Genomic DNA, 44,250 nt, shown 5'->3' with positions numbered 1-44,250 from the left:
CGGGGCGCCCGGCCCCTTCCCTCCCCCCGGCGGGCCCCCCGCCCCCCGCCGGGGCCCAACCACCCCCCCCCCCACGGGTAATGTGCTCTCCGGCAGAGGCCGGTGAAAAACAAAAAAGCGCCGATTGCTCGGCGCTTTTTTGCGTTACCTGAGCAGCCGGCTGGCTGCTGCGAACTTACACCGACAGGGCCAGTTCGAACAGTTCTCGCTTGAGCACGAACTGCTTGGGCAGGCGGTCTTGCAGCTTGTCGAACCATTCCTGGTGGCCGGCCAGTTCGGTCTTCCAGGCGTCGGCGTCGATCTTGACCAGGGCTTCGAACTCAGCCTTGGTCACGTCGGAGCCAGTCCAGTCGATGTCTTCGTACTGGGGCATCCAGCCGAGGGCGTTTTCAGTGGCGTGCACGCGGCCGCGGACGCGGTCGACGATCCACTTGAGGACGCGCATGTTCTCGCCGAAGCCCGGCCACATGAACTCGCCCTTCTCGTTCATGCGGAACCAGTTGACGCAGAAGATGCCCGGCGCCTGGTCGACGGTGTGCCCCATCTTCAGCCAGTGGTTGAAGTAGTCACCCATGTGGTAGCCGCAGAACGGCAGCATGGCGAACGGGTCGCGACGAACCACGCCCTGGGCGCCGAAGGCCGCGGCAGTGGTTTCGGAGCCGAGGGTGGCGGCCATGTAAACGCCGAAGTTCCAGTTGAAGGCCTGGTACACCAGCGGCACGGTGGTGGCGCGACGGCCGCCGAAGATGAAGGCGGAGATGGGCACGCCGGCCGGGTCTTCCCACTTCGGGTCGATGGACGGGCACTGGCTGGCCGGGGCGGTGAAGCGGGAGTTCGGGTGGGCAGCCTTGCGGCCGGTTTCCTTGGCGATCTCCGGGGTCCAGTCCTTGCCTTGCCAGTCGACCAGGTGAGCCGGGGCTTCCTTGGTCATGCCTTCCCACCACACGTCACCGTCGTCGGTCAGCGCGACGTTGGTGAAGATGATGTTCTCGCGCAGCGTGGCCAGCGCGTTGTAGTTGGTCTTCTCGGAGGTGCCGGGGGCAACGCCGAAGAAGCCGGCTTCCGGGTTGATCGCGTAGAAGCGGGTGGAGCCGTCGGCTTCCTTGCGCGGCTTGATCCAGGCGATGTCGTCGCCAACGGTGGAGATCTTCCAGCCGTCGAAGGACTTGGGCGGGATCAGCATGGCGAAGTTGGTCTTGCCACAGGCGGACGGGAAGGCGGCGGCGACATAGGTCTTCTCGCCTTCGGGGCTCTCCACGCCGAGGATCAGCATGTGTTCGGCCAGCCAGCCTTCGTCGCGGGCCATGTTGGAGGCAATGCGCAGTGCGAAGCACTTCTTGCCGAGCAGGGCGTTGCCACCGTAGCCGGAGCCGTAGGACCAGATCTCGCGGGTTTCGGGGTAGTGGACGATGTACTTGACGGTCGGGTTGCAGGGCCAGCGGGAATCCTTCTCGCCATGGGCCAGCGGAGCGCCAACCGTGTGCACGCAGGGCACGAACTCACCGTCGGTGCCGAGCACGTCGAAGACGGCCTTGCCCATGCGGGTCATGGTGCGCATGTTGGTGACCACGTAGGGGCTGTCGGAGATTTCCACGCCGACGTGGGCGATCGGGGAACCGAGGGGGCCCATCGAGAACGGGATCACGTACAGGGTGCGACCGTGCATGCAGCCCTTGAACAGCTCGTTCAGGGTCTTGCGCATCTTGGCCGGATCTTCCCAGTTGTTGGTGGGGCCGGCGTCGTCCTTGTTGGCGGAACAGATGAAGGTACGGTCTTCGACGCGAGCCACGTCGGAGGGGTCGGACCAGGCGAGGTAGGAATTCTTGCGCTTTTCCGGGTTCAGCTTGATCAGCATCCCCGCTTCGACCATCTCGGCGCACAGGCGGTCGTATTCTTCTTCGGAGCCGTCACACCACACCACGCGGTCGGGCTCGGTAAGGGCTGCGATCTCGGCGACCCATTCCTTCAGTTTCTGGTGCTTGACGTAATCGGGGGCGGCGGCGATGGCGGCTTCGGCAATGCTTTGAGACATCTGACGATTCTCCAGGACGTTACGGATGCGTTGTTTCAAGTGCCGGTTTGGGGAGGCTTCCGGCTGGGCAATCGCGTCTTTTTTGGGCCACCAGGGCTCGGCGCGTATTATTGGCGTCAATCGGGATTAACCCGACCGACTTAGCCGCTCATTATGCCATGGTTCGCGGCATAGAGAAATGTACTCGAATGGCATTTCGTGCTGTGGATGTCACGAATTGCCGTAACGGCAAGATGGTTGGATGATGGCAGTACACAAACACACATCAACAATGGAGAGGGATACCTGAATGGATGAGCAAATTCGCCTGGCTGCACTTGAATACCACCGTCTGCCCAAGCCCGGGAAGATCGCCATCGCGCCGACCAAGGCGCTGACCAACCAGCAGGATTTGTCGCTGGCCTATTCGCCTGGCGTGGCGGCGGCCTGTGATGCGATCGTCGAGGATCCGGCCGAAGCCGCATCGCTGACCTCCCGCAGCAACCTGATCGGTGTCGTCACCAATGGCACGGCTGTGCTCGGCCTGGGCAACATCGGCCCGCTGGCGGCCAAGCCGGTGATGGAGGGTAAGGGCGTGCTGTTCAAGAAGTTCGCCGGTATCGACGTGTTCGACCTTGAAATCGACGAGCCCGATGCGGACAAGCTGATCGACATGATCGCGGCGCTGGAGCCGACCTTCGGCGGCATCAACCTCGAGGATATCAAGGCGCCGGAGTGCTTCTACATCGAGAGCAAGCTGCGCGAGCGGATGAAGATCCCGGTCTTCCACGATGACCAGCACGGCACCGCCATCGTCGTTGGGGCGGCGCTGCTTAACGGCATGCATCTGCTGGGCAAGGACCTTTCGAAGATCAAACTGGTCACCTCCGGCGCCGGCGCCGCCGCGCTGGCCTGCCTGGACCTGCTGGTGATGCTCGGCGTGCCCGTCGAGAACATCTGGGTCACCGACATCGAAGGCGTGGTGTACGAAGGCCGTACGACGCTGATGGATCCGATCAAGGCCCGCTACGCGAAGAAGACTGACGCCCGGAAGCTGACGGAGGTGATCGAGGGCGCCGACGTGTTTCTCGGCCTGTCCGCTGGTGGTGTGCTGAAGCCCGAGATGGTTGCCAAGATGGCATCGCGTCCGATGATCATGGCGCTGGCCAACCCGACACCGGAGATCCTGCCGGAAGAGGTCAAGACGGTCCGCGACGACGCGCTGATCGCCACTGGTCGTTCGGATTATCCGAACCAGGTCAACAACGTGCTGTGCTTCCCGTTCATCTTCCGCGGCGCGCTGGACGTCGGCGCGACGACGATCACCGATGAAATGAAGCTGGCCGCCGTGCGCGCCATCGCCGAGCTGGCCCGTGCCGAGGCCTCCGATATCGTGGCTGCAGCCTACGGCGAGAAGCTTTCCGGCTTCGGCCCCGAATACATCATTCCGAAGCCGTTTGACCCGCGCCTGATCGTCAAGATCGCGCCTGAAGTGGCCCGCGCGGCGATCGAGTCCGGCGTGGCGACGCGCCCGATCACCGATTTCGAAGCCTACCGCCAGCAGCTCAACAACTTCGTGTGGCAGTCCGGCCTGGTCATGAAGCCGGTGTTCCAGGCCGCCAAGCAGGCGCCCAAGCGCATCATCTTTGCTGAAGGTGAAGCAGAACGTGTGCTGCGTGCGGTGCAGACTGCGGTGGATGAGGGCATGTGCCGCCCGGTGCTGATCGGCCGCCCTGAGGTGGTGCTGCACAATATCGAGCGTTTCGGCCTGCGCCTGCGCCCCGAGCTGGACTTCGAGATGGTGAACCCGGACTCCGATCCGCGCTTCAACCAGCTGTGGTCCCACTACCACTCGCTGATGGAGCGCAAGGGTGTGTCGGTGGATTACGCCAAGCGTGAGGTGCGCCGCCGCACCACCCTGATCGGCGCGCTGCTGCTGCACTTCGGCTACGCTGATGGGATGATCTGCGGTACCTACGGCATGCACCACCTGCACCTCAAGTTCATCGAGACGGTGCTGGGCCGCCAGAAGGGCGTGCGCAACTTCTACACGATGAACCTGCTGGCCCTGCCGGACCGGACCGTGTTCCTGTGCGACACCTACGTCAACTACGATCCGACCCCAGAGCAGGTCGTCGAGATGACCCGCCTGGCCGCCGACGAGGTACGTCGCTTCGGCATCCAGCCGCGCATCGCGCTGCTGTCCCACTCCAGCTTCGGCACCGACAACTCGCCGACCGCCGAGAAGATGCGCAAGGCGCTGGTGTTGCTGCACAACGAGCATCCCGACCTGGAAGTGGAAGGCGAGATGCACGGTGATGCGGCGCTGGATGCGGGCATCCGCAAGCAGGTCTTCCCCAACGCCAAGATGAGCGAGGACGCCAACCTGCTGATCTTCCCGACGTTGGACGCCGCCAACATCGCCTTCAACCTGCTCAAGACCGCTGCCGGCGAAGGCATGACCATCGGCCCGATCCTGCTCGGTTCGGCCAAGCCGGTGCACATCCTGACCCCGACGGCGACGGTGCGCCGGATCGTCAACATGACGGCGCTGACGGTGGTCGAGGCGGGGCGTTGATCTAGGGCTAATGCCTCCGTCGTCCGGCGCCGTTAAACTCCGTGGATCTGATCATGGAGAGCGGGATGGCGGAGGAAGGCAAGGCGGCGCTGGTACTAACCGGTGGCGGGGCGCGGGCGGCCTATCAGGTCGGCGCGCTGCTCGCCATTCGGGAGGTATGGGGCCGGCGCCGGGAAAATCCTTTCCCGATCCTGTGCGGAACCTCCGCCGGCGCCGTCAATGCGGCGGCGCTGGCGGTGTTCTCCGCCAACTTCGATGAGGCTGTGCGCAAGCTCGCCTACATCTGGCGCAATTTCCGCGTCCATCACGTCTATCGGGCCGACACCGCGGCCGTCACCCAGTCGGTGCTGCGTTGGGGGTCCGCGATCTTCTTTGGCGCACTGGTGCGCCAGTCGCCACGCTCCCTGCTCGACAACACGCCACTGCGCGAACTGCTGGAAGCGCAGCTGGATTTCTCGGCCATTAGCCGGGCCATCGATGCCGGCCACCTGCGTGCCATCTCGGTCAGCGCGTCGGGGTACACTTCGGGCGACAACCTGGCTTTTTTCCAAGCCTGCGACGAGCTGCAGCCATGGCGCCGGGAGAAGCGCATCGGTATGCGTACCGAGCTGCAAGTCGAGCACCTGCTGGCCTCCAGTGCGATCCCCTTCGTTTTTCCGGCGGTGCGCATCAATCGGGAGTATTTCGGTGATGGTTCGATGCGCCAGCTGGCGCCGATCAGTCCGGCCATCCACCTCGGCGCGGAGCGCATCCTGGTAATCGCCGGCGGGCGGCGTTCGGAAGAGGCGCGCCAGCGCACCGACAGCTATCCGTCCCCGGCGCAAGTGGCTGGCCATGCGATGTCGAGTATCTTCCTCGATGGCCTGGCGATGGACCTGGAGCGCCTGGAGCGCATCAACACCACTCTCTCGGCCCTTACTCCGGAGCAACGGGCCGCCGCCGGCATTGCGTTGCGGCCCATCGAAACCCTGGTGATCGCACCCTCCCAGCGCCTTGATTATCTTGCGGCACGGCATCGGAATACCTTGCCGCGGGCCTTGAGCGTGGTCTTGCGCAGCATTGGTGCGATGCGCAAGGACGGCTCCGTGCTGCTTTCCTACCTGCTTTTCGAGCAGGCCTACACGCGCTCCCTGATGGAGTTGGGCTATCGGGATGCGATGGCCCGGCGAGTTGAACTGGCTCGTTTCCTGCGGATCGAAGGGCCCTGATGGGGAGCCATGCATGGCGTGTTGTCCGCGCGGTCGGGCAAGTGCAAAAAAGTCATTCACAAAAAACTTCAAAAATTTAAAATAACCCCTTATTTTGAATAAGAAGTATGTTGTTCGCGTTTGAGCCGGCCGGCGCTGCCGTTGAGTTCATTCATAACGCATTTGCCGCCCGAGCCTGATTTAGCCCGCGAGCTTGGTCTGTCGCGAAGATTTTTCATTGGGGAAGCGCTTTGCTTCCCGCTTGTGAACCTGTTTGAAAGACGATGAAAATCCGTACTACCGTACTCACCCTGCTGGGAGCCTTTGCACTCAACACCGCAGTGCTCGGCGACGCCTTTGCTGTAGCGCACCATGCGTCGTCGAAGAAGTCCCACGCAGCCAAGGCAGCGCCCAAGGCTGAAAAGGCCGAGAAGGTCGCCAAGTCGTCCAAATCCGGCAAGGCCAAGGGAAGCAAGATTGCCAGAGCGGTCGAAGAGAAAGCGCAGAACCGCAAGGTCGTTGCCGCGCCTCGCCACGCCCGCCATGCGGTTGCCGCGGCCAGCAACGACATCGACCATGAGGGCAATCCGCAGCTCCAGTCTGCGGCCTTCATGGTGGCGGACCAGGCCACCGGCAACGTGCTGCTGGAAAAGAACTCCGACACCGTTGTGCCGATCGCGTCCATCACCAAGCTGATGACCGCGATGGTTGTGCTGGATGCCCGCCTGGCTCTCAACGAGACGCTGACGATCAGCCAAGACGACGTGGATACCTTGCGGGGTAGCAGTTCCCATGTGCCGGTGGGCACCGAATTGCAGCGGGACGACATGCTGCGCCTGGCTTTGATGTCGTCGGAAAACCGGGCTGCGTCCGCCCTTGGCCGCAATTACCCGGGCGGCCTGCCGGCCTTTGTGGCGGCGATGAACCGCAAGGCCGCGGCTCTCGGTTTGCACGACACCCGCTTCTCCGACAGCACGGGACTCAATTCGGCCAATGTGTCGAGCGCCCGCGACCTGGTCAAGATGGTGTCGGCGGCGTCCCGCTATCCCTTGATCCGCGAGTTTTCCACCACCGCCAACTACGTGGTGTCCCTGAACGGTCGTCAGCGCCAATTCAACAATACCAACTCGCTGGTTGGCAGCCCGAACTGGCAGATTGGCGTGTCCAAGACCGGCTACATCAACGAGTCGGGCAAATGCCTGGTGATGCAGGCCTGGATGCTAAACAAGCCGATGATCATCGTGCTGCTGGACTCCTTCGGCCGCTTTACGCGGGTGGCCGATGCCCAGCGCGTCAAGCGCTGGCTTGAGAGCGCCGCGATGCAGCAGAAGCTCGCCGCCGCCGGCCGACATGGTCCGGCAACCTGAGGGCTGCTGTAGCGGAAATGGAAACGGGCGCCGAGGCGCCCGTTTTTTTGTGGCCTTCAGGAATGCGTGCTGCTGGATCCTGTCAGGCCGATCGCCGTCTGTAACGCCGGTGCTGGCTTTCCTGGCGGGCTCTCGTAGGGGCGAATTCATTCGCCCCTAGGCTTCAAGATGTATGGTTCCGCTCGACACAAACGGCCGTGACTCAGGGCTGGCGCGTGGCCGGGGCGACATAGCCCAACGCGCTGGAGATCTCGTCGGCGGTCTGGCGGATCAGCGGCGCCCAGTCCGGGTTGAAGCGCTCGGATGGCGTGGATAGGGACAAGCCGGCGACCAGGTCGCCGCTGTCGTCGCGGATGCCGGCGGCAATGCAGCGCACGCCGGTTTCGACTTCGTCCAGGTCATAGGCGACGCCGTGGCGGCGGACCTTGTCGAGTTCCTTCTCAAGGCCCTGCAAGGTGGTGATGGAGGTCGGCGTTGATGACGGCAGGCCGGTGCGGCGGGCGTATTCCTTGACCTTCTGGGCGCCGTCTTCCACCAGGAACAGCTTGCCGGTGGCGGTGGTATGCAGCGGCGCGCGGGCGCCGACAATGTGGACGACGCGCACGGCGGACTTGCCGCTGGAGGTCCGCTCCACATAGACGATCTCATCGCCGGCGCGGATACCGAGGTTGACGCTCTCGCCGGTTGTGGCGTGGAGCTTGATCATCGCGGCCATGGCAGTTTCCCGCAGGGAAATGCGGGATTTCACCAGGCTACCCAGTTCGAGCAGGCGGATGCCCAGGCGGTAAGCGCCGCCGTCGCTGCGTTCGACGAAGCCGCTGCTGCTCATCGCGCCGAGAATGCGATGGGCTGTAGACGGATGGAGCCCCGTTTCGGCGGCGAGCTGCTTGAGGGCAACCGGATCGGGGTGCTCGGCGAGGACGTCGAGCAGCTTCATCATGCGCTCGATGACCTGGATGGGGCTTTTCGCGGTTTCTGGCGTGGACAACGGATTTCCTGCCTCTGATTCAAGGACGCGGAATGGTATCTCAGGTGCGCTGATTTCGCCTAGTGAAATGCCGCGGCGCCGCAACCCTCGTCACACCTTGATGGAAAAGGGCGTGAAGTCGGTGTCCACATCGTAGTGATCCTCCCGTTCGGCTTCTTTCAGAAACGCGACGATCTTGTAGGTGAGCGGCGTGAACAGCGTCTCGACGCCGACCTTGGTGACGAACTGGGCGAGCATGATGCTCGGCAGCAACTCGTTGGGGATCAGGCCGGAGTTCCAGAAGGCGAGGGGATAGAACAGCAGGGAATCGACTCCCTCGCCAAAGATCGTCGAACCGATCGTGCGTTTCCATAGATGGCGGCCGTTGCTGCGGATCTTCATGCGGGCGAGTACGTAGGAATTGACGAACTCGCCACAGAAGAAGGCCGTCAGTGACGCGGCGACGATGCGCCAGGTGGAGCCGAAGGCGATCTCGTAGGCTGGCTGGTTGGTCCAGGTCGGAGCCGGCGGCAGGGCGACTACTACCGCAGCCATTACCGATGCGAAGACCATCGCGCCGAAGCCGGCCCAGATCACGCGGCGGGCGCGGGCGTAGCCATAGACCTCGGTGAGCACGTCGCCGAAGATGTAGGAGATCGGGAAGAACAGCACCCCCGCACCGAAGGTCACCGGCCCGAGGCCCGGGACGACGACTTGCGCGGCCTTGGCCGGGCCGATCAGGTTGGAACAAAGGTAGACGGCGACGAAGGCCGCCATCACGAATTCGTAATACTTGTACTGGCGTGGGGCTGGGGAATGCAGATGCGACGCAGTCGACATGGGGTTCTCCAGGGATGGCGGGCCCGCTTTCCTGGTCGAGGGGGCCTCGGAAGTGCTGTCAGTGTGGCATCGCAGCAATTCGACGGCAACGGGTTCAGCCAGCGACCATGTGCCCGGCCATGCGTACAACGATGCCGACCAGTGCACCGAGGGTGGCGGGCTTCCACACGTCGGCGACGCGCCGGCCGGCGGAGATGAGAACCGCTACGCCGGGCACGTCCAGTGGATGGATCAGCAGGCCTGCGCTGGCTCCGTTGAGCGTGGCGACATTGGCGGTGCCGGCACGCAGCATCTCGTCCATGACACCCATCATCGCGGTGCCGCCGGCCAGGTACTTGGTGAGGGTCGGCAGGATCAGCGTCGGGTCGGCGCCAACCGCCAGCAGCAGCGGCGACAGCAGGCCGGTGAGGGCGTCCAGAGCACCGAGGCGGCGCAGGGCGAGGACGACGGTGAGGGACAGCACCAGCATCGGGATGGAGCCGACGGCGATCTTGAAGGCTTCTGCGCCGGCCCGGTTGATCACGTCGAGGATGCCCTTGGCGCTCTCGGCAACTGGGTGGTGCAGGGTTTCATCGACGGTGTGCTCGGTGCTGCTGAGCCCGCGCCCGAAGCCGTAGTAGGTGGCTGCCGCAGCGGCCAGTCCGCCGACCAGCGACCAGCCGAGCACGACGCCGAAATGCAGGCCCATCGCCGCCATCGGCATCGACACGTTGGCCTGGGCCATGGCCATCACCATCGCCAGCGTGGCGGCCAGGTGGCGGCTGGAGGCGCCACGCTGGTCCATCATGGTCAGCGTGGCGACGGGAGCGGCGAAGCTGACGAAGTTGATTTGCAGCGCCGCAAACACGCCGAGGCCGGTCAGGCCGACGGGGCGCAGCAGCGGAGCCAGCCGGGCGACGACCCAGTCGAGCACGCCCCTGGCTTCCAGCAGGCGCATCAGGGACAGCATGACGATCATCACCGGCAGCAGCACGAAGAACGACAGTTCGACCGCTGAGCGGCCGGCGCGCAGGATCACATCGATAAGCAGGTCCATGGATGCAGTGCAGCAAAAATGGCAACGGCCCCGATTATCGGGGCCGCATACGCCGTGGGCAACCTGAGGGCAACCCTAGTTCACGCAGCGCTACTTGAGCAGCGGTGTCAGAAGCGGCAGCAGCCAGGGCAGGGTGATGGCGGTGAACAGGCCGTTGAGGCCCATTGCCAGCGCGGCGAAGGCGCCGGTCTGCTCGCTGAGCTGGAAGGCCCGCGCGGTGCCAATGCCGTGGGAGGCCAGGCCTAGGGCGAAGCCGATGCTGGCGTCGTCCTTTACGCCGAGGCGGCGCAGGATGCCGTCGGCGAAGATCGCTCCGAAGATGCCGGTCAGGATCACGAATACCGCGGTTAGCGAGGCCAGCCCGCCAAGGCGTTCGGCGACGCCCATGGCGATCGGCGTGGTGACGGACTTGGGCGCGAGTGAGATCACTGTCGGTGTGCTGGCACCCATCATCGCGCCGATGGCGTAGGCCGATAGGCCGGCGGTCAGCGAGCCGACAACAAGTGCGATCAGCAGGGGGCCGCCCATCGCGAGCAGGCGCTTGAGCTGGGCGTGGAGGGGCACCGCGAGCGCGACGGTGGTCGGGCCGAGCAGGAAATGCACGAACTGGGCGCCGTCAAAGTAGCGCTGGTAGGGCGTGCCGGTGACCAGCAGCAGGACGACCAGGATGCTTACCGATACCAGTACCGGATTGACCACCGGATGCCCCTTGGCCTTGCGGTGCAGGGCGAGGGCCAGCAGGTACACAGCCAGCGTCAGGGTCAGCCACAGCAGCGGCTGGGCGGACAGGTAAACCCAGATCTCGGTCATGCTTTCGGGGTTCATCGCGGTCCTTCCTGCTTGTTCCGGCGGGTCAGGAAGTGCAGCGTCAGCCCGGTGGCGGCCAGGCCCAGCACAGTACTGGCGACCAGCGCGACCAGAATCGGCCCGGCTTCATCGAACAGGCGGGCGCCGTGCAGCATGACGCCGGTACCGGCGGGGATAAACATCAGCGACAGGTTCTGCAGCAAGTTGCCGGAGGTCGTCCGCAGAGATTCGGTGGGCCCGCGGCGGGCGATCAGGTAGATCAGCAGCAGCCCCATGCCGATCACCGGACCGGGGACCGGCAGGTGCAGTGCAACGCGCAGGGCTTCGCCGGCGAGCTGGAAAGCCAGCAGAAGGGCAAAGGCGGCGATCATGGGTGGAGTCCTCCGGAAAAGCGAAGGGCGTGTTTCAAAGGTACAAGGTGCATCTTGTGATGAGGCGAGGGACTGCGCTGGCTTTGTGGAATGGGAACCGACCCGTTGGGGCGGCCACTGTGAGGGGCGCTTCCGTGAGGGGGCGCAGTGGGGGCTGCTTCCATGGGGGCGAATTCATTCGCCCCCGGAGGTAAATCAGCGCGCGGTGGGCGAATGAATTCGCCCCCACAGGGCAAGCGCATCGTTTGCCTATTTGTTGTTGCGGGCCCGGGTCGCAACGCGGGTCGCCTGCATGAAATTGTCGTAGCGGTTCTCGGCTACCGCGAACCACTGCAGCTGGTCGTCGCGGAACTTTTTCCAGGTCTCGTAGATCCTGCGGAACTTGGCGTTCTTGGCGGCGATTTCATCGTAGAGGTCGAGCGCCGTCTTGAAGGCGGCAGCCATCACCTCGTTGGGGAAAGGCCGCAGCTGGGTGCCCGAGCCGACCAGTTGCTTGAGGGCGTTGGGGCTCTTGGCATCGTAGCTGGCCTGCATCTCCGAGTGGGCGCGCAGGCAGGCGTCCTCGAGGATGGCCTGGTATTCCTTGGGCAGCGAAGCCCAGTGCTTCATGTTCACGTAGATGGAGAGCTGGGGTCCGCCCTCCCACCAGCCCGGGTAGTAGTAATACTTGGCCACCCGGTTGAAGCCGAGCTTGAGGTCGTCGTAGGGGCCGACCCACTCGGCGGCATCGATGGTGCCTTTTTCCAGGGCCGGGTAGATGTCGCCGCCCGGGATCTGCTGCGGCACCACGCCAAGCTTGGCCAGCACCTGGCCGGTGATGCCGCTGATGCGGAATTTGAGGCCCTTGAGGTCGTCGAGGGACTTGATCTCCTTGCGGAACCAGCCGCCCATCTGGGTGCCGGTGTTGCCACAGGGGATCAGGTGGATGTTGTAGTCGCGGAAGAACTCGCGCATCAGCTCCAGGCCGCCGCCACTGAGCATCCATGCAGTCTGCTGGCGGCTGTTGAGGCCGAAGGGGAGGCAGGTATCGAAGGCGAAGGTGGGATCCTTGCCGACGTAATAATAGGACGCCGTGTGGCCGATCTCGACGGTGCCGTCCTTCACTGCGTCGAGCACGCCCGGGCCGGGCACGATCTCGTTGGCGGCAAAGAGCTGGATCTGGAACTTGCCGCCTGTGGCTGCCGCGACATGCTTGGCCACCGATTCCGTGGCGCCGAAGATGGTGTCGAGGGTCTTGGGAAAGCTGGAGGCGAGTCGCCACTTGATAGTCGGCAGCTCGGCGGCGGAAGCTGGGGCCGCCACGGCCGCGCCGGCCATGCTGGCTCCGGCGTGCTTCAGGAAGGAACGTCTCTCCATGCTCGCTCTCCTTGCTCGGGACTTTTTTGGGGATCAGGCGCCGGCTACGGTCATGCGGTCCACCAGGATCGAGCCGCAGTGCTTGGAGCCGCGCACCAGCACGTCGGAGCCGATTTCCTGGATGCCCATCAGCATGTCCTTGAGGTTGCCGGCGATGGTGATCTCATGCACCGGGTACTGGATCTTGCCATTCTCGACCCAGAAGCCGGCCGCGCCGCGGGAGTAGTCGCCGGTCACGTAATTGACGCCGTGGCCGAGCAGCTCGGTGACGAGCAGGCCGCGGTCCATCTGCTTGATGAGGCCGTCCAGGTCGTACTGGCCGGACTTGACCAGCAGGTTGTGGCTACCGCCGGCGTTGCCGGTGGTCTGCATGCCCAGCTTGCGCGCGGAGTAGGTGCTGAGGAAGTAGCCTTGCAGCACGCCGTCGATGATGACCTCGCGATCCTGGGTGGCAACGCCGTCGTCGTCGAAGGGGCTGCTAGCGAAGGCCTTGGCCAGGTGCGGGCGCTCCGAGATCTGGATGTGGGACGGGAAGACCTGCTTGCCGAGGCTGTCCATCAGAAAGGACGACTTGCGGTACAACGCGCCGCCGCTCACCGCATGTACGAAGGCGCCGATCAGGCCAGCCGCCAGCGGCGCCTCGAACAGCACGGGCACCTCGCAGGTGGAGATCTGGCGGGCGCCGAGGCGGGCCAGGGCACGGCGCGCGGCGAAGGTGCCGATCTCGTCGGCGTCGGCCAGTTCGGACGGGTCGCGCTTCGTCGAGTACCAGTCGTCCCGCTGCATGTCGTCGCCCTCGCCGGCGATCACCGAGCAGGACAGGTAGTGGCGGGAGCTGGCATAGCCGCCGAGGAAGCCGAGGCTGTTGGCGGAGATGAAGTGCGCCTCCTGCATCGACACGCTGGCGCCATCGGAATTGCGGATCTCCGGGCTCACCGCGAAAGCGGCACGCTCGCATTTGCGGGCCAACTCGATGGCGTCCTCGGTGGAGATCTTCCACGGGTGGTAGAGATCGAAGTCGGGAAATTCTTTGGCCAGCAGGGCTTCGTCGGGCAGGCCGGCAGCTGGGTCGGGGGCCGTGAAGCGGGCGATCGACACGGCGGCGTCTACAGTGGCCTTGAGCGCTTCCTTGGAGAAGTCCGAGGTGCTGGCGTAACCGCGCTTCTGGCCGTCATAAATGGTGACGCCGACGCCCTTGTCCCGGTTGTATTCGATGGTGTCCACCTCGTCGCGGCGGACCGTGACGGACTGGCCGAAGCCTTCCGAGACATCCACCTCGCAGGCCGTCGCACCGCGCTTGCGGGCGAACTTGAGGATGTCTTCGGCGATGGTCTTGAGCTGGTCCTGGGTGAAGCTGAAACGGTTGTCGGCCATGGCGATCCGGTTGGATAGGGGCTAAAGGCTATAATCTTACCCTTCCCGAGCACTTCCTGCCCCCAGATGGCCCACTACAAATATCATCAAGACGAAGAAGACACCGGCCCCAGCAAGTCGGAGCTCAAGCGCGCCAGCCATGCCCTTCAGGATCTCGGCCAGGAACTGGTCGCCCTCGGCAAGGAGCGCCTGGCCAAGGTGCCGATGGACGAGGACCTGCGCGACGCGGTGAAGGACTACCAGCGCTTTCCGTCCCACGAGGCCAAGCGACGCCAGCTGCAATACATCGGCAAGCTGATGCGCAATGTCGATCCGGCGCCGATCCGCGCAGCGCTGGATGCCTTCAAGGGTGTATCGGCGGTCGAGACGGCCAAGATGCATCGCCTCGAAAACCTGCGCACCAAGCTGATCGAGGATGAAAAGACCCTCCACGACATCGCCGTTGCCCACCCGGGCGCCGATTTGCAACAGCTCCGCGTGCTGCGTCGCAATGCGATCAAGGAAAAAGAGCAGAACAAGCCGCCGCGCGCCTACCGCGAGCTGTTCCGGGTCCTGCGCGAGCTGGAAGAGGGGACGGCTGGCGAGACCGTTGACCACGAGCACGATGAGTCAGGAGACGAGGAATGAGCGAGGGCGTGAAGATCGGCCTGGTGTCCATCAGCGATCGGGCCTCGGGCGGCGTCTATGAAGACAAGGGCATCCCGGCGCTGCAGGACTGGCTGGGCAAGGCCCTGACCACGCCGTGGGAGGCTGTGACCCGCCTTATCCCGGACGATCAGTCGTCCATCGAGAAAACCCTGATCGAACTGTGCGACGAGGCCGGTTGCGCGCTGGTGCTGACTACTGGCGGAACCGGCCCGGCGCTGCGTGACGTAACGCCGGAAGCCACGCTGGCCGTGGCCCACAAGGTGATGCCGGGCTTCGGCGAGCAGATGCGCCAGGTCAGCCTGGCCTTCGTACCGACGGCGATCCTGTCCCGCCAGGTGGCGGTGATCCGCGGTCAGAGCCTGATCATCAACCTGCCGGGCCAGCCGAAGGCCATCGCCGAGACCCTCGAAGGCCTCAAGGATGTCGATGGACAGCAGAAGGTGCACGGCATCTTCGCCGCGGTGCCGTATTGCGTCGACCTGATCGGTGGGCCCTATATCGAAACCGATGAGGCCATCGTCAAGGCCTTCCGCCCCAAGTCGGCGATCCGCCCGAAGGCTTGAGGGCGACCTGATGCCTGAGTGCTACCGGACGATTCAAACGTAGCCGAGAAAGGTGCGGATTGGTGCGGCAGCCTGAGTTGTGTGCAGCCAGCCCAAGGCTGCGCAGTTGGCTATCACCGTTATCCAGAATACCGAGCGGAATGAGGCCTTCTGCGTCTTGTGATGGAGTAGGTGCTGAGCGGCGATTGCGCCTGGCCAGCCGCCCAGCAGCGCGTACAGGTGCAGAGTCTTTTCCTGCGTACGCCAGTGGCCGTGCAGTGCGGCACTTTTATCCCACCAGTACGCCAGAAAGGCCAGCAGGCTTGCAACCCCGTAGAGCAGAAGCAAGCGCGACGGAGCTTTGCCGGAAAAACAGGTCCACGCCAGACCGAGAAAGAACGCGGCGGCCAGGATCAGGGGCCATGTTCTAGTCTGCGAAGGGCGTGGCGCGGGGGCTTGGGGCGCTCCAGCGATTCCGACATCAATGGCTTGCGCGCGTCCGCGCTCGTCAATCGTTCGTTCGTAGGTCAGTAGTTGAGTTTCAGTCAGCCTGGGCTGCCCCCGCCGGACGGACTTGATGTGGACGAAGACCCGTTCGCTGCCGTCATTCGGTGTGATGAAGCCGAAGCCACGGGAGTCATCCCACTTGGTCAGTTTGCCTTGGTGGCGCATCTTTTCCTTTCTGCTTTCTGAAAAGGGATGGATCTGTCAGGGATTATTCTGGTTATCCCAACAGGATGCCAAGGGCAAGGCTCGGACTACTTGGCGAAAATCTTGATCACTTTGCTCTCGAAGCGTGGCTGCGGCAGGTAGCCGCCGGCCAACTGCTTGCGGCGTTCCTGTTCGCGCCACCAGGCGCGCAGGCCGAGGAGGCCGGCGGTGATCAGTGCGTAGATCAGCGGCTCGGTGATGTCTTTCTTGACCAGCCACCAGAAGTGCACGCAGCCGAGCACCGCGATCGGGTAGATGGCCCGGTGCAGGGCCTGCCAGCGGCGTCCGCCGAGCTTGCGGATGGCGGCGTTGAAGGACGTGGCGGCCAGCGGTGTCATCAGCACCAGTGTGGCGAAGCCGACGGTGATGAAGGGGCGCTTGAGGATGTCCTTGGCGATGGCATGCCAGTCGAAGAACTGGTCCAGCCAAACGTAGGTGAGCAGGTGGGTCACCCCGTAGGCGAAGGCGAACAGCCCGAGCATGCGGCGCAGGCGCACCAGCCAGTGCCAGCCCGAGTACTTGCGCAGCGGCGTCACGCACAGGGTGATCAGCAGGAAACGCAGTGTCCATTCGCCGGTGGCGCGGGTCAGCGCCTCGATCGGGTTGGCGCCCAGCGTGTCCATCTCCAGCCCGCGCCACAGCAGGAAGGCGGGCAGCAGGCAGAGAGCGAACAGGGCCGCCTTGATGGTGCCGAGTTGGGAGTTGGTCGGGGTCATAGTTGTTCTTGTCTTGTGATGTTCAGAAGAAGCGGCGCAGGTCCATGCCGGTGTACATCGACGCGACCTGGTCGGCGTAGCCGTTGAACATCAGCGTCTTGCGCTTGGAGAACTCGCCGATACGCCTCTCGGTGGCCTGGCTCCAGCGCGGGTGGTCCACTTCCGGATTCACGTTGGAATAGAAGCCGTACTCGCTCGGCCCGGCCTTCATCCAGGCGGTGAGCGGCTGCTTGTCGGTGAGGCGCAGGGTCACCAGCGACTTGGCACCCTTGAAGCCGTACTTCCACGGCACCACCAGGCGGATCGGCGCGCCATTCTGGACCGGCAGCACCTCGCCGTACAACCCAACTGCCAGCAGGGTCAGCGGGTGGCGGGCCTCGTCGAGACGCAGGCCTTCGTTGTAGGGCCAGTCGAGCACGCCGCGGGTCATGGTGCTCTTGTCGTAGTGGGAGACGAACTCTACGTACTTGGCGCTGCCCTGGGGCTCCACCAGCTTGAGCAGGCTGGCCAGCGGAAAACCGACCCACGGGATGACCATCGACCAGCCCTCTACGCAGCGCATGCGGTAGATGCGCTCCTCCAGCGGGGCGAGCTTGAGCAGTTCCTCGATGCCGAAGGTGCGCGGCTTGTTCACCAGCCCTTCGACGCGCAGCGTCCAGGGGGCCGGCTTGAGGCGGCGGGTGTTCTCGGCCGGGTCGGCCTTGTCGGTGCCGAGCTCATAGAAGTTGTTGTAGGTGGTGACGGCCTTGTAGGGCGTCGGCGTCTCGCCGATGCTGTAGGGACTTTTGGCCAGCGGGCCGAGGCTATGGCCGGCGGCGCGGGCCAGGCCGGCGGGCAGGGCTGCCGCCAGGGCGAGGGCGGTGGACTGGGCCAGGAAGCGGCGCCGGTCGCGGTACAGCTCGGGTGAGGTGATTTCGGACGGCAGGATGTCGGTGGGGCGACGGATCAGCATGGCAGCGTGTCCATTGTGATTATTCGTGGTGATGTAGACGGAGCAGGCTCGCAAAAATTACAGCATCGCAGGCCGGGGTCTTTCCGGGCATCCCAGTGGGGGCGAATTCATTCGCCCCCACTGGGCGAGCCCCGCCTTTGACCTAGCTGTCCCCGTTGAGTTGCCGATAAACCGTGCTGGCAATCGGCAGTAACGCGTCGCGCGTGAGCTTGCCGGACAGGGCGTAGGCCTGGCGACCGTCTATCCAGTAGAAGGTGGAGACGCCGTCCTGATGGGCGAAGCGGAACGCGGTGGCGCCGCTGTCCTGATTGTCGGCGCAGACGTACAGGGTCAGGCGCTGGCCGCCGCCGTCCTCGTACATCAGCAGCGCGCCAGGGCCGTTGTCGGCGGTGATCAGGCGGCCACCAACCAGGTGGAAGCCCTCGGCTGCTAGTTTGGGGGCGTGCAGTGCATGGCCCAGGCGCTTCGACAGCCAGGCGGTCAGGTGCGCCTCCTGATCTGCGCCGACCTCCACCGGGTGGCGCACTTCCGGCGTGAACACCGCGTGGGCGATGGCGGCCCGTTGCGGCAGGCTGGCCAGGGCGAGCGGGGCGGCTGTAGGCGCGGGCACGAGTTGGCGGTCGGCGATGATTCCGATCCCGATGCCCATGGCGAGCCAGGCCGCGGCAATGGCCGCCTGATGGAGGCGCCTGTGGGGGCGGGCGTTCAGCCGGGCGACGATGGCATGAGGGAGCGGTGCGTCGAGCTGGTGATCGTAGGCAACATGCAGCAGGGCCTTCTGGTCACGCCAGGCCGCCGCGGTGGCTTCATCGTCGGCATGGGTGGCGAGGTGGGCGGCAACCCGCATCGTATCTGCGGCGGATAGCTGTCCATCCACGTAGGCGTGCAGTTGATCCTTGCCGATGTGCTCCTTGTTCATTTCACGACCTTCAGATGCATGGGCCGGTCCTCGCCGGCCAGGATGGCGCGCAGCCGCTCGCGGGCGCGGGACAGGCGCGACATGACGGTTCCCGGCGGAATGCCCAGGATGCGGGCGGTGTCGGCGTAGCTGAGTTCTTCCAGTCCGACCAGCAGCAGGACTTCCCGCTGCTCGGGGGGCAGGCGCCCGAGTGCGCGGTCCAGGTCGCGCACGTCCAGTTCATCCTGTTGCTGGGGGCGTACCGGGATTGCGGGCGTGTCCTCGTCCAGTGTGACGAGGGGCGGCCGGTGGCGCAGCTGGTTGAGGAAGACATGGTGCATCATGGTCAGCAGCCAGGCCCGCAGGTTGCCCGGCCGCCATAGCAGCCATTTGCCGAGGGCTCGCTCCAGGGTGTCCTGGAGCAGGTCGTCGGCATCCGCATCGTTGCCCGTCAGCGCCCGCGCATAGCGGCGCAGGCGCGGGATCTCGGCGAGGATGGCGTGCTCGGCGGGCATTTGGCGTTGCGTGCGTCGTTTAAGGGCGGGCGACGTGCCACTGGTTGTTGAGGAAACCGTCTCCGGTGGTGTCGCCGGGCTTCTGGTCCTTGCTCCAGGTATAGAGCGGCCGGCCCTTGTAGGCCCACTGGCGGCGTCCGTCGTCGCGGCCGACGATGCTCCAGTCGCCGCGGGCCTGGTCTTTCTCGCTGGCCATCAAGGGCGGCCAGTTGGTGGCGCAGGGGCCGTTGCAGACGCTCTTGCCGCTGCCGGCCGCGTCCTTGTCGAAGATGTAGAGGGTCATGCCCTGGGTGTCGGTGAGCATGCCGTAGCGGTTCTGGGCCGGCGGGGTGTCGGGCATGCTGGCACAAGCGCCGAGGACGGCCGAAAGGCTCATGGCGAGGAACAGCTTTTTCATGGTCGTGGTCTCCTTCGTGTGTGGCTGGGTATTGTCTAAACAGCGCATGCGGGTACTTTATTCCACGCCCCTGAAAACAAATTGATCTTTCCCCGTCGTGGGCGCAGCGGTGTGCCACCGCGTGGTTTGCGCCTAGCAGCGGCCAAGCCGACTCTGCTAAACTCGCCGCCTGTCCAAGGTCTTTGCATGCAGCCGCCCGGCCGGGCCCAAGCCCCGCGGGACGTGCCGGGCAAGCCTCCATTCCACCTGTTTGAAAGCCTGATCCCGGATTCCAATGCGCATCCTGCTGAGCAACGACGACGGTTATTTCGCTCCTGGCCTGCATGCCCTCGCGGCTGCCCTGTCTGAAGTTGGAAAGGTCACCGTGGTTGCTCCCGAGCGTGACCGCAGTGGCGCCAGTAACTCCCTGACCCTCGACCGGCCCCTGTCCCTGCGCAGGGCCGCCAGCGGCTTCCATTACGTGAATGGCACGCCCACCGACTGCGTGCACCTTGCCGTTACCGGCATGCTGGACGAGTTGCCGGACATGGTCGTCTCGGGCATCAACCACGGCGCCAACATGGGCGACGACACCATCTACTCCGGTACCGTTGCGGCGGCTACCGAGGGGTTCCTGCTGGGGGTCCCGTCCATTGCCATTTCCCTGGTCGCCAAGGGCGCGTCCGATTTCTCCGGTGCTGCGCGGGTGGCCCGCGAGCTGGTCGAGCGTTTCCAGCAGGAGTCTATCGGCGTGCCGACGCTGCTCAACGTCAACGTGCCCGATCTGCCCTATGCGCAGATCAAGGGCGTCCAGGTTACGCGCCTCGGCAAGCGTCACAAGGCCGAGCCCACGGTCAAGTCGGTGACGCCGCGCAATGAGACCGTCTATTGGGTCGGGGCCGTCGGCGCAGCCCAGGACGCCGGTGAGGGAACTGATTTCCATGCGGTGGCCAACGGCTACGTGTCCGTCACGCCGCTGCAGATCGATCTGACCCACCAGAGCCAGATTTCCACTGTTCGCGACTGGCTGGGCAAATGAGCAGTGAAGCGCTGCGGACCGCGTTGCAGACCACCCTGCGGGCGCGGACGCGCATGGTCGAGCGAATCAAGGAGCAGGGTGTTCGCGACGAACGCGTACTTGCGGCGATGATGGCCGTGCCGCGCCATCTCTTCGTCGAGGAGGCGCTGGCATCGCGGGCCTACGAGGACACGGCGCTGCCCCTCGGCCTGCAGCAGACCATCTCCCAGCCCTTCGTCGTGGCGCGGATGATTGAGCTGTTGATGGCGGGCCGCGAACTTGGCAAGACGCTGGAGGTCGGAACTGGGTGTGGTTATCAGGCGGCGGTGTTGTCGCACCTCGGAACGGAAGTCTATTCGGTGGAGCGCTTGCGCCCGCTGCTCGACCGGGCGCGCAACAACCTGCGCCACCTGCGTCGCCCCAACCTGCGCCTGAAACATGCCGATGGTAGCGTGGGCTTGAAGGAAGCCGCGCCCTACGACACGATCATCGTCGCTGCGGCGGCGCCGAAGGTGCCGCCGGCACTGGTCGAACAATTGGCCGATGGCGGTCGGTTGATCCTGCCGGTCGGCGCGACGGAGCAGGTGCTGGTTCTTATCGAGCGCACGGCTCGCGGCATCCGAGAAACACGCCTCAGCGCGGTGCGCTTCGTACCCCTGCTGCCCGGCACAGAATGATTGATGCTCAACGAATGATGTTGTCCCGCGTTTGTACAAGTAGTCTCCTGATGGCCCTGCTGCTGGCCGGTTGCGCCACCAAGTCGCCAGCCCCTGTTGCGGAGCGCACAACGCGTCCCGCAAGTCAGGCGCCGGACAAAGGCGAAGCGCCGGCGCCGGCTGCGCAGCCCAAGGTGGCACGGCCGGGGTACTACATCGTCAAGCCCGGTGACACGCTGATCCGTATCGCCCTTGATCATGGCCAGAATTACCGGGATATCGCGGCCTGGAGCGGCCTTGATAACCCCAACCTGATCGAGGTCGGGCAGGAGTTGCGCGTGCGTCCGCCCGAGTCTGGTGCGGTGACGCGGCCGGTGGTGTCGTCCGGGGTCGAGGTGCGTCCTGTTGGCGCCACCAACGGCTCGGCCGTGCCCGCAGTAGCGGCAAGTAGCGACGGAGTACGCCGGGAGCCTAAGGGGGGCAAGGTGCCCTATTCCGAACAGGCCTGGGCCCTGGCCCAGAAGCCGGAAGCCCCCGTCGCCGTGGCCAAGGTCGAGCCCCGGCTGGATGCCGGCAAGCCGGAAGCCGTGAAGCCCGAGGCCGCCAAACCAGAACCAAAGCCCGAACCCAAGGAAGACAAGAAGCCTGAGCCTTCCAAGCCCGCTCCGGCGACATCCGGTGAGGATGGCAAGATCGACTGGGCTTGGCCCGCATCCGGCAAGATCATTGCAGGTTTCAACGAAACCTCCAGCAAGGGTGTGGACCTGGCTGGCAAGAGTGGTGACCCGGTACTTGCGGCGGCCAGCGGTCGCGTCGTTTATGCCGGTACGGGTTTGCGTGGTTATGGCAAACTGGTTATCGTTAAGCATGACAATAACTTCCTGAGCGCATACGCCCACAACCAGAACCTGATGGTCAAGGAAGGACAGGCGGTGAGCAAGGGACAGAAAATTGCCGAACTGGGCGATACCGACAGCGACCGCCCGAAGCTGCACTTCGAGATCCGCAAGCAGGGCAAGCCGGTTGATCCCGGCAAGTTCCTGCCGCCTCGCTGAGCACCTAAGGGTGCGGGGCAGGGGCGAGCGGTGCGCTGATATGAATGACTATAGTCGCCAGGCATCACCCTTGCCGAACTTTGGGTGAGCACTGGCAGGAGGAGCTGCATGAAATGTTGTCTCCCTGAGTGTCTCCCAACGGTTCAGAGAGGGTTCCATGTACGATCCGGCCGTTCCTGAGGAACTCGACAGCCCCGAGTCGGACCTGCCCCCGGAGGTCGAGGCCTTCCTCGAAGTCCCGGCGCAGTCGCCCGACACCGAATTTCTGGGTGATGTCACCCAGCTCTATCTCAATGAGATCGGTGCCAATCCGCTGCTGACTGCGGACGAGGAGCTGTCCCTGTCTCGGCGGGTCCGCGAGGGGGATTTTCTGGCCCGCCAGACGATGATCGAGCGGAACCTGCGCCTCGTCGTCAACATCGCCAAGCATTACCTCAACCGGGGCATACCGCTGCTCGACCTGGTGGAGGAGGGCAATCTGGGGCTTATCCATGCCCTCGAAAAGTTCGATCCGGAGCGTGGCTTCCGTTTCTCCACCTACGCGACTTGGTGGATCCGTCAGAACATCGAGCGGGCGATCATGAACCAGTCCCGCACGATCCGCCTGCCGGTCCATGTGGTGAAGGAGTTGAACCAGGTGCTGCGTTGCCAGCGCCAGCTCGAGGCCGCCAGCAACGGGGATTTCTCCATCGAGGACGTAGCCCGCCAGCTCGGCCGGCCGGTTGAGGATGTGCGGGCGATCCTCGCCCTCAACGAGCATACGGCGTCCCTGGACGCACCATTGGACATCGACCCGACCCTGTCGATCGGCGAATCCCTGGCAGATGATGACGCCGAGACGCCCGACGTGCAGATCCAGGACCTCGAGGTCGAGACGCTGGTGCGCGAATGGATCGGTCAGCTCAGTGAAAAGCAGCGCATGGTCATCCGCCACCGCTATGGTATCGACGAGTGCGAGGTGCAGACGCTGGAGGAGCTGGCCGACAGCCTGGAGCTGACCCGCGAGCGGGTGCGCCAGATCCAGCTCGAGGCCCTTGGCCAATTGCGCCGCATCATTAAACGGCGTGGTGTTTCGAAGGATGTGCTTCTCTAGTCCGGAGCGGTGGGCGGAATGCCGGCCAACCGCTGCGGCGTTCCGTTAATTCACCTTCCGTCAGGATTGAAGTCCATGAGCGAAACCGTTCGCGTGTATCACAACGTCCGATGCTCCAAGAGCCGTTCCGCCTGTGCGCTGCTGCAGGAAAAAGGCGTGGCATTGGAAATCGTCGAATACCTCAAGACGCCGCCTAGCCGGGCCGAACTGGCCGAGATCGTCAGGAAGCTGGGCGTGCCGGCCGAAAGCATCGTGCGCACCGGCGAGGACATCTACAAGTCCGACTACAAGGGGCGCTCGCTCAGCGAGGATGAATGGCTGGATGCGCTGGCTGCACACCCCATCCTCATCGAGCGGCCGATCGTCGTGCGCGGTGAGCGCGCCATGGTCGGCCGGCCGCCGGAAAAAGTGCTCGAGCTTTTCTAACGCATCTGCCCGGGGGGACGAAACAGGCCAGTGACAACGTGAAGCCGTAGGGGCGAATTCATTCGCCCACGGACTGCATTAAACCGACTGAGGGCGGATGAATTCGCCCCTACGGGCAGAGGGGGATGTCAGCGCCGGTTGGCGAGAGCCGTCTGGCGCGCGGCCTTGACTGCTTCACCCAGTTGGAAGACCGACATGGCGTAGAAGCTGCTGCGGTTGTAGCGGGTGATCACGTAGAAGTTCTGGTAGCCGAGCCAGTATTCGCTGTCCTCGCCGGGCGTAACCAGTTCGACGAAGGCCGCTTTGTTGGGGGGCATCTCGCCGTTGGCGGCTTTGATGCCGCGGCTCGTCAGCGTAGCCGGCTCGAAGGTAGGATCAACGTCGTTGGCGATCAGTGCCGTAAGGTCAGCGCCCGGCGTCACGCTGGCGCGAAGGGCGATCGGGGCGCCACTCTCCCAGCCGTGCATCTGCATGTAGCGGGCAACGCTGCCGATGGCGTCCTTGGGACTGTTGAGGAGGTCGATCTGACCGTCCCCGTCGAAATCCACCGCGTAGTTCCGCACGCTGCTCGGCAGAAACTGGGGAAGGCCCAGTGCGCCGGCGTAGGAGCCCTGGTAGTCGAGCGGGTCACGGTGCTGCTCCCGCGCCATCAGCAACAGGTTTTCCAGCTCGCTGCGGAAGAGCTCGGCCCGCCGCGGGTAGTCGAAGGCCAGGGTGGACAGGGCTGACACCGCTTGGTAGTTGCCGGTGTTGCGACCGTAGATGGTCTCGACGCCGATGATGCCGACGATGATTTCCTCCGGCACGCCGTACTTATCGCTCGCCGCCTTGATCGTGTCTTGATAGCGCTCCCAGAAGGCGACGCCGGCCTTGATGCGCACGGGCTCGATGAAACGGCCGCGGTAGCGCTGCCAGGACCGCACGCCGGGGTCCTTGGGGGGGGAGATGGCCTTGATCACCGATGGCAGATACTGGGCGCGGCGAAAGATGTAGGTCAGTGCGTCCTTGTCGAAGCCGTGGCGCTGCTGCATTTCGGCGATGAACTGCTGGGCTTCCGGGCGGTCTGCATAGCGTTCCGCGGCATGGGCCATGGCGGGCACGCCGAGGCAGGAAACGAGAAGGGCCAGCGTCAGGGAGCGACGGAAGGAGGCGTTTTTCATCGGGGACGGAAATTCTTGATGGAGTGCTTCAGACTTTGGAGGGCGGCTCGCTCGATGCCTGCGCGCCCGTAACGCAGGCGGGCATAGTCGGTAGCGATGTGCTTCACGGTGTCGGCGAGGTCGGGCCGCTGGCTGGCGACACGCTCGGCGTAGTCCTGCGGGCCTTCCCAGGCGGCACGGGGCAGTCCTGCGGAAGCGAGTCGGCGACAGAAAAGCGACCAGCTGCGGTCAAGGGCGTCGGCTGACAGGCGTCGTCGCAATACCCATGCGGTTAGGGCCGCCATGACGAGGGTGCAGGCGCCGCCCATCAGCGCGGTAATCGTCTGCCAGTCAGCATCCTTCACGCCGAAATCGGCGAGCAGGGCTTTCTGGCGGGCCGGATTGTACCCGAGAACCCATTGGTTCCAGCGGTTGTCTAGGGCGTCCAGCTGATTGCGCAGTTCCCGCAGCCAGGCAAGGGAGCTGCGGGACAGCAGCGGCAGGCGGTCACTGTCGGGCAGAGCGGCGGCAAGGCCGCCATCGATGCGGCGGGGGGCGCTGGCGGCGGTCGGGTCGACACGTTTCCAGCCGCGGCCGGCCAGCCAGACCTCGGCCCAGGCATGGGCGTCCGACTGGCGGATCACCAGTGTCCCGTCCACCGGGTTGAACTCTCCGCCCTGGTAGCCGGTGACGACCCGCGCCGGAACCCCCGCTGCGCGCATGGCGATGACGAAGGCGGAGGAGAAGTGCTCGCAGAAGCCTTGCTTCGTATCGAACAGGAAGCTGTCCGCATCCTCCCGGCCAAGGGGCTGGGGGTCGAGGGTGTAGCTCAAGCCGCGCCGCCGGAAGTCGGCGATGACCCGCTGCAGCGCATCGTCGGCGTCGCGGGCTTCCTGCTGGATGCGGGCTCCGAGCGCCTGGGTACGAGGATTGCTGCCGGAGGGCAGGGCCAGGGCCTCGCGTAGCTCCAGGGGGCTGGCGTCGACGCCGACCGGTGTATGAGGATAGGACCGCAGGGACAGCCGCAGCCGGCTACGTACCGGATCGCTCGACATCAGCTGGAAATCGCTGCCGTAGCGCAGGCCGGGGGCCTCGGCGGGAAAGTCGAGAGCGAGCAGCCAGCGCTGGTTGTGGGGTTCGAGGGTGAGGGTGTAAGGGTAGGCGACGCCCTGGGGGGCATAAGCGGGTCGTGGGGCCGTGCTGCTGCGCGCTGCACGCCAGCTGCGTCCGTCGAAGCGGCTGAGGACCGGGCCGCGCCAGTACCGTTCGGCGGGGGGCGGCAGTTCGCCGGAGAAGGCGGCCCGGAAGGCAATCTCGCTGGATTCGCTGAGGCGTGCCATATCGCCGGGTGTCATGCTGTCCGACAGCCCGCTGACCCGGTTGTAGGCATCGGCCGGCAGGCCCCACAGCGGCCCTTGAACGCGGGGAAAGAGGACGAACAGCACGAGCATCAGCGGAACGCCCTGTAGAACCAGCCTGGCGGCCGAGGTGAGGCGTGCCTTCAGGGCTGCGGGCTGCCCCTGCAGAGCCAGCAGGCTGCCGATGGCCACCGTTGCGCCGAGCAGTGCGAGGGCCGCGATCTGCATGCTCTGCTGATACAGGAACTGACCGGTCTGCATGAAGAGGCACAACAGCAGCACCGCCCGGCCGTCGCGGCGGCTGTCCGTTTCTAGCAGCTTGAGGCTCAACAGGCCGGCAAGCACCGCGATGCCCGGATCCTTGCCGAAGAACTGGTGGTATTCCAGCAGAACCAGCCCGACCACGGTGGCGGACAGGCCGACCAGCAGGAGGCGATGGGGCAGGTGCCCCTTGCCGAGGCTGATAGCCGTCCGCCACAGCAGCAGCAATATGCAGACCGCGGTGATCGCCGGGGGTAGGTGCTGCCCGTGAGGGGTCAGGCTGATGGCTGAGCAGGCAATCAGCCATCCGGCCTGGTCGGGGCGCAGGCGGGCTTCAGCCATGGGCGCGACCGTATAGCGCGAGGGCGCTGAGGCAGGCGTGCCGGTGCGCCGTGCCATGGGCGCATTGAAGCAGTGTGCCGGGGATGCGCAGACCGTAGTCGAGGCCGCTCCGCTCTGCGTCGATGACCCAACTGGTCAAGCGCGACAGGCGGGCTTCCGTCTCCAGACCGGCGGGCAGGGCTTGCCAGTCCAGCCAGATGCTGCCGCGTTGGTTACCGTCGAAGGTCTTGGTCAGCCAGGGGCCGCCCCGGGCCACCGCCTTCCAGGCCACGTGGCGTGGCGAGTCGGCGGGCTGGTGGTGGCGCAGGCCAGCGAAGTCGTCCATGCCGTTGCCGTGCGTGCCGCCGCCGGGACGATCGCCCGCGCCATGGGGGAGGGCGGGCGCCCCGCTTTCCGGCGTCGGGTAGACCAGGCCGCGCATGTCGGGCTGAAACAGGCTCCAAGCACGGATCAGGCCGAGGGGGTGGCAGGTTTCGAGGGTCAGGCGGGGGAGCTGGAGCCAGCCGCGCTCGGTGGTGGCGATGGCTACGTCCTGCAGAATCCGCCCTGCTGCCGGGACATCGAAGAGTAGTTCTTCCACGGGTTTCCCGCCGTGCGTCGGTCGCAGCTGGAGCCCCGTGCGGGGGCGCCCTCCAGGGTTGTTTAGAACGATGCCGAAGTGGAGCGGGGCGCCACAGAATACCGGCTCGACCCGGCCTGGCTCGATGCGCAGCTCGACCAGGTTGCGAAAGGCGTGGTGAATGCTCACCCAGGCGACGCTGCCGATCAGGAAGGTCAGCGCGTAGCCTAGGCTAAGGGTGTAGTTGATCGACGCCAGTAGCATCACCGCCAGGGTTGCGCCAAGGGCCAGCCCGAAGGTGGTCGGCAGCACGAAGATGCGTCGCTGGCCCAGCGTGATGGGGGCCGCCTCGGGCCCCTTGACGCGGAACAGCCAGCGCTGGAATGCGGCGCGTGCACGGCTGAAGCTCATCCCGGTAGCGCTACGGCTTCAATCAGGCGCCGTGCCAGTTGATCCGCTGTCAGTAGGGTGTCGTCGTCGGCTCGCAGGCGGTGGCCGGCGACGGCTGGCAGGACGGCTTGAACGTCCTCTGGCAGCACGTGGTCACGGCCGGCCAGCAAGGCCCACGCCCTGGACGCCGCCAGAAGGGCCAAGCCGCTCCGGGGCGATAACCCCAGCGCGAAGCCGGCGCCCTGGCGACTGTGGGCGAGCAAGGCCTGCAGGTAGTCGAGCAGGCGCGGGCCGGCATGGATCTGACGCACCGCGGTGAACAGGCTGTCGAGTTCGCCGGGCTGCAGCTCGGGCTGTACCCGCGCCAGCATATCGCGCCGGTCCTCGCCGGCGAGCAGGGCGCGTTCCGCGGCGGGGTCCGGATACCCCATCGAAATGCGCATCAGGAAGCGGTCCAACTGGCTTTCAGGCAAAGGAAAGGTGCCGATCTGCTCCGCCGGATTCTGGGTGGCAATGACAAAAAAGGGCTCAGGCAGTGGCCAGCTGCGGCCTTCCGCGCTGATCTGGCGTTCCTCCATGGCTTCGAGCAGTGCGCTCTGGGCCTTGGGCGTGGCCCGGTTGATCTCGTCGGCCAGCACCAGCTGGGAGAACACCGGCCCCGGGTGGAAGCGGAAGTCGCCTTCCCGCTGGTCGAACACCGACACGCCGACGATGTCGGCGGGCAGCATGTCGCTGGTGAACTGGATGCGCTGGAACTGCAGGCCCAGCACCCGGGCGAGCACGTGGGCGAGGGTCGTTTTACCGACCCCTGGAATGTCTTCGATCAGCAGGTGGCCGCGGGCCAGCACGCAGGCAAGGGCGAGACGGACGGCGTGCTCCTTGCCGAGAATGATCCGGCATGTGGCTTCGGCAAGTCGGTTGGCAATCTGCTGCGGCATGGCGCGGGCTTTTTTCAGGCTGTAGTTAAGGGGATAATGATTCCATAACAGCGCTCTCGGCGTCGTGCTCCAATGACCGGTACAAGGTTGCGGAGTTCGCGCCGGACAAGGCGTACGCCGGAGAGTGCAAGCATTCACGACGTATAACAAGACACTGCGAGAGGCAGGGGAGAGTCTATGACGAGTACCGCATTCATCACGCACCGGGATTGCTGGTTGCATAACATGGGTGAGCATCACCCGGAGTCTCCGGAGCGTCTCGGTGCGATCAACGACCGTCTGATTGCGGCGGGCCTCGATATGTACCTGGCCTTTCATGACGCACCGCAGGCGACCATCGAGCAGCTTTCACGGGCGCATCCCAGGGAGCACGTGGAAGAACTCCTGGCCAGTGTGCCAGAGCACGGCATCCGTCACCTGGATCCGGACACGGCCCTGTGCCCCAACACCATGAAGGCAGCGCTGCGCTCGGCCGGGGCAGGTGTTTACGCCACCGACCTGGTGATCTCCGGCCAGGCCGAGAACGCGTTCTGCGCAATCCGTCCGCCCGGCCACCATGCCGAGGCCGGCAAGGCGATGGGTTTCTGCTTCTTCAACAATGTGGCGGTGGCGGCGAGGCATGCGCTGGAGGCGCACGGCCTGAAGCGGGTTGCGGTGGTGGATTTCGATGTGCATCACGGCAACGGCACGGAAGACATCTTCCGCGACGATCCCCGCGTGCTGATGGTCAGCATCTTCCAGCATCCGTTCTACCCATACAGCGGCGCCGACAATCCGGCCCCCAACATGGTCAATGTCCCGATGAAGGCGGGCAGCCGGGGGGACGTCTTCCGCGAGGTCGTCACCAATATCTGGATGCCGGCGCTGCGCAATCACGCACCCGAGATGATCTTCATCTCGGCCGGCTTCGATGCCCATTACGAGGACGACATGGGTTCCATGGGCCTGGTCGAAGCTGATTACGTGTGGGCCACCGAGCAGCTCAAGACCGTTGCTGCCGAATGTGCCGGGCGCCGCATCGTGTCCTTGCTGGAAGGTGGTTATTCGCTGTCGTCGTTGGCCCGCAGCGTTGTGGCGCACGTCAAGGCGCTGGCCGACCTGTAATTGATCGCCAAAACTCCGGCGCAAACCCGCCGCGGCGGGTTTTTCGTTTCATGGTCGGCGTGACTTCGTCACGCTCGTGTCGGCCTTTTGGTAACCGCTGTTTGCACCCGTCTATGCTTCGCGAAGTGATTGGGTACAATACTCAACTTTCCCTCTCCAGCACTAGCTCATGATTACCGGTTCGATTGTCGCCATCGTTACCCCGATGCTCGAAGATGGCAGCCTGGATATTTCCCGTTTCCGCAGCCTCATCGACTTCCACGTCAAGGAAGGTACCGATGGTATTGTCGTCGTCGGCACCACCGGCGAATCGCCGACGGTGAATGTCGAGGAGCACTGCGAGCTGATCCGCGTTGCTGTCGAGCATGCCGCTGGACGCATTCCCGTCATCGCCGGCACGGGGGCGAACTCCACCCGCGAGGCCATCGAGCTGAGCGAATTCGCGCGCGAGGCTGGTGCGGTCGCCGGTCTGTCGGTCGTGCCTTACTACAACCGCCCGACCCAGGAAGGCCTCTACCAGCACTTCCGTGCCATCGCCGAGGCGAGCCCGCTGCCGACGATTCTCTACAACGTGCCGGGGCGCACCGTTGCAGACATGTCTAACGACACCGCGCTGCGTCTGGCCGAGATCCCGAACATCATCGGTATCAAGGATGCAACCGGCAATATCGATCGCGCCTGCGACCTGATCGCCCGGGCTCCCAAGGATTTCGCGCTGTACACCGGCGACGACATGACCGCCCTGGCCTTCATCCTGCTGGGCGGCCACGGCACCATCTCGGTCACGGCCAACGTCGCGCCGCGCCTGATGCATGAGCTTTGCGTCGCTGCTTCCGCCGGTGAGGGCGTGAAGGCCCGCGAGATCAATGCCAAGCTGGTTGGCCTGCACCGCCACCTGTTCTGCGAAGCCAATCCGATCCCCGTCAAGTGGGCGGTCGAACAAATGGGTCTCATCGGCTCCGGCATCCGCCTGCCGCTGACCCGCCTGTCCGACAGCTGCCACGAGCGCGTGCGTGACGCGATGCGTCAGGCTGGCATCGAAGTTTGAGTTTGTACTTCCCATCCCGAGGGTTACGCATGCAAAGCCGTAAGCTGGCTTCCGGTTCGGCAATCGTCGTCGCGACGATTGCGCTCGCCGGTTGCTCCGGTTCCTTGCTGGAATCGAAGAAGATCGATTACAAGAGCGCGGCATCTGCCGCCACGCTGCCTTCGCTGGAGGTTCCGCCCGATCTCACCACTCCCGCCGCGGACGATCGTTATGCCGTGCCGGATCTGAACCCCAAGGGCTCGGCCACTTTTTCCGCCTACAACGCGGAGCGCGGCGGGCCGCAGGCCGGCTCTGCGGCAGTTGCCAAGCCGGCGACCGTCGTTGCGCCGCAGTCCATCGACAAGATGCGCGTCGAGCGCTCCGGCAGCCAGCGCTGGCTGGTCGTGCCGGGTACGGCCGACAAGCTGTGGCCGCAGGTCCGCGAGTTCTGGCAGGAAAACGGTTTCCTGCTGAACGTCGATCGTCCGGAGATCGGCGTGATGGAAACCGACTGGGCTGAGAACCGCGCAAAGATCGACAACGACATTATCCGCCGCACCCTCGGCAAGGTGATCGACGGCCTGTATTCGACTCCGGAGCGGGACAAGTTCCGGACTCGTCTGGAAACGAGCAATACGCCGGGTTCGGTCGAGATCTACATCAGCCACCGCGGCATGATGGAAATCTACCCGAACGAAGCGAAGGACCGTACCGTCTGGCAGCCGCGCCCGGCTGATCCCGAGCTGGAGGCCGAATTCCTGCAACGCCTGATGATTCGCCTCGGTGCCGATGAAACGCGGGCCAAGGCGCAGATCGCGGCGGCTCCGGTCGCCGACAAGGCCAAGCTGCAGAGCGCCTCCGGTGGTGCTTCCGTGCTGCAGGTCCAAGAGGGATTCGACCGCGCCTGGCGGCGCGTCGGCCTGGCCCTCGACCGAGTCGGCTTCACGGTTGAGGACCGTGACCGCTCCCAAGGCATCTATTACGTGCGTTACGTGGATCCGGAAGTCGACGTCAAGAAGAAGGGCGACGAGGGCTTGTTGTCCAAGCTGGCTTTCTGGCGCAGTAGTGATTCAAAGCCGTCGATCCAGTCGGGTAACCAGTATCGCATCTACGTGAAGTCGGGGGATTCCGCTTCGTCGTCGGTGCAGGTTCTGACCCGCGAAGGCGGTACGGATACGTCCGATTCGGCGCGCAAGATCCTTGGCCTGCTGTTCGAGCAGCTCAAGTAATTCTTGTTGCCAGCTGTTACAAAAAAGCCGGGGCATGCTCCGGCTTTTTTTCATTTGCGCAAAGGGTTCACCGAGCCTGCCATTGGCTGGGCCGGCAGGCAAATGGCAATAAAAAAGCCAACCCGCAGGTTGGCTTTTTTTGCTACCGGAGAAAACCTGATTACTTCTTCTCGGCGGGAGCGGCTTCAGCGGGCTTGGCAGCGTCAGCGGCCGGAGCAGCAGCGTCAGCGGGCTTGGCAGCGTCAGCAGCCGGAGCAGCGGCGGGAGCAGCTTCAGCGGGCTTGGCTTCCGGAGCGGGAGCAGCAGCGGGAGCGGGGGCCGGAGCTTCAACGGGCTTCGGCTCTTCCTTCTTGCCGCAAGCGGAAACAGCGAGTGCAACGAGAGCAGCAACCAGGAGAGATTGTTTCATTGTTGATTTCCCTTATCGATAAATGAAGTACAACAACCTAAATTTAGGAGCAATCAGGTGGGGGACCCGATCTGGTTCGAATGCTATCACGGACGAAGTGCTTGAATAAAGACATTGTTGCGTTGCCGCAACAGGGATAAGCACTTGTCAAGCCATTAAATCAAACTTCTGCCTTATTCAATCAGCGATTTTGATGGATGTGCAAAGCCGCAGCAGTACCAGTCATACAGCAGTGCCAGGCCTTCCTCGGACAGGCCAACCACCGAATCGAGGCGGCGCTGATCGGCCAGACTCTGCAGAATTGCGAGGTCTTCTTCTTCGACCGGAACCGGCTCGCCATTCATGAAGAAGCGGCCGCCGGAAAACAGCAGCAGGCTGCGCGCATCGAGCCGGTAGCCATCGGCCAGGCCGGCGGCGACGAACTCTTCGTGTTCCAGCGGTTCGTCCGGGCAGTCGAAAAACACGTGGGGCTTGGGTTCGGTGAGATAGGCGCCGAGGAAATCACGCACGTCCTCACGGTTCCAGGTGATGCGCTTGAGGGTATCCACTACCCGGTCGATCATCGCATCGCCGATTTCGGCCGAATGGGCCTGGAGTTTCAGGTCCGGGTCGGCGTAGATGCCATCGATCTGGATCGTCTCCTGCAGATGGCCCATGAACTGCTGGGCGAGTTCCTGGGAGGTCGGCGAGCGGAAGCCGATCGAGTAGGTCGTGCATTCACCGATGGCGATGCCGTTGTGCGCCCAGTGGGGGGGCAGGTAGAGCATGTCGCCGGATTCCAGCACCCAGTCGTAAACGGGCTGGAAGTTCTGCAGGATCTTCAGGGGCGCATCCTCGACGAGGCTTCGGTCTTCCTGGTTGCTGATCAGCCAGCGACGCTGGCCGATACCCTGCAGCAGGAACACGTCGTAGTTGTCGAAGTGCGGGCCGACGCCGCCACCGTCGATCGCATAGCTGACCATCAGGTCGTCCAGGCGCGCCTGGGGGATGAAGTCGAAACGGTGCAGCAATTCGTCGCCATCCGGGCAGAACAGGTTGAGGCCCTGCACCAGTACCGTCCACGGATGTTTCTTGCGGCGCAGGTCGGAGGCCTTCTGCGGGCCGTGGATGACTTCCCAGGATTTGTTGTCATGGGTGACGTAGCGGGATTCTACGTCTGGGTCGCGGGCCAGTTCGAAGAGTTCGTCCTTGGTTACGACGCCGGTGAAGCCGGGAACTGCCTGGCGGATCAGCAGTGGTTTCTTTTGCCAGTATTCGGCGAGGAATTCCTCTGCCGTCAGGCCGCCCAAGAGTGTGTTCGTCATCGCGCGATTATAGCCGTTCGCCTTGCAAAGGCCGGTCCCGCCGCTAAAATGGCGCCCTTCATTTCTGGACTCCCGGCCATGCGCGAAGCGGTCATCGAATCCCTCGACCACGAGGGGCGCGGCGTCACCCATCTCGACGGAAAGACGATCTTCATCGAAGGTGCCCTGCCGGGCGAGCGGGTGACATTCACGTCCCACAGGGTCAAGCCGAATTTCGAGGTGGCCGATGTGGATCGCGTGCTGCAGGCCAGCTCCCAACGCGTTGAGCCGCGTTGCAAGCATTTCGGTGTCTGCGGTGGCTGCAGCATGCAGCACCTGGAGTCGGGCGCTCAGGTGGCCGCGAAGCAGCGTGTGCTGGAAAACGCCCTGTGGCACATCGGCCGTGCGAAGCCTGACGTGCTTTATCCGCCCATCGTCGGGCCGGACTGGGGCTACCGTTACCGCGCGCGCCTTACTGTACGCGTGGTGCCGAGCAAGGGCGGCGTCTTGATCGGCTTCCACGAGCGGCGCAGCAGCTACGTGGCGCCGATGGAGAGCTGCGCGATTCTGCCGCCGCATGTGTCGGACATGGTGCCGCGCCTGCGCAAGCTGGTGGCCGGCCTGTCCGTACCCGACCGGCTGCCGCAGATCGAGATTGCTGTTGGCGAAGGAATCACGGTCTTGGTGTTCCGCCACATCGTACCGCTCAGCAAGGCCGATATGGCGAGCTTGAAGGCCTTCGCGGAGGCAGAGCAGGTGCAGGTGTGGCTGCAGCCCCATGGGCCGGATTCCGCCCATCGGCTGCATCCCGCCGAGGCGCCCGGGCTGGCCTACACGCTGCCGGAGTTCGGCGTGTCGATGGCTTTCCGCCCGACCGACTTCACGCAGGTCAATATGTGGATCAACCGCGTGCTGATGCGGCGCTCGATGCAGTTGCTCGACCCGCGGCCCGGCGAGCGCATCGCCGACCTGTTCTGCGGCCTCGGCAACTTCAGCCTGCCGATCGCCGCTCTGGGTGCCCACGTGGTCGGCGTCGAAGGCAGCGAGACGCTGGTCCGCCGTGCTGGTGAGAATGCAGCCGCGAATGGCCTTGCCGAGCGTTGCGAGTTCTACGCCGCCAACCTCTTCGAAGCCACCGAGGACAGCCTGGCGGCCCTCGGCCATCTGGACAAGATGCTCATCGACCCGCCGCGGGAAGGCGCCATCGCGGTGGTCAAGGCAATTGGCGAGCAGGCGCCGAAGCGTATCGTCTATGTGTCCTGCAACCCGGCCACGCTGGCCCGCGACACCGCGGTGCTGACCAAGGAGAAGGGCTATCAGCTGAAGGGGGCGGGCATCGCCAACATGTTCCCGCAGACCTCCCACGTGGAGTCCATCGCACTGTTTGAGCGGGACTGAGCGGCCTGGTCGAAGGTACGAACAAAAACCCCCGGCATGCCGGGGGTTTTTGCTGATCAGGTGACGCCGATGACGCTCAGTCGCGTTCGCCGGTGAAGGACATGATCAGGTTCAGCAGACTGACGAACACATTGTAGATGTCCAGGTACACCGCCAGCGTGGCCGTCACGTAGTTGGTCTCGCCACCCTGCACGATGTTGCTGATGTCGTACAGGATGTAGCCGGAGAACAGCAGCACCACGACCGCCGAGATGACGAGGTGGAGCACCGGCATCTGCAGGAAGATGTTGGCCACCATCGCGATCAGCACGACCACCAGGCCGACGGTCAGGAACTTGCCCATGTTGCTGAAATCGCGCTTGGAGACGCTGGCGATGCCCGCCATGGTCGCGAAGATGGCCGCGGTGCCGCCACCGGCCAGCGCGATCATCGAGCCGCCGTTGGAGAAGCCGAGCGCCACCTGCAGGATGCGAGACAGCATCAGGCCCATGAAAAAGGTGAAAGCCAGCAGAAGGGCTACGCCGACGCCGCTGTTCTTGTTTTTCTCGATCCCGTAGAAGAACGCGAAGGAAATCCCCATGAAGAGCAGGAAGCTCATCAGCGGGCTGCCCGCCAGGAACGAGAACTGCATTTGTACGCCGATCAGCGCACCGGCAACGGTCGGCACCATGGAAAGTGCGAGCAGCAGGTAGGTATTGCGCAGCACGCGGTTGGCGCTTTGCGACAAGACCTGCGTTTGCTGACCGTAAGTGTCGAGTTGCATGTAAATCCTCCGAATGACATTAGCAGGATGGCCTGCACCGACTGAGAGTAGCGAAGGCCCCAGGAAGTTTCAACCGCCGCTCTATTTCAAGCGGCTTGGCGAAACGGGCGCCCATGTTAGAATGCGCGCCCTGCATCGGCTTACGGGCAATGCATTGGAAGCGTGGCAGAGTGGTTGAATGCACCGGTCTTGAAAACCGGCGTGGGGAAACCCATCGTGAGTTCGAATCTCACCGCTTCCGCCAGAATTGAGTAAAAAAAGCCCTGATTCGTCAGGGCTTTTTTACTTTCTAGCGCCCATGGATCACGAAGCGGTTGCCGCCGGCCTGCTTGGCCCGGTACATCGCCTCGTCGGCGTGTTTCAGGAGTTCCTTGGCGCTCGTTGCGTGCTGGGGGTAGAGGCAGACACCGATGCTGGCGCGGACGCGGGCGTCGGCGGTGCAGCGGAGGGGGGCGTCCACCGCGCGCAGGATGCGCTCGACGATCTCGGCCAGGTGCTGCGGGTTGGCGACGCTCTTGAGCAGCAGCACGAACTCGTCGCCGCCCCAGCGGGCCACCGTGTCCTCGCCGCGCAGCACTGCCTGCATGTGCTGGGCGACTTCGCGCAGCACGTCGTCGCCGACCTTGTGGCCCCAGGTGTCGTTGATCGGCTTGAAGCCATCCAGGTCGAGCAGGCACACCGCGAACTCCTCGCCGGTGCGTCGGGCGTGGATGATCGCCCGCTCAAGGTCGTAGTCCAGGAGGTTGCGGTTGGGCAGGCCGGTGAGGGCGTCGTAGTGGGCCAGGTGGTCGAGCTGCTGGCGGGACTGGATGAGGGCCTTGTTCAGGCGGCGGGCGCGCAGGTACAGGGTGGCCATCAGCAGCAGGACGGACAGGGTGGCGATCAGCACCTGGGCGGCGTAGCGCTGTACGAGATCCTTGAGGGCGATGCTGTCTACCTTGTCGTAGGGATAGATGTGATGCCGGCGCATCAGGTTCTGCACGCTCAGGTATTCCACCGGCGTCGACCAGCGGTAGTAGCGTGCGCTGCGGGCGGCGGGGGCATCCGGCGGCATCGTTAGCAGCGCGGCGGCGACCTGGTTGCGGATGTCGATGGGCACTTGCGGTGCGGCGGCGAAGGGCCATTCCGGGAACAGGCCGGTGGAGATCAGGAAGGGGAAGCCACCGGCGTGGGAGGGATGCAGGATCCGGACCTGCGCCAGGTCGATCTTGCCTTCGCGGGCCATCGCTTCGAGCACGCTGCTGCGCACGAAGCCCACGTCGGCGCGCCCGTCGAGCACGGCGCGGACGCTGAGGTCCTGGGGAAAGCCGAGGAAATCCACGTGGCAGTCGCGGTCGACGTCCACATCGTGCTCTTTCAGCAAGTCGTATTGCAGCAGGAAGGCGGCGAAGGAGCTGCGGTCCACCGAGGCGATCCGCTTGCCTTTCACGTCGCCCAGGTCGCGGATGTCGTCGCGGTCGGCGCGCGTGAAGATCACCCCGCCGAACTGATTGACGAGGACGCCGTTGTCGCGCTTGACCAGGGTGGCGACGCGGGAAACCCCATGGACCGTCTCGAGCAGGATGTAGTGTTCGGGATTGGTGATGACGAAGTCGATCTCGTGCCGGCTGACGGCCGCCTCGAACTCGTGCAGGTTCATCGGCACGGCCACGAAGCGGCTGCCGGGGATCTTGCCCGCCAGGTAGTCCATGGTCGGGCTCCATTCCCGCAGCGTCACCGACTTGTCGCGGAAGGAGGTGATGCCGACGTGAAAGACCTGCGACGGCTCCTCGCCGTGGGCCAGCCCGGCAAGGCCCAGCGCGAGCAGGCCGGGCAGGATGATGCGTCCGAAGTAATGGAGAAGCGTCTCCAGGGCAGTGCCCATCTCGGCTCCTCGAAAGTACGTATCGTGCTGTTGTTGTTATGTGCCGTCCATTGGCGGGCGACAGATCAAGGATCCTCCATCGTCTTGCTGCGTTCAAGCCTGCTGTGTCACGCACAGGAGGCGATGGCGGCCGCGGACGCTGTCGCGACGGCGGCGTGCTTATGCCTGCCGGCTTTATCGGCATATCGGGGGCGCATTCAATATTGCCGCGTGCACATCGAATGTTCGCCCGGCAATATTGAACTCCGGGGGATGAGATAACGGTTCTGCCGACCGAGAATCCGATTCTGGTCGGGCAGAATGCTTATGGATGCGCTACGAACTCGATTCAGATCGTATTGATACGTTTTATGCCATGCCAGATGTCAATTCGCAGAGGGCGGAATGGCATGTGCCGGCATCAGAAGCCGATGCGCAGGCCAAGACGGAGGCTGCGCGGCTCGAGCGGATGGACCAGGCGCCCGTCGATGCCGCCGTTGCAGCTGCCGCCCAGCGTTTCACTGCGCGTGCAGGCGCCGCCCCAGTACTCGATGTCGTTGGCGTGGCGGTTGAACAGGTTGAGCACATCCATGCTGAACTGCACGCGGGCCGAGGCGCGGTAGGCGAGCTTGAGGTTGGCGGTCCAGAAGGGCGTGGACTTGTGTTCGCCGGTCTCTTCCAGCGGGTAGGCGCCCAGGTAGCGCAGGCGCAGGCCGCCGTGCCAGGGACCGCCGCGGTCCACCGCGACACCGACCGAGGCGGTGACGGGGATCGCGTTGGGCACCCGGTCGGCGCCGGCTGCGGCGTCCTTGAAGCGGGCCTTGGACAGGGCCAGGTCGGCGTCGATGATGAGGCCGTCCGTCGGGGTGATGTAGTTGGCCCACTCCAGGCCGTGGCGGCGCGACGCGCCCTTGGGCTCGGTGATGCCCTCGTCGCCGATGAAGACCAGCTCGGACGCCAGGTTCATCTGCCACATCGATATGCTGGTGTTCCAGCCCGGCAGCGGCGCGGCGCGCAGTCCGATTTCCGAGCCCTTGGCCTTGACGATCAGCGGCACCCGCTCGAGCGCACTGCCGTCGGCCGGGTTGGTGCGGCTGGTGGCGCCGCGGGCGTCGTTGCTGTGGAAGCCGTGGCCCCAGTTGGCGTAGAACTCGGTGGCACCGGCCAGGTTGAAGGGGCCGAAGATGAAACCGACTTTCGGACTGGTTTGCCCTGCGCGGGCGTGGCCGCGGTTGTCCATGTTGTAGGGGCCGCCAAGGGGCGTGACGTCGGCGCGCAGTTCGTCGCGGCGCAGCGCCGCGGTGCTGCGCAGCCAGCGCGTCCATTGGGTGCGGGCTTCGGCAAAGACGCCGAGGCTGGTCTCGGTGATGCGGTCCTCGCGCACGGTGGCCGTGCGGGCCCGATCCACGGTGGAATACAGGCCGACCTTGCCGATGCGGTCCTGACGCAGGTGGGCGCCCACCGCCAGTTCGGTATCACGCCACGCCGGGCCGAGGAACCACGCGTGGCGGCCGTCACCGCCCCAGATGAAGCGGCGGTCGGCCTGCTCGTGCTGGTCGCCTTGAAGGCCATTGATGTAGCCGGACGGGGCGGAGAACAGGTTGAGGCCGTAGTCGATCACGTAGGCGTTGGCCTTGCTGGCGGTGGCCTCGCCGAGGCGGCCCCATTCGGCCGACAGGCTGTGGCGGTGCGTGCGTCCGCCGTCGCGCGCAGACAGGGCGCCGTAGCGGCCGATCTCGCCGCGGGTGATGGCTCGCTGCGGCACGTGCTCGGTGGCTGTCCACGCCGCCGAGTAGGCCATCGCGGTGATTGCGTAGCCGTGGGCGGAGGTGCCGTCCGACAGGCGCAGCACGGCGTTGCGGCGCACCAGGTTCTCGGGCTGCTCCCACGGGCCGTCGTTGCCCATCAGCTCGACGGCGGCCAGCAGCTGGCGGCTGTCGCCGCTGTCCGGCGCGCCGAGGGCCCGGCTGCCGGCGGCGAGGATGCGCTGGTAGCCGTTCTGGCCGAGGCCGAGGTCCACGAAGTTGCCGTCCAGCTTGCGCCGGTAGTCGATGAGCGCCGAGCCGGTGGTGGCGAAGTCGCCATCCTCGGCGGCGTTGGGGCCCTTGCGGTAGGCAATGCCTTGGACCAGCTCCGGGATCAGGAAGTTGAGGTCCATGTAGCCCTGGCCGTGGGCGTGGCTGGCCATGTTGACCGGCATGCCGAGCAGGCTGGTGGCGAAGTCGCTGCCATGGTCGAGGTTGAAGCCGCGCAGGAAGTACTGGTTGGCCTTGCCGTCGCCGGAGTGCTGGGTGACGATCATTCCGGGCACCGTCTCCAGCGCCTCGGCCGGGCGCAGCAGCGGGCGGTTGCGCAACTGGGCGGCGGTCACCGTGCCTTCGGTGGCCGAGTCGGCGACGCCGATCAGGTCCTGTTTGCTGGTGCTGACCGTGACTTCCTGCAGCGTCGGAATGCCGGCGCCGTGGGCGGTGGTGCCAATGCTGGAGACGAGCAGGGCCAGCGCCCCCCGGGAGGGGCGAGCGAAAAGCTTCTTCATGGAGGTTTCCTTGAGGTGGCTAGGCGGGGGGCGGACGCCGGCGGAACAGCCGGCGCCAGCCGATGACACAGCCACTGCCGGCCAGGCAGGCGCCGAGCAGGCAGAGCAGGGTGATCAGCCCCTCCCGCAGCCCGGGCAGGCTGGCGAGGGGTGGAAAGTCGAGGCGGTGCAGGGCGTTGAAGACCCAGCGGTGCCAGCGGTTGGCAGCGTCGATGCGCTGCAGGATGCGGCCGGTCGCCGGGTCCAGATACCAGGTGGTGTCCTGGGGGGCGGCCAGGCGGATGCGCACGGCCGGCAGCACCGCAGGGCTGTTGCGGCCGTAGTGGTAGAGGTCTTCGTGGTCGATCAGCTCGGCCTGGGCCACTGGCCGGTGTTCGATGGCTTCGATGGCGGCGGAGAGAGTGGGCACGTCGATGGGTGCGGCGGCATGAGCCTGATCGTTCAGCCGGCGGGGCCCCGCCGGCGTGCGTACTTCGAGGTAGTTCCGGCCGCCGAAGCGATACCACTCGGCTTCGCGGGCATCCGGCACCTGGGCCAGCTGGCGGCGCAGCAGGGCGACGTCGGCAGACGGGCGGAAAGGGCCGCCGGCCAGGCGCTGAGCGCTGCCGGGTGGCGGGCTGCTCATCTCCAACAAGCCGAAGGGATGGTTGGACAGCCAGCCGGACAGCAGCCAGGTGACGGCGAAGCCGCCGACGGCCAGCCCGGCCAGATGGTGCCAGCGTTTCCAGCCGTGGTAGGGCGTGATCTGGCCGCGCGGGTAACGTTGTCGCACACGCACACGCTGGATGCCCAGCGCCAGGCCGGCGACGGCGGTCAGCAGCGCGATGGGTGGTAGCCACAACACCAGCACGCGCCAGGTGCCCAGGTCGTCGCCGCGCAGCGGGGTGAAGTAGATCCAGTGGGGCACGCTGCCCAGCCAGCCGAGCAGGCGCTCGCGGCGGTTGGTGTCGGCCAGCACCTCGCCGCTCTTCGACGATACGTAGAGCACCGTGCCGGCCGCGTCGTCAGCCGCGATGCGGTACAGCGGGCGGTGGGCGTTGTAGCTGCTGTACACGCTCCACTGGTCGCGCTCGATGCGTTCCGGCTCTGTCAGCGTTACGCCAGGCAGGAAACGCCGGGCTGCCTCCAGGGCCATCTCGGCAGACACCGGGCCGACCCAGCGGCCGTCGTCGGCCCACACGCTGCAGGCCGGTTTGCCGCCGCTGAAGTGATAGACCGGACGCTCGCCGAGCATGGCCAGGCGCACGCCGCGCGGCGTGCCGGGGCATTGGGTGGCCGCCTCGGCGGGGCTGATCTGCACTGCCTCGCCGTGCAGGACTTCCAGATGCTGCACCCGCTCATCCACCGTCAGGCGCGGAAAGGGTGAGTACAGCATCACCAGGCCGGACACGAACCAGCCCAGCACCAGCAGGCCGGCACTGATGCCGAGCCAGCGGTGGAAAATATGCAGGAGGCGGGAGAAACGTGCGGACATCGGTGCGTGGTGTTTAATCCGGCTCGCCGGCCTGGTGGAAGACGTGCTCGGCCACCGGTTGGCCGCCGACCAGATGCTCGTTGACGATGCGGTCCATCACCGCGTCCGTGACGCCGTAGTACCAGGTGCCGTCCGGCTGCACGCACAGGATCGGGCCGCCCTTGCAGGCGGCGAAGCAGGCCGCGCGGGTGCGCTTGACGCGCAGCTCGCCGGCATCGAGCCCGGCCGCCTTGAACTTGGCACCGAGGCTGTCGAACAGCGCCTGCGACTGGCCGTCGGCGGTGCAGCGCGGGCCGGTGCACACCAGCAGGTGGCGGCGGTAGCCGCCGATCTTCGGCTTGATGGGCTCGCTCACGCCTCGGCCTCCTCGGCGGGGGCCGCGCTGTCGTCCTCGAAAGGCTCAGCCAGCAACTCGGCGATGTAGTCCTCGGGCAGACGGTATTCCCGCGCCAGTTCGGCTGCGGACAGCGTGCTGCCGTGGATGGCGGCCAGCCAGCCGTCGAGGCCGGTGGACAGGGAGCGGCCGGCCTTCTCGCCGTTGCGGGTGCTGCCGCTGTCCACGTCGTACTTGTTGGCGTAGCCCCGCGGCGTGACCATCAGGCCGTGCTTGACGAAGGTGTTGGAGTTGCCGATCAGCACGGTGGACAGCATGCCGATGTCGCAGTCGGTCATTTTCTCGAGGGTGGTGAATTCGATGCGTTGCTTGGGGCGGTAGGCCGACTTGACGATGGCCACCGGCGTATCCGGCCGGCGGTGGCGCAGGAACAGGCGGCGGGCTTCGACGATCTGGCGGGTGCGGCGTCCGCTCTTGGGATTGTAGAGTGCCACCACGAAGTCGGAGGCGGCTACCGCCTCCAGGCGGCGGGCGATGGTCGGCCACGGGGTCAGCAGGTCGGACAGGGAGATCGCGCAGAAGTCGTGGGTCAGCGGTGCGCCGACCAGCGCCGCGCAGGTGTTGAGGGCCGACGCACCGGGGATGATCTCCACCTCGATGTCCGAATCCGGCGTCCATCCGGCCTGGAACAGCACCTCGAAGGTCGGCCCCGCCATGCCGTACACGCCGGCGTCGCCGGACGAGATGAGCGCCACCTTCTTGCCCTGGCGGGCACGGTCGAGGGACTCGATGGCCCGGTCGAGCTCCTCGGTCATCGACTTCTTGATGACTTCCTTGCCCTCCAGCAGGTCGGCCACCAGGCGGATGTAGGTGACGTAGCCGATCACCGTGTCGGCTTCGGCGATGGCAGCGCGGGCGCGGGCGGTGAGGTGCTCGTGGCTGCCCGGGCCGAGGCCGACCAGCATGATCTTGCCGCGCGGGGCGGCGGAGGCGATGTCGTTCATTGGGGAATCCTCGCGATGGAGACGGTGGCGTTACGGCCGTCGGGGCCGCGGTATTTGTGTTTTTCGACGAGCAACTGGCGCATGTCGGTGCCGGCCGCCAGCAGCGCGGCGGCTTCCGAGACGGACGGCGTGCCGGTGTATTTGCGGACGGTTTCCGATGGGTTGGGGACTTCGATCCCGGCCAGCGCGGCGGCCGGGTAGAAGGTGATGTGCCAGCCCTGCCAGTGGGCGAATTCCTGCAGGCCCGGTTCGTCGGCCTTCAGATCGATGCTGGCGACGGCGACCACGTCCTGCAGCGTGGCGCCGCACAGGGCCAGCGCCTCGACGACGACCCAGGCCAGGCTGGCCGCCGGCGTGCCGCGGTCGCAGCCGATGCCGAGGGCAAGGGGCTGGCGCGGGCTCATTGGGTTACCGGCGGGCGGTAGATGACGCGCTTGCCGGCCAGGCGCGGCGCCAGTTCCGCCGGTTCGTCCCGGTGGCTGATCCACAGCACGGCGCCGAAGCGCTCGGGTTCCACGTCCTCCAGGCGCGCGAAGGGCACCAGGTTGCCTGGCAGCGGTCCGCTGCGGCCGTTGGCGTGACGTTGCCACCAGTCAGGGCTGCCGGCTTCCTGCACGACGGCCACCAGTTCGTCGTTCACCACCGCGGCGCTGGCCCGCACGACCTCGTCGTGGCTGGCTTCGAAGGTCCATCCGAGTTCGCGGCCGAGCAGATCGACGGCCAGGGTCTGGCGCGCGTCGGACGCCGTGGTGAGTACCGGCGTGGCGTCCAGCGCGCTGGCAATGGTGCCGGCCAGCGCGTTGGCGCCGCCCAGGTGGCCGGACAGCATCGGGATCACGAAGCGCCCGGCCTCGTCGATGACCACCACGCCGGGGTCGGATTCCTTCTTGACCAGGTAGGGGGCGACCAGCCGCACCATCGCGCCGAGGGAGACGATCGCGACGATGCCGTCGAAGTTGGAGAACAGGATGGGGATCTGCTCCCCGGTCTTGCCGGCGTAGCAGGCGGCGGCGCCCGGCGCGGCAGCTTCGGCCTCTGTGGCGAATTTCTCGGGCGCGAACAGGCGCGCACCGGGCAGCGCGGCGACCACACGGCCAGCCAGCGCAATGCCGTGGCGGGTGATGGAAACGACCGCAATGCGGCTGGTGGGGAAGGGCAGGTGCTGGGACATGCTGGGGGTTTCCGTTGGAGCGTGTTTTGTGTGAGGTGCTTGGTTTTTTGGGGGGGCTGTGGGGGCTGTCTGTGGGGGCTGTCTGTGGGGGGGAAATAAATACCCCCCGGTGGTGTTGGAACACCCGATGGGCGCAAGAAATCGCCCCCCCAAACGGCTCAACAAAAAGACCCCCAACGTGAAGGGGG

Annotated in this window: 42 protein-coding genes and 1 tRNA gene; 15 read left to right on the top strand and 28 right to left on the bottom strand. The window is 65.2% G+C overall.

Features of this window, described 5'->3' with window-relative positions:
• Positions 1 to 175: 175 nt before the first annotated feature.
• Positions 176 to 2,032, bottom strand: a complete 1,857-nt coding sequence (locus ACE3RX_RS13010) for a phosphoenolpyruvate carboxykinase (GTP) (protein ID WP_374484225.1) — start codon at positions 2,030 to 2,032, stop codon at positions 176 to 178.
• A 289-nt stretch (positions 2,033 to 2,321) separates the two neighbouring features.
• On the opposite strand from ACE3RX_RS13010, the gene ACE3RX_RS13005 reads away from it, so the two are divergent.
• The 3 genes from ACE3RX_RS13005 (at position 2,322) to pbpG (ending at position 7,143) form a co-directional block, all read left to right on the top strand.
• A complete protein-coding gene (locus ACE3RX_RS13005; protein WP_374484218.1) occupies positions 2,322 to 4,589 on the top strand; it encodes an NADP-dependent malic enzyme in 2,268 nt (755 codons plus the stop codon).
• 65 nt (positions 4,590 to 4,654) lie between these two features.
• Positions 4,655 to 5,797, top strand: coding sequence for a patatin-like phospholipase family protein (locus ACE3RX_RS13000; RefSeq protein WP_374484274.1), 1,143 nt, complete (start codon positions 4,655 to 4,657; stop codon positions 5,795 to 5,797).
• 263 nt (positions 5,798 to 6,060) lie between these two features.
• Complete coding sequence (gene pbpG, locus ACE3RX_RS12995; RefSeq protein WP_374484214.1) at positions 6,061 to 7,143, top strand: D-alanyl-D-alanine endopeptidase; 1,083 nt, start codon at positions 6,061 to 6,063, stop codon at positions 7,141 to 7,143.
• A 202-nt stretch (positions 7,144 to 7,345) separates the two neighbouring features.
• Here pbpG and ACE3RX_RS12990 read toward each other — a convergent pair whose 3' ends face one another.
• The 7 genes from ACE3RX_RS12990 to pmbA form a co-directional block, all read right to left on the bottom strand.
• The gene (locus ACE3RX_RS12990; protein ID WP_374484272.1) at positions 7,346 to 8,083 is read right to left on the bottom strand and encodes an IclR family transcriptional regulator; all 738 of its coding nucleotides are present in this window, start codon (positions 8,081 to 8,083) and stop codon (positions 7,346 to 7,348) included.
• 138 nt (positions 8,084 to 8,221) lie between these two features.
• A complete protein-coding gene (locus tag ACE3RX_RS12985; protein WP_374484211.1) occupies positions 8,222 to 8,950 on the bottom strand; it encodes a queuosine precursor transporter in 729 nt (242 codons plus the stop codon).
• Positions 8,951 to 9,044: 94 nt separating this feature from the next.
• Positions 9,045 to 9,986 carry a nucleoside recognition domain-containing protein gene (locus tag ACE3RX_RS12980; RefSeq protein ID WP_374484206.1) on the bottom strand — a complete coding sequence of 314 codons (942 nt, stop codon included), beginning with the start codon at positions 9,984 to 9,986 and terminating at the stop codon, positions 9,045 to 9,047.
• A gap of 90 nt (positions 9,987 to 10,076) precedes the next feature.
• The gene (locus tag ACE3RX_RS12975) at positions 10,077 to 10,811 is read right to left on the bottom strand and encodes an LrgB family protein (protein WP_374484202.1); all 735 of its coding nucleotides are present in this window, start codon (positions 10,809 to 10,811) and stop codon (positions 10,077 to 10,079) included.
• Complete coding sequence (locus tag ACE3RX_RS12970; RefSeq protein ID WP_374484199.1) at positions 10,808 to 11,164, bottom strand: CidA/LrgA family protein; 357 nt, start codon at positions 11,162 to 11,164, stop codon at positions 10,808 to 10,810. Before ACE3RX_RS12970 ends, ACE3RX_RS12975 begins: the two co-directional genes overlap by 4 nt.
• 249 nt (positions 11,165 to 11,413) lie before the next feature.
• Positions 11,414 to 12,520: a TRAP transporter substrate-binding protein gene (locus ACE3RX_RS12965; RefSeq protein WP_374484196.1), complete on the bottom strand. Its 1,107-nt coding sequence runs from the start codon at positions 12,518 to 12,520 to the stop codon at positions 11,414 to 11,416.
• 33 nt (positions 12,521 to 12,553) lie between these two features.
• Positions 12,554 to 13,894, bottom strand: coding sequence for a metalloprotease PmbA (gene pmbA, locus ACE3RX_RS12960; protein WP_374484193.1), 1,341 nt, complete (start codon positions 13,892 to 13,894; stop codon positions 12,554 to 12,556).
• A gap of 66 nt (positions 13,895 to 13,960) precedes the next feature.
• Here pmbA and yjgA point away from each other — a divergent pair, with 66 nt between their 5' ends.
• Together yjgA and mog are read left to right on the top strand one after the other, a co-directional pair.
• Complete coding sequence (gene yjgA, locus ACE3RX_RS12955; protein WP_374484190.1) at positions 13,961 to 14,521, top strand: ribosome biogenesis factor YjgA; 561 nt, start codon at positions 13,961 to 13,963, stop codon at positions 14,519 to 14,521.
• On the top strand, positions 14,518 to 15,105 hold the full coding sequence (gene mog / locus ACE3RX_RS12950) for a molybdopterin adenylyltransferase (protein ID WP_374484188.1): 588 nt from the start codon (positions 14,518 to 14,520) through the stop codon (positions 15,103 to 15,105). Before yjgA ends, mog begins: the two co-directional genes overlap by 4 nt.
• Before the next feature lie 33 nt (positions 15,106 to 15,138).
• Here mog and ACE3RX_RS12945 read toward each other — a convergent pair whose 3' ends face one another.
• From ACE3RX_RS12945 to ACE3RX_RS12920, 6 genes are all read right to left on the bottom strand, one after another.
• Complete coding sequence (locus ACE3RX_RS12945) at positions 15,139 to 15,756, bottom strand: DUF1294 domain-containing protein (protein WP_374484186.1); 618 nt, start codon at positions 15,754 to 15,756, stop codon at positions 15,139 to 15,141.
• A gap of 86 nt (positions 15,757 to 15,842) precedes the next feature.
• Positions 15,843 to 16,511, bottom strand: a complete 669-nt coding sequence (locus ACE3RX_RS12940; protein ID WP_374484183.1) for a sulfite oxidase heme-binding subunit YedZ — start codon at positions 16,509 to 16,511, stop codon at positions 15,843 to 15,845.
• Between the two features lie 22 nt (positions 16,512 to 16,533).
• Positions 16,534 to 17,463: a protein-methionine-sulfoxide reductase catalytic subunit MsrP gene (gene msrP, locus ACE3RX_RS12935; protein WP_374484180.1), complete on the bottom strand. Its 930-nt coding sequence runs from the start codon at positions 17,461 to 17,463 to the stop codon at positions 16,534 to 16,536.
• A gap of 142 nt (positions 17,464 to 17,605) precedes the next feature.
• Positions 17,606 to 18,382: an anti-sigma factor gene (locus ACE3RX_RS12930; protein WP_374484176.1), complete on the bottom strand. Its 777-nt coding sequence runs from the start codon at positions 18,380 to 18,382 to the stop codon at positions 17,606 to 17,608.
• Positions 18,379 to 18,876, bottom strand: a complete 498-nt coding sequence (locus ACE3RX_RS12925; protein WP_374484173.1) for a sigma-70 family RNA polymerase sigma factor — start codon at positions 18,874 to 18,876, stop codon at positions 18,379 to 18,381. Before ACE3RX_RS12925 ends, ACE3RX_RS12930 begins: the two co-directional genes overlap by 4 nt.
• 19 nt (positions 18,877 to 18,895) lie before the next feature.
• Positions 18,896 to 19,273 (bottom strand): hypothetical protein, encoded by a 378-nt coding sequence (locus tag ACE3RX_RS12920; RefSeq protein ID WP_374484170.1) that lies wholly within the window; start codon positions 19,271 to 19,273, stop codon positions 18,896 to 18,898.
• A 274-nt stretch (positions 19,274 to 19,547) separates the two neighbouring features.
• Here ACE3RX_RS12920 and surE point away from each other — a divergent pair, with 274 nt between their 5' ends.
• The 5 genes from surE to arsC all read left to right on the top strand — a co-directional run bounded on the left by surE (position 19,548) and on the right by arsC (position 23,500).
• Entirely contained in the window at positions 19,548 to 20,291 is a 744-nt protein-coding gene (gene surE, locus ACE3RX_RS12915; RefSeq protein ID WP_374484167.1) for a 5'/3'-nucleotidase SurE, read from the top strand.
• The gene (locus ACE3RX_RS12910; RefSeq protein WP_374484163.1) at positions 20,288 to 20,947 is read left to right on the top strand and encodes a protein-L-isoaspartate(D-aspartate) O-methyltransferase; all 660 of its coding nucleotides are present in this window, start codon (positions 20,288 to 20,290) and stop codon (positions 20,945 to 20,947) included. Before surE ends, ACE3RX_RS12910 begins: the two co-directional genes overlap by 4 nt.
• Before the next feature lie 50 nt (positions 20,948 to 20,997).
• The gene (locus ACE3RX_RS12905; RefSeq protein WP_374484160.1) at positions 20,998 to 21,981 is read left to right on the top strand and encodes a peptidoglycan DD-metalloendopeptidase family protein; all 984 of its coding nucleotides are present in this window, start codon (positions 20,998 to 21,000) and stop codon (positions 21,979 to 21,981) included.
• A 157-nt stretch (positions 21,982 to 22,138) separates the two neighbouring features.
• Positions 22,139 to 23,074, top strand: coding sequence for an RNA polymerase sigma factor RpoS (gene rpoS, locus ACE3RX_RS12900; RefSeq protein ID WP_374484157.1), 936 nt, complete (start codon positions 22,139 to 22,141; stop codon positions 23,072 to 23,074).
• 75 nt (positions 23,075 to 23,149) lie between these two features.
• Complete coding sequence (arsC, locus tag ACE3RX_RS12895; RefSeq protein ID WP_374484155.1) at positions 23,150 to 23,500, top strand: arsenate reductase (glutaredoxin); 351 nt, start codon at positions 23,150 to 23,152, stop codon at positions 23,498 to 23,500.
• 128 nt (positions 23,501 to 23,628) lie between these two features.
• Here arsC and mltB read toward each other — a convergent pair whose 3' ends face one another.
• The 4 genes from mltB to ACE3RX_RS12875 are packed head-to-tail and all read right to left on the bottom strand — an operon-like array spanning position 23,629 to position 28,487.
• The gene (gene mltB, locus ACE3RX_RS12890; protein WP_374484153.1) at positions 23,629 to 24,660 is read right to left on the bottom strand and encodes a lytic murein transglycosylase B; all 1,032 of its coding nucleotides are present in this window, start codon (positions 24,658 to 24,660) and stop codon (positions 23,629 to 23,631) included.
• Positions 24,657 to 26,600 (bottom strand): DUF3488 and DUF4129 domain-containing transglutaminase family protein, encoded by a 1,944-nt coding sequence (locus ACE3RX_RS12885; protein ID WP_374484151.1) that lies wholly within the window; start codon positions 26,598 to 26,600, stop codon positions 24,657 to 24,659. Before ACE3RX_RS12885 ends, mltB begins: the two co-directional genes overlap by 4 nt.
• The gene (locus ACE3RX_RS12880; protein ID WP_374484149.1) at positions 26,593 to 27,570 is read right to left on the bottom strand and encodes a DUF58 domain-containing protein; all 978 of its coding nucleotides are present in this window, start codon (positions 27,568 to 27,570) and stop codon (positions 26,593 to 26,595) included. Before ACE3RX_RS12880 ends, ACE3RX_RS12885 begins: the two co-directional genes overlap by 8 nt.
• Positions 27,567 to 28,487 carry an AAA family ATPase gene (locus ACE3RX_RS12875; protein WP_374484146.1) on the bottom strand — a complete coding sequence of 307 codons (921 nt, stop codon included), beginning with the start codon at positions 28,485 to 28,487 and terminating at the stop codon, positions 27,567 to 27,569. The genes ACE3RX_RS12880 and ACE3RX_RS12875 overlap by 4 nt, the downstream gene beginning before the upstream one ends.
• 177 nt (positions 28,488 to 28,664) lie before the next feature.
• Here ACE3RX_RS12875 and ACE3RX_RS12870 point away from each other — a divergent pair, with 177 nt between their 5' ends.
• The 3 genes from ACE3RX_RS12870 to bamC all read left to right on the top strand — a co-directional run bounded on the left by ACE3RX_RS12870 (position 28,665) and on the right by bamC (position 31,847).
• A complete protein-coding gene (locus ACE3RX_RS12870) occupies positions 28,665 to 29,591 on the top strand; it encodes a histone deacetylase family protein (protein ID WP_374484144.1) in 927 nt (308 codons plus the stop codon).
• 169 nt (positions 29,592 to 29,760) lie between these two features.
• Positions 29,761 to 30,639: a 4-hydroxy-tetrahydrodipicolinate synthase gene (dapA, locus tag ACE3RX_RS12865; RefSeq protein ID WP_374484142.1), complete on the top strand. Its 879-nt coding sequence runs from the start codon at positions 29,761 to 29,763 to the stop codon at positions 30,637 to 30,639.
• 29 nt (positions 30,640 to 30,668) lie between these two features.
• Positions 30,669 to 31,847, top strand: a complete 1,179-nt coding sequence (bamC, locus tag ACE3RX_RS12860; protein ID WP_374484140.1) for an outer membrane protein assembly factor BamC — start codon at positions 30,669 to 30,671, stop codon at positions 31,845 to 31,847.
• Positions 31,848 to 32,007: 160 nt separating this feature from the next.
• Here the strand turns inward: bamC and ACE3RX_RS12855 are convergent, their stop codons facing one another.
• Both ACE3RX_RS12855 and ACE3RX_RS12850 read right to left on the bottom strand, forming a co-directional pair.
• On the bottom strand, positions 32,008 to 32,256 hold the full coding sequence (locus ACE3RX_RS12855; protein WP_374484138.1) for a hypothetical protein: 249 nt from the start codon (positions 32,254 to 32,256) through the stop codon (positions 32,008 to 32,010).
• Between the two features lie 173 nt (positions 32,257 to 32,429).
• Positions 32,430 to 33,560, bottom strand: a complete 1,131-nt coding sequence (locus ACE3RX_RS12850; protein ID WP_374484136.1) for a JmjC domain-containing protein — start codon at positions 33,558 to 33,560, stop codon at positions 32,430 to 32,432.
• Positions 33,561 to 33,638: 78 nt separating this feature from the next.
• Here ACE3RX_RS12850 and rlmD point away from each other — a divergent pair, with 78 nt between their 5' ends.
• Positions 33,639 to 34,937 carry a 23S rRNA (uracil(1939)-C(5))-methyltransferase RlmD gene (rlmD, locus tag ACE3RX_RS12845; RefSeq protein WP_374484134.1) on the top strand — a complete coding sequence of 433 codons (1,299 nt, stop codon included), beginning with the start codon at positions 33,639 to 33,641 and terminating at the stop codon, positions 34,935 to 34,937.
• Between the two features lie 76 nt (positions 34,938 to 35,013).
• Here the strand turns inward: rlmD and ACE3RX_RS12840 are convergent, their stop codons facing one another.
• A complete protein-coding gene (locus ACE3RX_RS12840) occupies positions 35,014 to 35,700 on the bottom strand; it encodes a Bax inhibitor-1/YccA family protein (RefSeq protein WP_374484130.1) in 687 nt (228 codons plus the stop codon).
• Between the two features lie 156 nt (positions 35,701 to 35,856).
• On the opposite strand from ACE3RX_RS12840, the gene ACE3RX_RS12835 reads away from it, so the two are divergent.
• Positions 35,857 to 35,944: transfer RNA gene (locus tag ACE3RX_RS12835), tRNA-Ser, on the top strand.
• Between the two features lie 45 nt (positions 35,945 to 35,989).
• On the opposite strand, the gene ACE3RX_RS12830 is transcribed toward ACE3RX_RS12835, so the two are convergent.
• The 7 genes from ACE3RX_RS12830 to ACE3RX_RS12800 form a co-directional block, all read right to left on the bottom strand.
• A complete protein-coding gene (locus ACE3RX_RS12830; protein ID WP_374484128.1) occupies positions 35,990 to 37,564 on the bottom strand; it encodes a diguanylate cyclase domain-containing protein in 1,575 nt (524 codons plus the stop codon).
• 400 nt (positions 37,565 to 37,964) lie between these two features.
• The gene (locus ACE3RX_RS12825) at positions 37,965 to 40,079 is read right to left on the bottom strand and encodes a TonB-dependent receptor (protein WP_374484126.1); all 2,115 of its coding nucleotides are present in this window, start codon (positions 40,077 to 40,079) and stop codon (positions 37,965 to 37,967) included.
• A gap of 19 nt (positions 40,080 to 40,098) precedes the next feature.
• Positions 40,099 to 41,553 (bottom strand): hypothetical protein, encoded by a 1,455-nt coding sequence (locus ACE3RX_RS12820; protein WP_374484124.1) that lies wholly within the window; start codon positions 41,551 to 41,553, stop codon positions 40,099 to 40,101.
• Between the two features lie 13 nt (positions 41,554 to 41,566).
• Positions 41,567 to 41,908, bottom strand: a complete 342-nt coding sequence (locus ACE3RX_RS12815) for a ferredoxin (RefSeq protein WP_374484121.1) — start codon at positions 41,906 to 41,908, stop codon at positions 41,567 to 41,569.
• Complete coding sequence (cobJ, locus tag ACE3RX_RS12810) at positions 41,905 to 42,891, bottom strand: precorrin-3B C(17)-methyltransferase (protein ID WP_374484117.1); 987 nt, start codon at positions 42,889 to 42,891, stop codon at positions 41,905 to 41,907. Before cobJ ends, ACE3RX_RS12815 begins: the two co-directional genes overlap by 4 nt.
• A complete protein-coding gene (locus ACE3RX_RS12805) occupies positions 42,888 to 43,295 on the bottom strand; it encodes a cobalamin biosynthesis protein (protein ID WP_374484115.1) in 408 nt (135 codons plus the stop codon). The genes cobJ and ACE3RX_RS12805 overlap by 4 nt, the downstream gene beginning before the upstream one ends.
• On the bottom strand, positions 43,292 to 44,062 hold the full coding sequence (locus tag ACE3RX_RS12800) for a cobalamin biosynthesis central domain-containing protein (RefSeq protein WP_374484113.1): 771 nt from the start codon (positions 44,060 to 44,062) through the stop codon (positions 43,292 to 43,294). The genes ACE3RX_RS12805 and ACE3RX_RS12800 overlap by 4 nt, the downstream gene beginning before the upstream one ends.
• Positions 44,063 to 44,250 lie beyond the last annotated feature (188 nt).

It is taken from the genome of Zoogloea sp., from assembly GCF_041914405.1.
Taxonomy (GTDB): domain Bacteria; phylum Pseudomonadota; class Gammaproteobacteria; order Burkholderiales; family Rhodocyclaceae; genus Zoogloea.
This window is presented reverse-complemented; position numbering and strand designations above follow the sequence as displayed.

Bases quoted from the DNA above. Each gene is read 5' to 3' on its own strand.
- ACE3RX_RS13010 (WP_374484225.1), bottom strand. From the start codon at position 2,032: ATGTCTCAAAGCATTGCCGAAGCCGCCATCGCCGCCGCCCCCGATTAC.
- ACE3RX_RS13005 (WP_374484218.1), top strand. From the start codon at position 2,322: ATGGATGAGCAAATTCGCCTGGCTGCACTTGAATACCACCGTCTGCCC.
- ACE3RX_RS13000 (WP_374484274.1), top strand. From the start codon at position 4,655: ATGGCGGAGGAAGGCAAGGCGGCGCTGGTACTAACCGGTGGCGGGGCG.
- pbpG (WP_374484214.1), top strand. From the start codon at position 6,061: ATGAAAATCCGTACTACCGTACTCACCCTGCTGGGAGCCTTTGCACTC.
- ACE3RX_RS12990 (WP_374484272.1), bottom strand. From the start codon at position 8,083: ATGATGAAGCTGCTCGACGTCCTCGCCGAGCACCCCGATCCGGTTGCC.
- ACE3RX_RS12985 (WP_374484211.1), bottom strand. From the start codon at position 8,950: ATGTCGACTGCGTCGCATCTGCATTCCCCAGCCCCACGCCAGTACAAG.
- ACE3RX_RS12980 (WP_374484206.1), bottom strand. From the start codon at position 9,986: ATGGACCTGCTTATCGATGTGATCCTGCGCGCCGGCCGCTCAGCGGTC.
- ACE3RX_RS12975 (WP_374484202.1), bottom strand. From the start codon at position 10,811: ATGAACCCCGAAAGCATGACCGAGATCTGGGTTTACCTGTCCGCCCAG.
- ACE3RX_RS12970 (WP_374484199.1), bottom strand. From the start codon at position 11,164: ATGATCGCCGCCTTTGCCCTTCTGCTGGCTTTCCAGCTCGCCGGCGAA.
- ACE3RX_RS12965 (WP_374484196.1), bottom strand. From the start codon at position 12,520: ATGGAGAGACGTTCCTTCCTGAAGCACGCCGGAGCCAGCATGGCCGGC.
- pmbA (WP_374484193.1), bottom strand. From the start codon at position 13,894: ATGGCCGACAACCGTTTCAGCTTCACCCAGGACCAGCTCAAGACCATC.
- yjgA (WP_374484190.1), top strand. From the start codon at position 13,961: ATGGCCCACTACAAATATCATCAAGACGAAGAAGACACCGGCCCCAGC.
- mog (WP_374484188.1), top strand. From the start codon at position 14,518: ATGAGCGAGGGCGTGAAGATCGGCCTGGTGTCCATCAGCGATCGGGCC.
- ACE3RX_RS12945 (WP_374484186.1), bottom strand. From the start codon at position 15,756: ATGCGCCACCAAGGCAAACTGACCAAGTGGGATGACTCCCGTGGCTTC.
- ACE3RX_RS12940 (WP_374484183.1), bottom strand. From the start codon at position 16,511: ATGACCCCGACCAACTCCCAACTCGGCACCATCAAGGCGGCCCTGTTC.
- msrP (WP_374484180.1), bottom strand. From the start codon at position 17,463: ATGCTGATCCGTCGCCCCACCGACATCCTGCCGTCCGAAATCACCTCA.
- ACE3RX_RS12930 (WP_374484176.1), bottom strand. From the start codon at position 18,382: ATGAACAAGGAGCACATCGGCAAGGATCAACTGCACGCCTACGTGGAT.
- ACE3RX_RS12925 (WP_374484173.1), bottom strand. From the start codon at position 18,876: ATGCCCGCCGAGCACGCCATCCTCGCCGAGATCCCGCGCCTGCGCCGC.
- ACE3RX_RS12920 (WP_374484170.1), bottom strand. From the start codon at position 19,273: ATGAAAAAGCTGTTCCTCGCCATGAGCCTTTCGGCCGTCCTCGGCGCT.
- surE (WP_374484167.1), top strand. From the start codon at position 19,548: ATGCGCATCCTGCTGAGCAACGACGACGGTTATTTCGCTCCTGGCCTG.
- ACE3RX_RS12910 (WP_374484163.1), top strand. From the start codon at position 20,288: ATGAGCAGTGAAGCGCTGCGGACCGCGTTGCAGACCACCCTGCGGGCG.
- ACE3RX_RS12905 (WP_374484160.1), top strand. From the start codon at position 20,998: ATGGCCCTGCTGCTGGCCGGTTGCGCCACCAAGTCGCCAGCCCCTGTT.
- rpoS (WP_374484157.1), top strand. From the start codon at position 22,139: ATGTACGATCCGGCCGTTCCTGAGGAACTCGACAGCCCCGAGTCGGAC.
- arsC (WP_374484155.1), top strand. From the start codon at position 23,150: ATGAGCGAAACCGTTCGCGTGTATCACAACGTCCGATGCTCCAAGAGC.
- mltB (WP_374484153.1), bottom strand. From the start codon at position 24,660: ATGAAAAACGCCTCCTTCCGTCGCTCCCTGACGCTGGCCCTTCTCGTT.
- ACE3RX_RS12885 (WP_374484151.1), bottom strand. From the start codon at position 26,600: ATGGCTGAAGCCCGCCTGCGCCCCGACCAGGCCGGATGGCTGATTGCC.
- ACE3RX_RS12880 (WP_374484149.1), bottom strand. From the start codon at position 27,570: ATGAGCTTCAGCCGTGCACGCGCCGCATTCCAGCGCTGGCTGTTCCGC.
- ACE3RX_RS12875 (WP_374484146.1), bottom strand. From the start codon at position 28,487: ATGCCGCAGCAGATTGCCAACCGACTTGCCGAAGCCACATGCCGGATC.
- ACE3RX_RS12870 (WP_374484144.1), top strand. From the start codon at position 28,665: ATGACGAGTACCGCATTCATCACGCACCGGGATTGCTGGTTGCATAAC.
- dapA (WP_374484142.1), top strand. From the start codon at position 29,761: ATGATTACCGGTTCGATTGTCGCCATCGTTACCCCGATGCTCGAAGAT.
- bamC (WP_374484140.1), top strand. From the start codon at position 30,669: ATGCAAAGCCGTAAGCTGGCTTCCGGTTCGGCAATCGTCGTCGCGACG.
- ACE3RX_RS12855 (WP_374484138.1), bottom strand. From the start codon at position 32,256: ATGAAACAATCTCTCCTGGTTGCTGCTCTCGTTGCACTCGCTGTTTCC.
- ACE3RX_RS12850 (WP_374484136.1), bottom strand. From the start codon at position 33,560: ATGACGAACACACTCTTGGGCGGCCTGACGGCAGAGGAATTCCTCGCC.
- rlmD (WP_374484134.1), top strand. From the start codon at position 33,639: ATGCGCGAAGCGGTCATCGAATCCCTCGACCACGAGGGGCGCGGCGTC.
- ACE3RX_RS12840 (WP_374484130.1), bottom strand. From the start codon at position 35,700: ATGCAACTCGACACTTACGGTCAGCAAACGCAGGTCTTGTCGCAAAGC.
- ACE3RX_RS12830 (WP_374484128.1), bottom strand. From the start codon at position 37,564: ATGGGCACTGCCCTGGAGACGCTTCTCCATTACTTCGGACGCATCATC.
- ACE3RX_RS12825 (WP_374484126.1), bottom strand. From the start codon at position 40,079: ATGAAGAAGCTTTTCGCTCGCCCCTCCCGGGGGGCGCTGGCCCTGCTC.
- ACE3RX_RS12820 (WP_374484124.1), bottom strand. From the start codon at position 41,553: ATGTCCGCACGTTTCTCCCGCCTCCTGCATATTTTCCACCGCTGGCTC.
- cobJ (WP_374484117.1), bottom strand. From the start codon at position 42,891: ATGAACGACATCGCCTCCGCCGCCCCGCGCGGCAAGATCATGCTGGTC.
- ACE3RX_RS12805 (WP_374484115.1), bottom strand. From the start codon at position 43,295: ATGAGCCCGCGCCAGCCCCTTGCCCTCGGCATCGGCTGCGACCGCGGC.
- ACE3RX_RS12800 (WP_374484113.1), bottom strand. From the start codon at position 44,062: ATGTCCCAGCACCTGCCCTTCCCCACCAGCCGCATTGCGGTCGTTTCC.